The 57,671-nt window shown below is 37.6% G+C and carries 53 protein-coding genes and 1 tRNA gene (2 of these 54 running past the window's edge); 9 read left to right on the top strand and 45 right to left on the bottom strand.

The features are described 5' to 3' along the window. The 5 genes from LF20184_RS04065 to LF20184_RS04045 form a co-directional block, all read right to left on the bottom strand. On the bottom strand, window positions 1-893 hold the 5' portion of the coding sequence (locus LF20184_RS04065; RefSeq protein ID WP_010020462.1) for a lysylphosphatidylglycerol synthase transmembrane domain-containing protein. 151 nt of this gene lie to the left of the window's left edge; 893 of the gene's 1,044 nt are visible here — the first part of the coding sequence; the start codon lies at window positions 891-893; its stop codon lies beyond the left edge, outside the window. Beyond that, complete coding sequence (locus LF20184_RS04060; RefSeq protein ID WP_010020463.1) at window positions 893-1,927, bottom strand: glycosyltransferase family 4 protein; 1,035 nt, start codon at window positions 1,925-1,927, stop codon at window positions 893-895. The genes LF20184_RS04065 and LF20184_RS04060 overlap by 1 nt, the downstream gene beginning before the upstream one ends. Beyond that, entirely contained in the window at window positions 1,920-3,119 is a 1,200-nt protein-coding gene (locus LF20184_RS04055) for a glycosyltransferase family 4 protein (protein WP_010020465.1), read from the bottom strand. The genes LF20184_RS04060 and LF20184_RS04055 overlap by 8 nt, the downstream gene beginning before the upstream one ends. 78 nt (window positions 3,120-3,197) lie before the next feature. Then, window positions 3,198-3,692 (bottom strand): QueT transporter family protein, encoded by a 495-nt coding sequence (locus LF20184_RS04050; RefSeq protein WP_010020466.1) that lies wholly within the window; start codon window positions 3,690-3,692, stop codon window positions 3,198-3,200. Window positions 3,693-3,818: 126 nt separating this feature from the next. Further along, on the bottom strand, window positions 3,819-4,463 hold the full coding sequence (locus LF20184_RS04045) for a deoxynucleoside kinase (RefSeq protein WP_010020467.1): 645 nt from the start codon (window positions 4,461-4,463) through the stop codon (window positions 3,819-3,821). A 262-nt stretch (window positions 4,464-4,725) separates the two neighbouring features. On the opposite strand from LF20184_RS04045, the gene LF20184_RS04040 reads away from it, so the two are divergent. Further along, window positions 4,726-6,942 carry an LPXTG cell wall anchor domain-containing protein gene (locus LF20184_RS04040; protein WP_010020468.1) on the top strand — a complete coding sequence of 739 codons (2,217 nt, stop codon included), beginning with the start codon at window positions 4,726-4,728 and terminating at the stop codon, window positions 6,940-6,942. Between the two features lie 50 nt (window positions 6,943-6,992). Here LF20184_RS04040 and LF20184_RS04035 read toward each other — a convergent pair whose 3' ends face one another. The 13 genes from LF20184_RS04035 to LF20184_RS03975 all read right to left on the bottom strand — a co-directional run bounded on the left by LF20184_RS04035 (window position 6,993) and on the right by LF20184_RS03975 (window position 22,106). Then, a complete protein-coding gene (locus tag LF20184_RS04035) occupies window positions 6,993-8,807 on the bottom strand; it encodes a DUF2207 domain-containing protein (RefSeq protein WP_010020469.1) in 1,815 nt (604 codons plus the stop codon). A 39-nt stretch (window positions 8,808-8,846) separates the two neighbouring features. Next, window positions 8,847-9,803, bottom strand: coding sequence for a S66 family peptidase (locus LF20184_RS04030; protein WP_010020470.1), 957 nt, complete (start codon window positions 9,801-9,803; stop codon window positions 8,847-8,849). A gap of 71 nt (window positions 9,804-9,874) precedes the next feature. Then, window positions 9,875-10,345, bottom strand: a complete 471-nt coding sequence (smpB, locus tag LF20184_RS04025; protein WP_010020471.1) for an SsrA-binding protein SmpB — start codon at window positions 10,343-10,345, stop codon at window positions 9,875-9,877. Window positions 10,346-10,350: 5 nt separating this feature from the next. Continuing rightward, complete coding sequence (gene rnr / locus LF20184_RS04020) at window positions 10,351-12,705, bottom strand: ribonuclease R (protein ID WP_010020472.1); 2,355 nt, start codon at window positions 12,703-12,705, stop codon at window positions 10,351-10,353. Window positions 12,706-12,713: 8 nt separating this feature from the next. Continuing rightward, window positions 12,714-13,451 (bottom strand): alpha/beta hydrolase, encoded by a 738-nt coding sequence (locus LF20184_RS04015; RefSeq protein ID WP_010020473.1) that lies wholly within the window; start codon window positions 13,449-13,451, stop codon window positions 12,714-12,716. Between the two features lie 55 nt (window positions 13,452-13,506). Beyond that, window positions 13,507-13,743 carry a preprotein translocase subunit SecG gene (gene secG, locus LF20184_RS04010; protein WP_010020475.1) on the bottom strand — a complete coding sequence of 79 codons (237 nt, stop codon included), beginning with the start codon at window positions 13,741-13,743 and terminating at the stop codon, window positions 13,507-13,509. Window positions 13,744-13,816: 73 nt separating this feature from the next. Beyond that, a complete protein-coding gene (locus LF20184_RS04005) occupies window positions 13,817-15,358 on the bottom strand; it encodes a H(+)/Cl(-) exchange transporter ClcA (RefSeq protein ID WP_010020477.1) in 1,542 nt (513 codons plus the stop codon). Between the two features lie 9 nt (window positions 15,359-15,367). Then, window positions 15,368-16,426: an oxidoreductase gene (locus LF20184_RS04000; protein WP_010020479.1), complete on the bottom strand. Its 1,059-nt coding sequence runs from the start codon at window positions 16,424-16,426 to the stop codon at window positions 15,368-15,370. Between the two features lie 81 nt (window positions 16,427-16,507). Beyond that, window positions 16,508-17,809, bottom strand: coding sequence for a phosphopyruvate hydratase (eno, locus tag LF20184_RS03995; protein WP_010020481.1), 1,302 nt, complete (start codon window positions 17,807-17,809; stop codon window positions 16,508-16,510). 84 nt (window positions 17,810-17,893) lie between these two features. Next, window positions 17,894-18,646 carry a triose-phosphate isomerase gene (gene tpiA / locus LF20184_RS03990; RefSeq protein ID WP_010020482.1) on the bottom strand — a complete coding sequence of 251 codons (753 nt, stop codon included), beginning with the start codon at window positions 18,644-18,646 and terminating at the stop codon, window positions 17,894-17,896. A gap of 27 nt (window positions 18,647-18,673) precedes the next feature. After that, the gene (locus tag LF20184_RS03985) at window positions 18,674-19,888 is read right to left on the bottom strand and encodes a phosphoglycerate kinase (protein ID WP_010020483.1); all 1,215 of its coding nucleotides are present in this window, start codon (window positions 19,886-19,888) and stop codon (window positions 18,674-18,676) included. 108 nt (window positions 19,889-19,996) lie between these two features. Then, window positions 19,997-21,025 carry a type I glyceraldehyde-3-phosphate dehydrogenase gene (gene gap, locus LF20184_RS03980; protein ID WP_010020484.1) on the bottom strand — a complete coding sequence of 343 codons (1,029 nt, stop codon included), beginning with the start codon at window positions 21,023-21,025 and terminating at the stop codon, window positions 19,997-19,999. Between the two features lie 34 nt (window positions 21,026-21,059). Further along, window positions 21,060-22,106: a sugar-binding transcriptional regulator gene (locus LF20184_RS03975; RefSeq protein WP_010020485.1), complete on the bottom strand. Its 1,047-nt coding sequence runs from the start codon at window positions 22,104-22,106 to the stop codon at window positions 21,060-21,062. A gap of 222 nt (window positions 22,107-22,328) precedes the next feature. Here LF20184_RS03975 and LF20184_RS03970 point away from each other — a divergent pair. Beyond that, window positions 22,329-22,400, top strand: a tRNA-Arg gene (locus LF20184_RS03970). A gap of 126 nt (window positions 22,401-22,526) precedes the next feature. Here the strand turns inward: LF20184_RS03970 and LF20184_RS03965 are convergent. The 7 genes from LF20184_RS03965 to LF20184_RS03935 are packed head-to-tail and all read right to left on the bottom strand — an operon-like array spanning window position 22,527 to window position 29,292. Continuing rightward, entirely contained in the window at window positions 22,527-23,312 is a 786-nt protein-coding gene (locus LF20184_RS03965) for an alpha/beta fold hydrolase (protein ID WP_010020487.1), read from the bottom strand. Window positions 23,313-23,356: 44 nt separating this feature from the next. Continuing rightward, complete coding sequence (locus tag LF20184_RS03960) at window positions 23,357-23,977, bottom strand: malonate decarboxylase holo-ACP synthase (RefSeq protein ID WP_010020489.1); 621 nt, start codon at window positions 23,975-23,977, stop codon at window positions 23,357-23,359. Beyond that, window positions 23,965-25,629 carry a biotin-independent malonate decarboxylase subunit beta gene (gene mdcD, locus LF20184_RS03955; protein ID WP_010020491.1) on the bottom strand — a complete coding sequence of 555 codons (1,665 nt, stop codon included), beginning with the start codon at window positions 25,627-25,629 and terminating at the stop codon, window positions 23,965-23,967. The genes LF20184_RS03960 and mdcD overlap by 13 nt, the downstream gene beginning before the upstream one ends. After that, a complete protein-coding gene (locus LF20184_RS03950) occupies window positions 25,619-25,915 on the bottom strand; it encodes a malonate decarboxylase subunit delta (RefSeq protein WP_010020492.1) in 297 nt (98 codons plus the stop codon). Before LF20184_RS03950 ends, mdcD begins: the two co-directional genes overlap by 11 nt. 14 nt (window positions 25,916-25,929) lie before the next feature. Then, window positions 25,930-26,721 carry a triphosphoribosyl-dephospho-CoA synthase gene (locus LF20184_RS03945; RefSeq protein ID WP_010020493.1) on the bottom strand — a complete coding sequence of 264 codons (792 nt, stop codon included), beginning with the start codon at window positions 26,719-26,721 and terminating at the stop codon, window positions 25,930-25,932. A gap of 3 nt (window positions 26,722-26,724) precedes the next feature. Further along, window positions 26,725-28,365, bottom strand: coding sequence for a malonate decarboxylase subunit alpha (gene mdcA / locus LF20184_RS03940; protein ID WP_010020494.1), 1,641 nt, complete (start codon window positions 28,363-28,365; stop codon window positions 26,725-26,727). 3 nt (window positions 28,366-28,368) lie between these two features. Then, on the bottom strand, window positions 28,369-29,292 hold the full coding sequence (locus LF20184_RS03935; RefSeq protein ID WP_050783096.1) for an ACP S-malonyltransferase: 924 nt from the start codon (window positions 29,290-29,292) through the stop codon (window positions 28,369-28,371). A gap of 110 nt (window positions 29,293-29,402) precedes the next feature. On the opposite strand from LF20184_RS03935, the gene LF20184_RS03930 reads away from it, so the two are divergent. The 6 genes from LF20184_RS03930 (at window position 29,403) to LF20184_RS03905 (ending at window position 36,246) form a co-directional block, all read left to right on the top strand. Continuing rightward, complete coding sequence (locus LF20184_RS03930; protein WP_010020496.1) at window positions 29,403-30,278, top strand: LysR family transcriptional regulator; 876 nt, start codon at window positions 29,403-29,405, stop codon at window positions 30,276-30,278. An 82-nt stretch (window positions 30,279-30,360) separates the two neighbouring features. Next, on the top strand, window positions 30,361-31,485 hold the full coding sequence (locus LF20184_RS03925) for an acyltransferase (protein WP_010020498.1): 1,125 nt from the start codon (window positions 30,361-30,363) through the stop codon (window positions 31,483-31,485). A 101-nt stretch (window positions 31,486-31,586) separates the two neighbouring features. Next, the gene (gene clpP, locus LF20184_RS03920) at window positions 31,587-32,174 is read left to right on the top strand and encodes an ATP-dependent Clp endopeptidase proteolytic subunit ClpP (RefSeq protein WP_010020500.1); all 588 of its coding nucleotides are present in this window, start codon (window positions 31,587-31,589) and stop codon (window positions 32,172-32,174) included. Between the two features lie 102 nt (window positions 32,175-32,276). Next, window positions 32,277-32,927, top strand: coding sequence for a DNA-3-methyladenine glycosylase family protein (locus tag LF20184_RS03915; RefSeq protein ID WP_010020501.1), 651 nt, complete (start codon window positions 32,277-32,279; stop codon window positions 32,925-32,927). A 98-nt stretch (window positions 32,928-33,025) separates the two neighbouring features. Next, window positions 33,026-34,420 carry a DHA2 family efflux MFS transporter permease subunit gene (locus LF20184_RS03910; protein WP_010020503.1) on the top strand — a complete coding sequence of 465 codons (1,395 nt, stop codon included), beginning with the start codon at window positions 33,026-33,028 and terminating at the stop codon, window positions 34,418-34,420. Window positions 34,421-34,518: 98 nt separating this feature from the next. Beyond that, window positions 34,519-36,246 (top strand): putative glycosyltransferase family protein, encoded by a 1,728-nt coding sequence (locus tag LF20184_RS03905; RefSeq protein WP_010020506.1) that lies wholly within the window; start codon window positions 34,519-34,521, stop codon window positions 36,244-36,246. Between the two features lie 8 nt (window positions 36,247-36,254). Here the strand turns inward: LF20184_RS03905 and LF20184_RS03900 are convergent, their stop codons facing one another. Then, window positions 36,255-36,590: a winged helix-turn-helix transcriptional regulator gene (locus LF20184_RS03900; RefSeq protein ID WP_010020509.1), complete on the bottom strand. Its 336-nt coding sequence runs from the start codon at window positions 36,588-36,590 to the stop codon at window positions 36,255-36,257. 135 nt (window positions 36,591-36,725) lie between these two features. Between LF20184_RS03900 and LF20184_RS03895 the strand changes: the two genes are divergently transcribed. Beyond that, window positions 36,726-37,739 (top strand): zinc-binding alcohol dehydrogenase family protein, encoded by a 1,014-nt coding sequence (locus LF20184_RS03895; RefSeq protein ID WP_010020510.1) that lies wholly within the window; start codon window positions 36,726-36,728, stop codon window positions 37,737-37,739. 44 nt (window positions 37,740-37,783) lie between these two features. Here the strand turns inward: LF20184_RS03895 and whiA are convergent, their stop codons facing one another. The 19 genes from whiA to pstC all read right to left on the bottom strand — a co-directional run. Further along, window positions 37,784-38,719 carry a DNA-binding protein WhiA gene (gene whiA, locus LF20184_RS03890; protein WP_010020512.1) on the bottom strand — a complete coding sequence of 312 codons (936 nt, stop codon included), beginning with the start codon at window positions 38,717-38,719 and terminating at the stop codon, window positions 37,784-37,786. Further along, window positions 38,719-39,753, bottom strand: a complete 1,035-nt coding sequence (locus tag LF20184_RS03885; RefSeq protein ID WP_010020514.1) for a gluconeogenesis morphogenetic factor MgfK — start codon at window positions 39,751-39,753, stop codon at window positions 38,719-38,721. Before LF20184_RS03885 ends, whiA begins: the two co-directional genes overlap by 1 nt. After that, complete coding sequence (gene rapZ / locus LF20184_RS03880) at window positions 39,740-40,657, bottom strand: RNase adapter RapZ (protein ID WP_010020515.1); 918 nt, start codon at window positions 40,655-40,657, stop codon at window positions 39,740-39,742. The genes LF20184_RS03885 and rapZ overlap by 14 nt, the downstream gene beginning before the upstream one ends. A 132-nt stretch (window positions 40,658-40,789) precedes the next feature. Further along, window positions 40,790-43,639 (bottom strand): excinuclease ABC subunit UvrA, encoded by a 2,850-nt coding sequence (gene uvrA / locus LF20184_RS03875; protein ID WP_010020518.1) that lies wholly within the window; start codon window positions 43,637-43,639, stop codon window positions 40,790-40,792. 5 nt (window positions 43,640-43,644) lie between these two features. Continuing rightward, window positions 43,645-45,651 carry an excinuclease ABC subunit UvrB gene (gene uvrB / locus LF20184_RS03870; protein WP_010020520.1) on the bottom strand — a complete coding sequence of 669 codons (2,007 nt, stop codon included), beginning with the start codon at window positions 45,649-45,651 and terminating at the stop codon, window positions 43,645-43,647. A 125-nt stretch (window positions 45,652-45,776) separates the two neighbouring features. After that, window positions 45,777-47,018 (bottom strand): MFS transporter, encoded by a 1,242-nt coding sequence (locus tag LF20184_RS03865; protein WP_056945184.1) that lies wholly within the window; start codon window positions 47,016-47,018, stop codon window positions 45,777-45,779. A 14-nt stretch (window positions 47,019-47,032) separates the two neighbouring features. Continuing rightward, window positions 47,033-48,325 carry an alkaline phosphatase family protein gene (locus tag LF20184_RS03860; protein ID WP_010020523.1) on the bottom strand — a complete coding sequence of 431 codons (1,293 nt, stop codon included), beginning with the start codon at window positions 48,323-48,325 and terminating at the stop codon, window positions 47,033-47,035. A gap of 127 nt (window positions 48,326-48,452) precedes the next feature. Then, entirely contained in the window at window positions 48,453-50,171 is a 1,719-nt protein-coding gene (locus tag LF20184_RS03855; RefSeq protein ID WP_010020525.1) for a phospho-sugar mutase, read from the bottom strand. Between the two features lie 132 nt (window positions 50,172-50,303). Then, on the bottom strand, window positions 50,304-50,558 hold the full coding sequence (locus LF20184_RS03850) for a helix-turn-helix domain-containing protein (RefSeq protein WP_010020526.1): 255 nt from the start codon (window positions 50,556-50,558) through the stop codon (window positions 50,304-50,306). 185 nt (window positions 50,559-50,743) lie between these two features. Then, on the bottom strand, window positions 50,744-51,685 hold the full coding sequence (gene trxB, locus LF20184_RS03845; protein WP_010020527.1) for a thioredoxin-disulfide reductase: 942 nt from the start codon (window positions 51,683-51,685) through the stop codon (window positions 50,744-50,746). Window positions 51,686-51,750: 65 nt separating this feature from the next. Then, on the bottom strand, window positions 51,751-52,566 hold the full coding sequence (lgt, locus tag LF20184_RS03840) for a prolipoprotein diacylglyceryl transferase (protein ID WP_010020528.1): 816 nt from the start codon (window positions 52,564-52,566) through the stop codon (window positions 51,751-51,753). Next, the gene (gene hprK / locus LF20184_RS03835) at window positions 52,566-53,525 is read right to left on the bottom strand and encodes an HPr(Ser) kinase/phosphatase (RefSeq protein WP_010020530.1); all 960 of its coding nucleotides are present in this window, start codon (window positions 53,523-53,525) and stop codon (window positions 52,566-52,568) included. Before hprK ends, lgt begins: the two co-directional genes overlap by 1 nt. Before the next feature lie 66 nt (window positions 53,526-53,591). Then, window positions 53,592-53,957 (bottom strand): phage holin family protein, encoded by a 366-nt coding sequence (locus LF20184_RS03830; RefSeq protein WP_010020531.1) that lies wholly within the window; start codon window positions 53,955-53,957, stop codon window positions 53,592-53,594. Window positions 53,958-53,986: 29 nt separating this feature from the next. Then, window positions 53,987-54,238: a PspC domain-containing protein gene (locus tag LF20184_RS03825; protein ID WP_056945183.1), complete on the bottom strand. Its 252-nt coding sequence runs from the start codon at window positions 54,236-54,238 to the stop codon at window positions 53,987-53,989. 42 nt (window positions 54,239-54,280) lie between these two features. Next, window positions 54,281-54,952 (bottom strand): phosphate signaling complex protein PhoU, encoded by a 672-nt coding sequence (gene phoU, locus LF20184_RS03820; RefSeq protein WP_010020534.1) that lies wholly within the window; start codon window positions 54,950-54,952, stop codon window positions 54,281-54,283. Between the two features lie 12 nt (window positions 54,953-54,964). Next, window positions 54,965-55,723, bottom strand: coding sequence for a phosphate ABC transporter ATP-binding protein PstB (gene pstB, locus LF20184_RS03815; RefSeq protein ID WP_010020535.1), 759 nt, complete (start codon window positions 55,721-55,723; stop codon window positions 54,965-54,967). Window positions 55,724-55,734: 11 nt separating this feature from the next. After that, entirely contained in the window at window positions 55,735-56,541 is an 807-nt protein-coding gene (gene pstB, locus LF20184_RS03810) for a phosphate ABC transporter ATP-binding protein PstB (RefSeq protein WP_010020536.1), read from the bottom strand. Between the two features lie 3 nt (window positions 56,542-56,544). Beyond that, window positions 56,545-57,432: a phosphate ABC transporter permease PstA gene (gene pstA, locus LF20184_RS03805; protein WP_010020538.1), complete on the bottom strand. Its 888-nt coding sequence runs from the start codon at window positions 57,430-57,432 to the stop codon at window positions 56,545-56,547. Further along, a protein-coding gene (gene pstC / locus LF20184_RS03800; protein WP_010020539.1) for a phosphate ABC transporter permease subunit PstC crosses the window boundary here: on the bottom strand, window positions 57,432-57,671 show its end. Its footprint extends 681 nt past the window's final position; the window shows 240 of its 921 coding nt (coding positions 682-921); the start codon falls outside the window, past its right edge; its stop codon occupies window positions 57,432-57,434. The genes pstA and pstC overlap by 1 nt, the downstream gene beginning before the upstream one ends.

Genomic DNA, 57,671 nt, shown 5'->3' with positions numbered 1-57,671 from the left:
CCAGCAAACAATGTCTTGAAACTGAATTCCGCCCCACCTGATCCACCAGGGATTGGGAATATTGAGACAATCATCACGATCATGATATGCATGACTAAGACGTCAACAACATTCACATGGTCGCAGTTTAGTGCTAGTAAAACAAAGTAAACTACGAAGTAATACAAGAATAACTGCAAGATTGTTAGTAAAGAAGCTTTGAGAACTTTCTTCTTCTCACGTTTCAAAACTAAACTTTCATTATAGAAGCTATCAATACTACTCATAGCTGACTGTAAAATTTTATCACGTTTTTCCTCTTTGAGAAAAAATAAAACCGGTTTCAATACAATTTGCACCATCTTTTTGGTGAAATCATAGTAATACATGATCATTAACAAGAAAGAAATCGTTGCGACATGAATTACCATTCCAAAAACAATCAGCGTTGCTAATCCAGAAAAATGTCGTGCCACACTCTTAAAGCTGACCAACATTGCTACGATGAAATTCACCAATACCATTAGTTGATAAATGACAAATTTCATCAATAAAACCGAACTAGCTCGTCCACCATCAATTTTTGACTGCATTAGACCAATTAATTGAGCTGGTTGACCGCCAGATGAAAAAGGTGTGATTGCGTTGAACAAAGCTTGGATCAAGGGAATCCGATACATTTCCCACCAACCAAACTTACGCTCTCCTTTTCTCTTCAATAAGGTATGTAAAACCATTGCTTCAACGCCATACGATAACAAAATTGACAAGAATGCCACCGCTAGCCAGAAATAATTTAACCCCTTAAAGGTTGAAACTAAAGAATTGAAATTGATGTCTTTGGCTTCCCACCAAAAAATACCAATTCCTAATCCTAGCATTACAAAAAGTGCTGCTATGTGTTTTCTATTCATTATTTACCCTGTTTAGCAATTTTATATTGACTCGTATAGAAATCATACCAGATTTTACTCAAATTTTCTTCTGAGTATTGTGTGGCAGCTTCCTTAGACTTCTTCTTAAAGCTCTTCAAAATAGAACGATCCTGATTAGCTTTGTTGATAAAAGCATTCATATCAGAAAAACCATCGGCCTTTTGATAATAACCATCAATAATAGCACGATACAATTCCAAATCTCTCAATAAGACTGGTGCACCGCAACTGAAAGCTTCCAAAACTGACATTGGGAACAATTCGTCATAAGAAGGCAACAAGAATAAATCACAAATATTATAGTAATTTACTAAATCATTTCTATCAACTATTCCTGTGAATTTCATATTAGCAGGCGCATTGTCGATCATGTCTTTATAACGATCATAACCGTCTGTTATCTTTCCAAAAGAAAATCCACCAGCCCAAATGAATTGAATATCAGGATTAGTTTGCGCTAACTTGTAAAAATCATCGATTCCCTTACGTTCTTGAACTTGACCATCGCCAAAGACAACGAACTTATCTTCAGGAATGCCGATTTTCTTTCTAAATTCAGCTTTTTCCTCAGCCGTCTTTTCGTAAAAATTATCAGTTGAAACAAAGTTAGGAATGTACTTGATTTTGTCTCGATCTAAGCCGTGAGCAACTAGTTTGTCAATAAAAGTTGGATTAACCACGACGATTTGGTCCATACGTTTGTAAAAGCTGATGACGTATTTATAAAAAATACTACGAGCTGGCTTAGGCAATTTGATACTACCCTCTAAAGTTTCTGGTAGAAAATGCACGTAGCCAATCTTGCGACCTCTCTTTTTTGAAAAAGTCGAAGCGTAAAATTGTGGGTCGATCGTATGATAATGGCTCAAATCACTCTTTGAGTAATCATTGATCTTGACCTCAAATTCATCACTAAAGTGTTCCTTTAACAAGTTGATCAATTCCTTATAGGCACTGCCAACTCCTTGTCCGGCTACTTTGTCAGCTGATGAAAACATATTAATTTTAATCATTAGAATACTCCTCTGGATCGATTGATGAATCTGAAAGTTTCTCTCTTACGAAGTAATCTTCGGAACGACGGTAAAAATCAAGAATCGAATTACCGAATCCATCTGATGAGATACCATAGAGAACCTTTTTACGAGCATCACGGTCATCAAATGAATTAGGGTGTTCCAAATAAGTCTTGATTTTTGGCACTAATTGGTCATCTTCACTAAAGGTAACCCCAACTGAAGGATCAGTCAAAAGAGCATCTGTATAAGGTGCACTTCTAACTACGATCTTCGTTCCGGAAGCAATTGCTTCAATGTAAGTCAAGCCTTGTGATTCGGTATCACTGGATGAAACGAACAAATTAGCCATGTGATAATAAGGTGAAATCTTTTCGTGCTCAACTTCACCAGTAAAAATAACATTATCACTGATTCCTAAGTCTTTACTCATTTGAACCAATTCATCCATGTCTGGACCATCACCGACGATAACTAACATAATCTTTGGATTATACTTCAGTAATTCTGGCATCGATTTTAACATATGGTCGATCTTCTTTTCCAAAGCAATTCGACTCAACATCAAAATTACTGGCGTATCTTCAGCGATACCTAATTTCTCACGAACGGCTGAGGCGTTGACTGGCTTAGTATACTCTGACAAATCAACTCCAGTCGGAATGATAGAAACTGGTGCTTTGATGCCATAGCGATCCATTGTCTCTTTAACTTGCTTACTAGGAGCAACGACCCCCGAAGCGTTCTTTAAAAACAATCGTGTCATTTGCTTAACATGATATGGCTTTAACAAGTGTCCGTTCAATACATAATGTAAGTAGTCTTCATACATTGTGTGATATGTGTGAACAAATGGAATTTTGAGTTGTTTTGCAACAAATTTACCCATCATACCTAACGAGAATTCTGTCTGCGTGTGAATGATATCTAATTTTAATTCTTTAGCTAAATCGACTGCGTGAAACATCCCTCGAATGGCGATTCTTCTATCAGTAAAAGAAATAAAAGGAACACTAGCCAAACGGAAAATATTTGGCTCAATCGTATTCTTAGGAACATTAGGATCAGTCGTCGTAAAAATATACACCGAATGACCTTTACGCTCCAAATCACTCTTCAAGGTTTGGATCGATGTAGCTACCCCACTAACTTGAGGGAAGTATGTATCGGTAAAAATTCCGATATTCATATAAACACATCTCCTCACAATACTTTATAAAGTAGATTATAACAAAAAAATGGAGGAATCACTTCCCCCACCTACGTCTTACCTTATTAATTTACTGAAACTTTGATTCTGCATCAAGAAATAGAATACTACTGCACCGATTGCGACTACGACCAACTCACCAAAGCCGACCGTGACGAAGTTAAGCCAAAATGGCAACTTCAAAATAAAATAAAGCTCTGCTCCAACAATAATTCCATTGACCACGGCACAGACAACCGGAACTGCCCATAAAAATTTGTTATCAGCAGGAATTCTAGTAATAATTAGACAAGCAATTGCAGTTGCTAAAGTTCCTAAGATCAAATCAGCTACCCCTAACGAAGCACTGAAAATATTAGAAACAAAACATCCCACGATCAACGACCAACTATACTTATGATTAAAAAATGGCAATAACATCAAAATCTCGGAAACACGGAATTGAATTTGACCATAAGAAAATGCTGAAATTCCTGGAGCAATCGTCACAGCTACGTACAAAGCTGCAATCAATGCTAATTGTGTAATATCTCTTGTTTTTAAATTACTCAAAGTAAAACCTCCACTGTTTTAATTTCATAGCAGGTTACCAGTGCAAACTGCCTTTAATAGGGTATCTTATTTTGGCTATACTAGCAAGCAACAAAAAAGCCCAGGAATCATCCCAGGCAAAATTTATTAATCTAAAGTACCACGAACACGTAATTGTTCATCAATCAAATCAAGAACCTTTTGACGGTCTTCAGGATTTTCAACGAAGTCATACTTGTCGCCGTCAATCTTCATCTTAGGACTGTAATCATAGTCATCATACCAACCATCGTAACGTGAAAGTAAGTTGTGGTAGTATTCTGGCAATGTTGGATCTTGTTCTGGTTGTTCATATGAACGTCCACGTTTTTCGATACGGTGAATCATTGTGTCATATGAAATATCCAAGTGAACTAACAAGTCTGGAGCTTTCTTAGCAGCAGCGTATGGTAGTTCTTGCATCATGTTAGCTAACAACTCATCATAAACCTTTACTTCTTGTGGTGTAGCACGTCCCATATCAGCATTCATATGGAAGAATAGTGAATCTTCGTAAATTGAACGGTCCAAAACGTTATTGTCTTGTACCATAGCTTTCTTGATTGATTCAAAACGCTTGTTTAAGAAATAAATTTGTAGCAAGAAGGCATACTTCTTAGGGTCTTTATAAAATAGTGGCAAAACTGGGTTATTATCAACTTGTTCATAGAAAGCCTCTGTTCCTAAATGTTCTGATAACACCGTAGCCAATGAACTCTTACCGGCTCCAATTGCGCCGCTCAATACGATCATCATTATTATCCTCCAATAAGTGAATTAAATTTATCTATAGTTTCTTAAAAAACAACATTCACTATAATATCACTTATATTCTAGATATTGTATAGATTTCTAAAATTTCACAAGATATGGTGTTAGTGAGAGCGGATAACTTCCTATTCATCAGGCTTTCACGGCTTAAAATTAATTTATTAATAATTTTCTTCACTACCCTGTTTTAAAGATATCATTTCTCTTATAATTAACTATGTAATCTATAGAAAGGGGAAAAGAAATGGGGAAAAAATTACGCACTTTTTTGGCTGCTTTTGTAGCTGCTCTGGGACTAGTTGTTTTAGTCTTTGCTAGTCATCCTTGCGATGCTCAAGCAGCTGAATACCAAACTAATGATTTATTGAGTGGTATATCGATAAATCAAAAGAATTATGATACTGCCAGTGATGTTGACTTAACACTTAGTTGGGATGCTACTGGCAAACAATTAAATAATGGCGATACATGGGAAATACAGTTCCCAGATACTTTAAGGGTTACCAAAGAAGAATCTATTCCGTTTTATGATGGTAGTACTTTAATTGGTACCGGAGTATTAGACCCAGTTTCTAATACTTTAAAAATAACTTTCAATGAGAATATTGAAGGTAAGGCGGATTTTAAAGGATCAATCAGCATTAAAACTGGTATCAAACCGGGTAAAGATGCTGTTGTAGGAAATAATGATGTTGTTATCGGAGATTATCATGACAATATGACAGTCATTTCATCAGATGCCGATTTTTCTAAAAAAGGAGTCATCGGTACTGACGAAAATGGTGATGCCATCATTACTTGGACGATTCTTGCTAATCGCAACAGTGCTGAAATGCCTAATCTAAAAATCATCGAAAACAACATTAATGATGATCAAACATTCATCAAGGGTTCAGTTAATGTTTATGAGGCTAGTTGGACATCGCCTGGTTATTATAAAAAGGGATATCAATTAAATAGTTCTGAATATACATACACTGAGGATGGTAATGGTTTTATCATCAACGGTCTTCCCAAAGATAATCAATTTTATGCTGTTACTTTCCAAACAAAAATCAATGATTCTGATAATACAACAAATGGTCATAAGTTCAAAAATCACGCTGACTTCACTTGGGGTAATGGCTCAAGTACCGGTACAAATATGGCAGCTGCTGACGGTAGTGTAACTGGTAACTCTAATTCTGGTAGTGGTAACGGTAATAATATCTTAGGTTCAGTTGTTTTGACTAAGACTAGTGCCGATGAGAATAATACTTTAATTCCTGGTGCCACTTACAGTCTTTATCAAAGAGATGCTGACAAAGATACTTTGATCCAATCAGATTTAGTAACTGATGCTAACGGTCAAATTACTGTTGATAAATTGCCAGCTGGTGACTATTACTTTGTTGAGACATCTACTCCAGATGGTTACCAACAAAATCCAAATGAAATTCCATTTACAATCACTGGTCAAACAACAATCGCTGTTCAAGTTGAGACTAAAGATGAACCTGTTGGCTCCAAAGAAGGTTCAATCATTATTCAAAAACTTGATGCTGCAACTGGTTATCGTTTAGCTGGTGCTGAATTCGACGTAATCGATGCTGATACTAACGAAGTAATCGGCCATATCACAACTGATCAACTAGGCTACGGTCACATGTACAACATCCCTTATGGAAATTATATTTTAAGAGAAACTAAAGCTCCTGATGGTTACATCTTGAATAATGAAGATATTACTTTCACTATCAATGACGAAACCCAAGCACCGGCAATCATTTCAATTGATAACGAAAAAGAAACTGGTGGCGATGGTAACTTTAGTGCCTCAATGATCAAATACGATGCCGATTTATTACACCAAGAAAAAGTCGGAGTCGCTGGTGCTGAATATACGCTTTACGACACTGATGGCACTGCATTAGGTGTTTTCCAAACTAATGATGAAGGTGTCATCAAAGTTGATAATCTAAACCCTGGTAGCTATTACTTCCTTGAAACTAAAGCTCCAGACGGATACGATATCAACCCCGAAAAGATTGAATTCACTATTACTGATAGTGACATTGAATTAGGTACGCTTGAAACTTCTGATCCTAAATTAACTGGCGGCTCCGGTGGTGGTGAAACACCCGGAACTGACGGTAACGGAAATGAAGGAAAAGATCCTGATCCAGACGAAAACGGCAATACTGAAAACCCTGATCCCGATGGTAATGGGAATGAAGGTAATGGTGATGGCGACAACAACGGTGGTGTAATTGTTGACCCAGAAAATCCTGGTTCTAACAATAACAACAACGGTAACGAAGGTGGATTAATTACTAATCCTATCAATCCTGGAGATGCCAATAATGGTTCTGACAGTTCAAGCAATCTTCCTCAAACTGGCGAAAAAACTAGTTTGACAGCTACTTTCTTGGGCTTAGTATTGCTATCCGGAATTGTCTACTTCAAACGTCGTAACGCTTAATAAGTCAAAAAAATAGACTGAGAAATTAATCTCAATCTATTTTTTTGGCTCTAAAAGGCTCCACCACCGGAACCTCCACCAAATCCTCCTGATGAACCGCCAGAAAAACCACCTGATCCACCACTGACACTTGATGAACTTCCAGCAATACCACCACCAGCACTGATTGCCCCGATAAAGGCAGATTCAAAGCCATTCTTTGAACCTAAGAAACTAGTTGCTCCAATGTAATACGGAACTATCATAGAATCGTTAATTTGCTCGGTAGTGAAGTTTACCTTCAAGGCCTTAATAACTTTATCCGAAACTCCAAAAACGACCGCATAAGGCAAGAATTGCTCCCAGAGAATCAAATCTCCAACTTCTGCCATCTTAATATCGTCGATATCAGAAAGCATGCGTTTAAAAGCTTTAATCTCATTAACTTCTTGTTCTCCCAAATCAGTATAAGGAGTAATCTTTCTTTTTGCTATCCATAGCATGACCCAAGAAAGAATTGCTATTATTACGTAGACTATCCCTAAAACTAATAGTTTTTTGCCAAAAATTGCCGCAATGATAAACATCAGGAACAAAATACCCGGAATTACTATTGCAGTTAAGCGGAAATTATCAACGATGCGCATATTTTCTAAATCGAGATACTTTTCACGCCCTTTAGCAGCATCTTTTGACCAAGTTTCAAAATTCTGTACGATATCATTTTTAGCAGTGTGATAACCCTTGGCAGCAGTCTTGATCTGTTTCAAAGTAACCTTTTTGCCATCACCGATATTTTCAATCAAGAATTTGAAAAATGGATTAGTTGGTGGCACTAAAGCAGTAATTTCATAAGTCTTTTTGACTTTTCTGATAGCCATACGTCTCTTACCCACTTCGTACAACAAATCAGCTGTCAGTGACAAACTATCAGCTTTATCGCTACGATCAAGGATCACCTTCGCCATACTAGGTAAGAACTTAGGTTCATCGAAGAAATGATATAAAGGCGTCGGATGAAAATGCTTGTTGCCGGAATTTTTTTTGATGCTGATCAAACGGGCAATAAAGATTCCAGCGACTACTAAGTAACCAAAGGTCATTAAAATAATATAAATCCATTTTTTACGTTCTCGACTAGCATTAGCATCCAAAACTAATTGCTTTTCATGGTTGAGAACTTTTTGTTTGATTTTTTTATTGACTATCTTAGGGTTGTCGGCTGTTACTGTTGTTGGAAAGAGCATTTCAGTTTCCACAAATCGTCCTTCAGGCACGGTTTCAATTGTCATTTTGACAGAGCCATCTTTTCGATCAACCTTTGTATATCCGTCTAATGGCCCGTGAGTCCAGGCTTGTAACTTGGAAATATTCTTCTGTGGCAAATTGACTTTCAAAACGACATTGTGTAAATCTTTTTGCCAGCCGTCGCCAATTATTTTCCAATTCAGTCGCGCCGTATCAGTGTAATTAGTAATGGCTCCTAACAAATGATACTTATAAATATACGTCAGTTTTTCCGTGGAGGCCGAGTGATAAACTTTGATATTGACTTTATTCGCAGTCTTATCAACTTTAAAGGAATTATTTAGTCCAGAATTATTTTGAGTCAATTGTTTAGTCGTATAACCATCGTCGAGATAAACCTCAGGTAGCGTTATCCCGTTGATACCAGCAATATCTTGATTATAGTAGACTCCTTTAAAGTTACCATCAAATTGATAGGTGATTTTTTGTGTTAAATCAATATCACCATTTTTTTGGACGTCTGCTGTAGCGTTGTACTTTTCTATTTGGTAATCGCCATCAGCTTTGACTGTTGAAGTCATTGTAAACATCAACAACAATCCAAAAACTAGACTCCAAATACCCCAAATTTTCTTCATCGTATCCCCCAGTAAACTTAATATCCTAATTTTACCATATTAGGATTGTCGATAAGTTACTTGCATCTTAGTAGCATCAAATCTAGCCCAAGCGCCTATCGGAGTAGTCATCATTGGCACCGTATGACAGGAATCAAAATCATAGATTATCGGTAAACCACGATTCCCCAATACCTCTAAAAGAATATCTATCGGTTTGCGTCCCGTGTGCAAATCATCAAATAAGGCGTGTTTTCCCAGAATCACTCCCTTTACTTGATCAAAAGTACCGAAATTCTTTAACATCGAAAAGTTTTTTTCAATAATTGAAGTATCTTTTTCAGCGTCTTCAATGAATAACAAATCGTCTTTAGTATATTTAGGGAAATACTTGGAACCCAAAATTCCAGACATAGTGTTAAGGTTTCCACCGACAATTCTTCCCTCTAATATCGGTTGTTTTATGTAATGCCATTGATTTTGTACCATTTTTTTAGGTCGTTGGTAATCTTCCCAATTGATTGCCTCATCGGTCCAAAATTGTGGTGCTGTTAATTCTACTTCTTGATTGTTTAAAACTTGTTCAAAACTTTGCCAAGTGTAATCAATGATTTCCTTAACATCCCCAAATGAAGCCACTAAAGCTGGACCGTAAAGTACTTTGCAAGCTGGTGCTTGAGTAGAAATCGCTAATAACAAAGCTGTTGCATCTGAATAACCAACAATAGTTTTAGGATGTTTTTGTAAATAATCATAATCAATTTTGTCTAGAATAGAATTAGTGACCAATCCCCCAATCGTTGCCATCAAAACATCAATTGTTTCATCATGAATCAACTGATTGATCTCATCAGCTCGAGCCTGGATACTACCAGAACGATAGAAATCGCTCTTCTGTGTCAACGAACCAGCTTGTAATTCTATTCCCTTACTAGTTAAGAAATCTTTGGCTCGTTGAAATCTTTTTGGTGAAAGATAAGTAATTGGTGTTGAAGATGAAAAATAGCCTATCTTCATAATAATCCCCCCTTGATTAATAATTATTTTACTACTTATCACCTAACAAAAAATGCAAAAAAAAAGAGAAACTAGTACGCATTTTTCATAACACGTCTAATTTCTCTTTCTTGATCACGTTTCTTAATTGTTTCACGTTTATCGTACTGTTTCTTACCTTCGGCGATACCAATCAATACTTTAGCAAAACCATGCTTTAAGTAAACTTTCAAAGGAACTACTGTGATTCCTTTTTCTTGAATACTTGAAGTAATCTTACGAATCTCTTTTTTATGGAGCAACAATTTACGATTACGTAAAGGATCATGATTAAAGATGTTTCCTTGGTCATAGATGCTAATGTTGACATTTTCTAACCAAAGTTCGCCATTTCGAGCTTGGACGAAACCATCTTTAATGTTCATCTTGCTGGCACGAACGGATTTGATTTCTGTTCCTGTCAAAGCGATTCCTGCTTCATAAGTTTCTAAAATATTGTAATCATGGCGCGCCTTACGATTGTTGGCTACTTCATTAGCAGCTTTAGTATGATGTTTCTTCAACAGAATCACCGTCTTTCGTATTTACCACGTCTCTTATGGTTTTTGTTTCCATTACTATTATTTCTACTGTTTCCATTGCCATGACCTTTGTGATCATTGTGACGACCATGACCGCCACGACCTCTGCCATGTTGCATTGAACGTTTCTTCTTAAATTCAGCTTCACGTTTGTCAGCTTGTTCTTGTTCTTCTGGAGTTAGTACACGTTCAAAGTCAATTTGTCTGTGTTCAACATCTGCTCTGATCAACTTAACCTTGATTGGTTGACCAACCTTGAAAGTCTTACCAGTTCCACGACCGTGCATTGACAAACTCTTTTCGTCAAATTCGTAGAAATCATCTTTCATGTTAGAAATGTGAATCAAACCTTCAACGGTATTATCCAATTGAATGAACATTCCAAAACTAGTTACTGAACTGACAACAGCATCGAAAGTATTTCCAACTTGATCAGCCATGTATTCAGTCTTCTTCAAATCATCAACGGCACGTTCAGCATTGATAGAAATTCTTTCACGACTTGAAGTGTGTTCAGCAATTTCTTGAAGCTTGTTGCCCCACTTAGCTTGTTCATCATCAGTAAAGCCATTTTCAGCATAACTGTGAATCATACGGTGAACTGTCAAATCAGGGTAACGTCTGATTGGTGAAGTAAAGTGTGTGTAATATTTAGCAGCCAAACCAAAGTGACCTAGTGGTTCATCAGAATATCTAGCTTGTTGTAAACTTCTCAACAACATAATTGTGACAACTTGTTCTTCAGGAGTTCCGACAACATCAGACAAAACATTTTGGAACATCTTTGGTGTAATTTCTTTCAAGTTACCTTTAACTTGGACACCCATTGCGGCAGCAAATTCAAAGAAGTTCTTGATTTTTTCTTCATCAGGTTTTTCGTGGACACGATATAAGAATGGTACGTGTTTAACATTGTAATGTTCAGCGACTGTTTCGTTAGCAGCTAACATGAATGATTCGATCATCTTTTCAGAAGTTCCACGTTCTCTTAACTTGATGTCGATTGGCTTACCGTTTTCATCAACGATGATTTGTGCTTCTGTTTCTTCAAAGTCGATAGCACCACGTTGGTGACGTTTGTTGAAGAGAATTTCGTGAAGTTGTGCCATTTGTTTCAACATTGGTACTAATGGAGCATATTCTTCATTTAATTCTTCGTCACCCTTCAAAATTTCATTAACGTTATTATAAGTCATACGATATTTTGATTGGATAACACTTGGGTAAATTTCATGCTTAACAACATTACCTGAGTGGTCGATTTCCATTTCACAAGTCAAGGCTAGACGGTCTTCACCCGGGTTCAATGAACAGATTCCATTTGACAATCTAAATGGCAACATTGGAATTACTCGGTCAACTAAATAAGTACTTGTACCACGAGCATAAGCTTCTTCATCTAGTGGAGAACCTTCTTTAACATAATGCGTAACATCGGCGATATCAACTTCTAGATGGAAGTTACCATTTGGCAACATGTCCAAACCGACCGCATCATCAAAGTCCTTTGAGTCGTCCCCATCGATTGTGATAACCATATTCTTAGTCAAGTCTTTACGACCAACACGGTCTGAATCTAAGACATGATCAGGAATACTTTCAGCTTCTTTTAAAACTTCGTTAGGAAATTCTGGATTGATGTCATTGTCAACCACGATGGACATGATATCGACACCGGGATCATTTTTGTTACCGATGATTTCAAGAGCAGTACCTTCCATACTTTGAGGGTGCTTGTCGTTTGGATATTCATCGATAGAAACTTGAACCATGTCACCCATTTGTGGATGCAAACCTTTGTCAGAGATGAAAATCATGTATGAAGCAATTTTCTTTTCGTGACTTTGAACGTAGCCGTAGTGACCAGTCTTTTCAACTTGAGAATCACTGTAAGGGTGGAATTCACCGACAGCTTTAGTCAATGATCTTTCAACAATCTTTGTGATCTCACCTTCTGGTCCTTTGTCGATCCAAGGATTAGATGGTTTAGTGATCTTCACTTCAACTGTATCGCCGTTGACTGCGTGGAGTGTGTTGTCTCTGGAAATAAAGGCGTCAGGGTCGACTTCATCGTATCTAACGAAACCAAATCCCTTATCATTTCCCTTAAAAGTTCCTTCAACCACTGTTTCTGGTGTGGCCATTTTGAACTCATCTTTGTTGGTCAAAGTAATCTTACTTTCACCTTCTAGGACAGCTAGAGATTTAACAACACGTTTGAAAGCCGAAGCCCCATGCATTCTTAAAATATCTTCGATCTGTTCTGACTTGTAGCGACGATCGGGGTTGCTTCTAAAAACCTCTAAGATGTCCGCAATTAATTTATTATCTTTATCTGGCATTTCTATCCTCAATTATTTTCTAAAAAATTTAACACGTCACTCTGTAATTGATTATGAGCGCGGTTGATAGTTAAAACATGCCCTGCATCGTAAAAATGTAGCTGTGATGTTTTAACGTCTTGAGCTACTAATTTAGCAGCTTCTGGATTTACTAATTTATCACTCGTACCTTGACCAATGAAATATGGTCGTTTTATTTCAGCTAACTTCTCAGTCACACCAACAGAAGTTTTTTGAATCGACATTATTTTGTTATCGATTTTTGATTTAACGACTCTCATCTTGGCATCCAACTCCACATCAGTTAAGTCCTGTTGTAAAGAATACACCTTTTTAGCATATGTCATAAAGGCTGATTTGATGTCTTTGAACTCTTGATTGTGCAAAGGTGAGCCAAAAACTCCCCCTGCAATAACATCCGGGTTTTCTTCAAGTGCTTGGGTCGCAAAAATTGCACCTAATGATAGTCCAAAAACATAAATTTTCGTCTTTTGCTTTTGTTTTAAAAAGTCGATTGAAGCCTGCGTTTGTCGCCACCACTGATCTGGACCACCCTTTTCTAAAATGTCTAAAGGTTCATCAGTTCCGTGGCCAACTAGCATCGGAGCGTAGGCTGAAAAATTATTTCTCTGTAAAAATCTTCCTAATAGGCGCATGTCATTGGATGTTCCTGAAAAAGAATGTAACAACAACACCGCACTAGTTCCACCGTCAAAATAAAATGGTTGTGGTCGTAAAATTTTCATACGTAGCTCCTTATAACAAAAAACCTCCTGAGTAACTTTCAGGAGGATAAATTGCTTAGTGAGATGATAAGTATACTAGTATCAATGAGCAAACAAAGAACAATACTAGTAAAACGTAGGTAACCTTAACCATGAAGGCTTCAAAACCACGTTTCTTCTGGTTGCTGAATAGGTCACCACCACCACCGGACAACGCATTCAAAGCATCTTGTTGCTTAGTTGGTTGCATTAATACGGCAATGATTATCAAAATGGATACTATTATCAACAATGTTTCGATAATGTTATACACCTGTAAAACCTCCGTTCATGGTGTTGAAAGCTGAAATCACTCCTAAAACAATAACATAAAAGTGGTCAAATTTCTAGTGCATACCTTGAATCAAGTCTTGCAATTTTTGAGATATTTTTGCTCGTTGACCGGCATTGACCATGAAGACGATTCGATCCCCTGCTTTGATCATTGTATCACCACGAGGAATCAATTGTCTTTCACCACGGTAAACCGCAATCACTAAAATATCTTTAGGAAATGGAATATCACGAATGTATTTTCCATCGATCGAACTACCTTCATAAATTGGCACTTCCAGTCGATCGTTAAACTTGCTGACTCGATTCAAATAATCTGAATTGAGATTCAAACGTTCTTTTAAAGCTTCATAAATTGGTGCTCCGTTCAACATATCGACGACAATGTAAGCCACCAACGACAAAACAGCCAATGGCATCAAATGTTTCAATGAACCAACCATTTCTGTGACTAAAATAATCGCCGTAAATGGTGCTTTACCGATACAAGCAAAGTAACCCGCCATCGCAAAAATTATCAAATTACTTTCAAAGTAAATTGGCAACAATCCAAGTTGGTTCATAAAGACAGCGTAAATTGCTCCAATGATAGCTCCCAGGTTCAAAATTGGCAAAAAGATACCACCAGGAAGTCCTGAACCATAAGAAATCATCGAAAAGACAAATCTCAACAGCAACAAGCCCATCAAAAATAACAATCCGCCTTTGAACTTGTCCAAGTTGACGATAACTTCATTACCACCACCGATAAATTGCGTGTACATCATTCCTAAAGGAACAATTAAAATCAACGGGATTATTCCGTGGATATAACGAGGCAAACGAGTCTTGGCAAAAACTGCTGGCATCGACAACGTACAAATTTGGTACAAGCGTCCCATTAAACCTAAAACAATTCCTAAAATAACTAAATGCCAATAATACTTAACCGGCAAACTATACTGGTAAGGCACTTGTAACACTGGCTGCAGTCCAAAGACGTACAACGCCACCAAATTGGCACTGACCGCACTGGCTAAAGAAGTAATCCACACCATTGGTGAAAAATTGTGATAAACTTCTTCCAAAACAAACATGGCTCCAGCAATCGGTGCACTAAAAGCAGCTGATAATCCGGCTGCCGCACCACTGGCGATAAGAACTCGCTGATTGACACCTTTGTTATCGTGCGTTAAATCACCGATACCCTGACCAACAGCTGATCCCAATTGAATCGAAGGACCTTCACGACCTAAAAACAAACCTGGCCCGATACAAAGGATACCTCCGACAAATTTTTTCCACAAAATTGACCACCAATTTAGATGCATCTCGCCACCTAATTGAGCTTCAACTTGCGGAATACCCGAACCCGAAATATTGGGTTCTTTTTTGACTAAATATCCGACAAATAGCCCGATAATAATCATCAAGCCTAATAACGACAAAACTAATAGAGAATTATTTCGTGCCGCAACATAAAGACCTTGATAAAACTTCAAAGAGTGTGCAATCGACCAACGGAACATACTAACGAAGATTCCGGAGATAATCCCAACTAACACACCCTCTAAAGTTAGTCTTAATTTCTCATTATCTGTAACAGCTACTTTCATGATTCTCCCCTAAATATCTAATTTTGGCACATTGTAAATTGAAGGTGAAGGTTGGTAGAAACCAGCTTCAAGAATTTCCATATCGGTTAAAATTTCTTCATCACTGACAAGTCTTGGTTTGTGATTTACCAAAGTATCGTAAACAGAATCGTAATACAATCCATAATCACCGAGTGGCGTTTTGATTTGTTTTTCAATCCAATCCCCATTGGCATTTTGGTACTTAGCGATTCCATAATACATTGGACTATCTTCCCCAAAGCCTGGTGTTCCTGGCATGATACCGGCTTTCAAGTCATTTTCTTGTTGGTCAGCACCGTATTTGATAAAGGAACCATTCATACCGTGAACGATAAACCTTGGATACTCTTTGGCAACATCAGTACTTACCTTGACCTTGGCCTTCATTTTTGAACCATAATGTAAGTCTACATCAAAATAGTTGTCAACTGCATCCTCAACTTCAGTATTTCTAATATCGTAAACTACTTGATCAGGACGACCAAACAAAGCTACCATACGATCCATCAAATGAATCCCCAAACCATAAAATTCACCTTGTTCTTTTGTTCCGACGTTGTTAACCGTATGTGGACGATAGTAATCAATGTGTGATTCAACCTCGACGATATCACCTAAGAAGCCTTGATCAATAACTTGTTTAGCAGCCAAATAGTCCCCATCAAAACGACGATTTTGATAAGGCATAACTAAAACGTCATTATCTTTTCCTAATTGAATCAATTCTTTAGCATGGTCCAAAGTATCAACGAATGGTTTTTCAACGATAACTGACTTCTTGGCTTCAATTACTTGTTTAGCTAGTTGATAATGTGTTGAAGCTGGAGTACAAATCGTTACAAGATCAATTTCTGAATCATTTAAAATATCATTCAAATCATTAGTAAAGTTAACGCCTTTTTGGCGATAAGGTTTTGCTCTTTTTTCATCAGGAGCCTTACGAGTGTAAACCGTCTTTACTTCAAAATTATCTCTGATGTTTAAATATGGTAGATGATAGCGATTAGCCGATTTACCAAAACCGATAAAAGCAATTTTTAATGTCATAGAAATTCTCCTTCAATAGTTGATACTATCATTGTACAAAAAAAACAGCCCGAGGGCTGTTTTAATCAATCATATAAACAATTATTTGTTCAAGTTGTAGAAACTCTTGATACCCTTGAATTCAGCTTGGTCGCCAAGTTGATCTTCAATTCTCATCAATTGGTTGTACTTAGCAATACGGTCTGTACGGCTCATTGAACCAGTCTTGATTTGACCTGCGTTTGTAGCAACAACAAGGTCAGCGATTGTTGTATCTTCTGTTTCACCTGAACGGTGTGAAACAACAGCTGTGAAGCCTGCTTCTTTAGCCATTTCGATAGCTTCGAATGTTTCTGTAAGTGTACCGATTTGGTTAAGCTTGATAAGGATTGAGTTTGAAACTCCCATTTCAATACCCTTCTTCAAGTAGTCTGTGTTTGTAACGAACAAGTCATCACCAACAAGTTGTACTTTCTTACCAAGTTTAGCAGTAACTTTTTGCCAGTCTTCCCATTCGTTTTCGTCGATAGGATCTTCGATTGTAACAACTGGGTACTTTTCAACGATACCATCAAGCAAGTCGATAAATTCGTCTGTTGAAAGAACAGCACCATTGTCGCCTTCACCCTTTAGTTCGTACTTGTGAGTTTCAGCATTGTAGAATTCTGATGATGCACAGTCAAAACCAATAGCAACATCTTCACCAGGCTTGTAACCTGCTTTTTCAATAGCTTCAACCAAAATCTTGAAAGGAGCTTCGTTGTTTTCAAGGTCAGGAGCGAAACCACCTTCGTCACCAACAGCTGTGTTCAAGCCACGGCTTTCAAGAACAGCTTTTAGTGAGTGGAAAGTTTCTGCACCCATACGTACGGCTTCACGCATTGATTTTGCACCAACAGGCAAGATCATGAATTCTTGGAAGTCAACGTTGTTATCAGCATGCTTACCACCATTGATAACGTTCATCATAGGTGTTGGCAATACGTGAGCGTTAGGACCACCAAGGTATTCGTACAATGGAAGACCTAATTCGTCAGCAGCAGCACGAGCAGCAGCAAGTGAAACACCAAGAATAGCGTTAGCACCCAAAGTACCCTTGTTTGGTGTACCGTCAAGATCGATCATAGCTTGGTCAATAGCACGTTGGTCAGTAACGTCCATGCCGATAACCTTTTTAGCAATCTTGTCGTTTACGTTAGCAACGGCTTTAAGAACACCCTTACCACCAAAACGTGATTTGTCGCCATCACGTAATTCAACAGCTTCGTGTTCACCAGTTGAAGCACCTGAAGGAACAAGTGCGCGGCCAAAGCCACCTAGTTCAGTATATAGTTCAACTTCAACAGTTGGGTTACCACGTGAATCAAGAACTTCACGGCCTAAAATATCAGTAATTACAGACATATTTTAAAAATCTCCTTTATGGTTTTAATACAGATTAATTTTAACCTTTTTTGCAACTAAAATAAATAACTTAATGAAAGTAAATTATTTATTGAAGTTAGCTAATGCGATATATGATTCTGGATCCATTGATGCACCACCAACAAGTCCACCATCAATATCTTCTTTAGCCATCAATTCTTTAACGTTAGCAGGTTTAACTGAACCACCGTAAAGAATACGTACTTTGTCAGCTGTGTCGTTATCGTACAAGCTAGCAATCTTTTCACGGATTACGTGAACCATTTCTTGTGCTTGATCAGCAGTAGCAGTCTTACCAGTACCGATAGCCCAGATTGGTTCGTAAGCGATAACTGACTTAGCTAAGTCATCAGCAGAAATGCCCTTAACAGCATTTTCGATTTGACCTGTTACCCAGTCTTCTGCCTTGCCGGCTTCACGTTGTTCTAGTGTTTCACCACAGCAGATGATAGGTAGCATGTTGTTCTTCAAGATTGCGTGAGCTTTCTTGTTGATATCTTCGTCAGTTTCTTTGAAGTATTGTCTTCTTTCTGAGTGACCGATGATTACATAATCAACGCCCATTTCATCAAGTGCTTTAGGTGATGTTTCACCAGTAAATGCACCAGCATCTTCAAAGTATGAGTTTTCAGCAGCAGTCTTCAATGGTGTACCTTTTGCCCCTGCAACAAGAGTTGTAAGGTCAATAGCTGGAGCACCGATGATTGTTTCTACGCCAGATTCTGGCAACTTGCCTTTGATACCGTCTAAAAATTCTTGGGTTTCTTTAGGATTTTTGTTCATCTTCCAGTTACCCGCAATAATAGGTGTACGCATAAAATTAGTTCTCCTCATGAAAAATAATTATTTATCTGAAATTGAATCGATACCTGGTAATACTTTACCTTCTAGGTATTCTAGTGAAGCACCACCACCAGTTGAGATGTGTGTTAGCTTGTCAGCAATACCAAGACTCTTAGCAGCAGCAGTTGAGTCACCACCACCAACGATAGTAATAGCATCTGTCAAGTTACCCATAGCACGTCCAACTTCTAGTGTACCTTCAGCAAACTTGCTCATTTCGAATGCACCCATTGGTCCGTTCCATACAACAGTCTTTGCACCATTTAATGTGTCTTGGAACAACTTAACTGTCTTAGGTCCGATATCAAGAGCCATTTCGTCATCAGGAATGTCAACGCCATCAGTTGTTGTAGCTTCAGCGTCATTTGAGAATTCTTTAGCAACGATGTGGTCTACAGGAAGAACGATCTTGTCGCCAGCTTTTTGAAGGAGGTCTTTAGCTAGTTCAACTTTGTCTTCTTCGAATAGAGACTTACCAATCTTGTGGCCTTGAGCAGCTAAGAATGTATAAGCCATACCACCACCGATTAAGATGTGGTCTGATTTTGGAATTAAGTTTTCAATAACACCAATCTTATCTGAAACCTTAGCACCACCAAGGATTGTTACGAATGGGTGTACAGGATTGTCAACGGCGTTACCTAAGAACTTGATTTCCTTTTCCATTAAGAAACCAGCAGCAACTGGTTTACCAGCAGCCTTCATAGCTGTTGAGATACCAACGTTTGAAGCATGGCTTCTGTGGGCTGTACCGAAAGCATCGTTGATAAATACGTCACCAAGTGATGCCCAGTATTCGCCAAGTTTAGGATCGTTCTTGCTTTCACGTTTACCGAAATCATTGTCGATATCTTGGAAACGTGTGTTTTCCATAAGTAGAATGTCGCCATCGTTTAGTTCGTTAACAGCATCTTCAAGTTCTTTACCTTCGTTAACAGGTACGAACTTAACTTTCAAACCACTTAATTCTTCAAGTTTAGCAGCAACTGGCTTCAATGATAAAGCTTTCTTGTCTTCGTCACTCTTAATACGACCCAAGTGAGATAGCAAGATAACCTTTCCACCATGTTCTGAAACATATTTGATTGTTGGGATAGCACCAACGATACGGTTAGTATCGCCGACAACACCATCTTTGATAGGAACGTTGAAATCAACACGCATCAAGACTTTTTTGTCTTTTACGTCAACGTCAGAAACAATAAGTTTTGCCATTATAAATCCTCCGATATTTTCCTTAAAAAAAGGCGGAAGGAGTTATCCTCCCTCCGCCAATTTAAAACACTAAATTAGGTTTTTTGATTACTATTTTAGATTAATGAATTAGTCTAATGTAGCAAATTTTTCAAGTGTACGAACCATTTGTGCAGTAAATCCTGATTCGTTATCGTACCAAGCAACAGTCTTTACAACTTGGCCATCACCTGAACCAACGATTTGTGTTTGTGTTGGATCAAAGATTGAACCAAATGATGTACCGATAACATCTGATGATACGATTTCGTCATCATTGTAACCGAATGAAGGGTTGTTGTCTGTGTACTTCTTGATTGCATCGTTAACTTGGTCAACTGTAACTTCTTTGTCGAGAGTTGCAACTAATTCAGTAACTGAACCTGTGATAACTGGAACACGTTGTGCATGTCCATCAAGCTTACCTTTCAAGTCAGGAACAACTAGACCTAGGGCCTTAGCAGCACCAGTTGAGTGAGGGATGATGTTTGCAGCAGCAGCACGTGCAGCACGAACATTACCTTTACGTTCTGGACCATCTTGAAGTTTTTGTGTAGCTGTGTAAGCATGGATTGTTGTCATTGTACCAGCTTTAATACCGAATTCTTTGTTTACGGCATTTGCTAGAGGTGCAAGACAGTTTGTTGTACATGAACCAGCTGAAGCGATCTTAACGTCGTTTGTTAGGATGTCATCGTTAACACCATAAACAACTGTAGGCATGTCACCTGATGGAGCTGAGATCAATACACGTTTTGCACCGGCGTCCAAGTGAGCTTGTGCTTTTTCTGATGATGTGTAGAAACCAGTACATTCAAGAACGATGTCAACACCGTCGTTTGCAACCCATTTAAGGTCTGCAGCGTTCATTTCAGCATATACAGGAATTGTCTTACCGTCAACAACGATAGCATTGTCAGCAGCTGAAATCTTGTCGATTTCGAAGTTACCATGAGCAGTATCATACTTCAATAGGTGAGCAAGCATAGCAGGTGAAGTTAAATCGTTGATTGCAACAACTTCCAAATCTGTCTTGCCAGCTGCTTGAAGTGCAGCGATACGGCGGAATGCCAAACGACCGATACGGCCAAATCCATTAATACCAACTTTTGTAGTCATACAAAAATTCCTCCTTCAGGAAATCAAAAAAATATTATTTTAAAGGGTTATCCCTTAAAATCAGCTTTGAGGCACCCTCATCAGTAATTAGTATAGTATGATGAGGTGCGTTTTTCATATATGATTGAATTGCTTTAGCCTTACTTTGACCACCGGCAATCGCAACCACATATTTTATTTTATCAAGGTCCCGGACGTGAAGTCCAATCCTAGGTACCTTATATACAAGTTTACCACTTTGATCGAAGAAATCTCCAAAAGCTTCTGAAACAGCATCACCATTATCGATGATTTCTTGTTCCTTAGCTGAAAGATTTCGACGTTCTGCCATGACACTTGCAGTTCCGATGCTGTGAATAACAACATCACTTCTATATATTAGTTCAAGAACCGACTTAATTGAAGTCTCTTTTTGCAAAGATTCAAAACTTTTTTCGCTAATGTCCTCTGGAAGGTACATAGCCCGGTACTGGCCTTGCGTTCTTAAAGCCATCTCTGCACAGACACTGTTTGCTTGAATCGTAACTGACTCACCTACACCACCACGAGCTGGCAAGAAAACCAACTTGCGATTCTTCGATAAATCAGGTGAAAGATTACGAGCAACTTGTGCCAACGTACTACCACCAGTCACAGAAATCATTGACTGACCATTTGGCAATACTGATCCTAAGAGTTGATTAAGTCTTCTACCAAACGAATCGACTACTCGATATTGCTTATCTGCATTACCGGGTAAAACAATACAACGACTAATTCCCAGCTTTTCACTCAAGCGTTTCTCCAAAATAGCTGTACCTTGGTAATCCGCTAAAACATTCGTCAAGCGAACTACTACATCGCTACCTGTATGCGTTAAAGACATTCCAGATTTTGAAGAAACAATCAAGCCTTGCTTTCTTAATAAATCAGTCTCAGTTCTTAATCCACGTTCAGTAATATTAAGATCATCAGCTAATACTCTGCGCCCGACTGGCTCCATTAATGAGATACTCTGAAGTATTTTAAATCGCTTTTCCAGAGTTTTAATGAAGTCTGGGGCAACTAAATCCAGCAATTCTAAATCTTCATTATTAGTCATTTGATATACTCCATGGGGCAATTAGTGTCCCTGTATGTCTGTTTACGACCCATGTACTCAAAAAATAAAAGCCCGGATGAATCATTCCATCTCTTAAGCACAGTTATTAGTATAAACTCTCTTGTGAAAATATCAAGTGAAATGATTACAAAAAGTACAATTAATAATATTTTTTTTGACGTTTACTTTTTATATAGAGGTGCGATAGAATTAAACAGTAATGCGCCGCTAGTGTAATGGATCGCACACAGGATTCCGGTTCCTGGAATGTGGGTTCGACTCCCACGTGGCGCATTTTTTGTTTCACAAACTTTTGATAAAGAATGTTGAATTATCAACATCTATAAGATTCAACAAGAATATTATTATATAAAAAGAGAGTAATACTTCGTGTTTTATAACGAAATATAGCTCTCTTTTTTAAATTCTACGACTACTAAAAATAAAATGTCTTAACGTTTGATTAAAAACTTCTGGAATCTCAGCCATAATATCGTGACCGCAGTTATCCAAAGCTATACTAGTTATTTTCTCATTTTGCGTTAAGTAATCTCCAAATCGCCAGTCAAAGTATGGACTCTGTCTGGCAGTCACAATAGTTACCCGTTTATTACTATTCAATAATGAATTACGCCAGTCTTTTTGGAAATGATCTTCTAATAGAGCTAGATTTTGCTTTCTAATAAATGGATAGAGACTCCGAACTTTGTTTAATGACAAAGCCACTTGATTATTTAATCCATGTAAAGTTTCATGCGTTTTATTTGGCAGTGAAATTTTTTCCTTAAAATTATTGGCAGTAAAGTTTTCAAAACCATATTTCCAGTTTGAATCATTTAACATTTTCGGAGATTGATCGATTGCTAAAACTGATTTAACGTTAGAATATTTCTTCAAATAGGCATAACAAATACTTGCTCCCATCGAGTGACCAATTAAAATGGGCTCTTGAAACTGTAAATATTCAATTAAACTGGCCAAATCATTCGTCAATTGCTCAATCGTTAAATTCTTCTGAGTACGTTGTGACTTGCCATGATTTCGATGATCATAAGTAATCACTCGACAATTTATCCCCACCAAATAATCAATCTGAGCTTGCCAAATTTCTTGATATCCACCAAATCCTTCTACTAAGATAACTGGTTGACCAGATCCAAAGCTTTGAAAATTTAATTTTATTCCATCATTAGTTAAAAATTCCATAGTTCTCTCCTCAAAAAAAGATAGACCACGACGGCCTATCTTTTTTATTTTTTCCAAGGATCTTTCACTAAAATTGGATCAGACAACGTCTTCATCATTATAGTAGATTTTGACTGACTGTATTCTTCTAATGAAAAACCATTACTGCCTTGGATAACTTGTAGATCAGCATGAACTCCGAATTGATTCAATTTTGCTAACAAATTCTTAGCGCCCTCACGACTAATTGAAGTATCCGGCTTCCAAACTAAATCCAAATCACTGGTCATTTTGGCTGAATTAGTCCCTGTTGCCAATTCGAAACCAACGCTACCACTGATTCCCCATTTGTATTCTTGCAAGATTTTTGCCACTGCTGGTAAAGCCTTGATTGCAGGTAATTTTTTGCGCTCATCAGAAACATTTTGCCAAGACTTTTCAGAAACTAATTGATACGGTGTAATGACCTCTTTAACATCTGAATCTAAGACAAAAGCTGCAAAACGCTGTTCTCTTTTTATTCCCCTAATACCGACAGGAATTTTACCATTAATTATTTCACTACGACGAACTACGACCGTCAGTGAATCGGGAAAAATATCCTCAGCCCACTGTGGCAATCCATCAGTAATCAGATCATTAATTGAAGAGATTTTTAATAAATCATGCGGTTCTACTTTGACCATTCTTCATCCACTAGTTTTCTAACTTGAAGAGTTGATTTACGGCCACTAGCTTTGGCAATTTCTGTTTGATAACGGAAGTGCAAACTTGTGTCGCCGTCTAAACTATCGATAGCTTGATTGATCAATTCTTTGATTTTATCAACATTTTCGTCGGTTGCTTCCCATGAACCGATACCTTTGACTAATTTGTACAAAGCACCGAGTTTTTCATAGTTATCGATATCGTAAGCCATAGCTGGAACATGCTTAGTAGCTTCTTCCAATTCAGCAATTGTTCTTTGAGTAATACGAGCAGCACTAGCCTTTGACATTGCTTGAATAGTGATTGAATCATCATCTAAGGCAATCATTCTATTAGATTGCAAACCATGTGCCAAGAATCCACCAGAAACAGCATCTCCAGGAATAAAGTCGATTACTGGATGACCGTTTTGTCTAGCTTTAGCGTATGCGGCAGCACTTGAACCAAGAGCCACGTGAATACCAATCAATTCTTCTTGATAACCATAAGCTTGACTAGGAACATCGACAACTAGAACAATAGGACGTTTAACATCCTTATCTTTGTCTTCAGCTACGATTTGATTAACGATACTTGCTACAGCAAATCCTTCTTGAAGACCAACTTCTCCTTCACGAACACGTGGGAATTTATTGTCTGCATCTGGAACAATGGCGATAAACTCTTTACCATCTTTTTGAGCGTGCAAAACAGTTGAGACTGGACTAGTAGCATTCTTAATACCAGTTAACTTTTCAAACCACAAGCGACCGCGGCTCTTTGTACCTTCCTTTTCACCAACAACAGCTTCAGGAATCGTATGTTTAGTAGCAACAACTGATTTGAACAATTTGTTATAAGAATCGATATCCAATTTCTTACTCAAATCCAATTTGTCCAATAGACTCAAGTAGAAGTCAACATTTTCAGTTCTATGAGCATCCTTCTTAGTCTTGATTTCATTGACAATAGCAGCCTTGATACTATCTACGGTATCGTCAACTACTTCATCAACCAAGTCAGTAGCTTGGCGTTGTTTAGTTCCCAAAGTATCCCAGATCAAATCTTTATCACTGGAATCAAATTCACGAACACCAGCTTCTTGTTCGATAACTTCTGGACCATTCAAAGCAATTCTGGCTTTGTTTGTAGCAATTAAATAAGAAAGAATTGATGCAGTAATTGACATACCACCGAATGATCCCACGCGACCAGGCACTAAGCCGATAACTGGCACAAACTTCTTCAAAGCAATAACGACGTTTTGAATCTCTGAAATTGATAACAAACCGTAGTTAGCTTCTTGCAAACGAACACCACCGGTATCCAAAACAATGATTGGGTAAATCGTGTTGCCATTCTTGTTTTCTTCAAGGACTTTTTCTAAGGCTGCGACGATTTTGGCACCACTGACCTCTCCGATACCGCCACCTTGAAATTTACCTTCGATTGAAACTACTAAAACTTGCTTGCCTTCAATTTTTCCACGCATCAAGACGATTCCATCATCACTTTCAGGAACGATGTCTTGAGGTTCAAGATGTGGCGAGATCATATCGTCAAGAGGTCCAACGATTTCTCTAGCAGTATTTGCATCTAATAATGAAAGGGCACGTTCACGCGCATGTAATTCAACAAAACTATTTTTCATCTTTTAGTTCCTCCAATGCTTGAGTTAAACGAAGATTAACTACACCTGGTGTGGAACCAAAGTCGTTGATCTCGATATTAGCTTGGATTGGATATCTGTCGAAGAAACGTTTCAAAACATTTCCCCAAACTTCTTTAAAGCCGTCACTACCAGTTACGATATTAACTTCTGTTTCTTTATCTGTGGGTCTGAAAATAACTTCAAGGTCACCAGATGCAACTACCCCAACGTGTACGGGTTTGGAAATGGCATCTTTGGTATCGAAGTTAAAATGTAATTTTTCCATATTTATCTCCATTTCTACTTCAAATGTTTTAAAAAGTAACTTGCAGCAAACAAGTCAGCACAGCCACCGGGTGAAATATTGTGCTCTTGAGTAAAGTCATTTAATTTTTCAAACTGTGGATTATTTAAGATATTTCTAGGATCAACTACTATTTGAGCTGAGAGATTCTGAAAATCACGTAAAACCTTTAAATTGCTGCGATAGACAATATTAGTATCATCAACATTGCTGTACAAAACGAGTAAACGTCGCATCCACGTATCAAAATCATCCAACTGTGGCTTAAAAGCTAAGGCTTTGGCTAAATTAGGAAAACCATTTTGAGCTTCCCCTTTAGCACCAGACAAAGCATATTTTTGCTTCGTAACCGCACCATGAGTCTTTTTAGGGATGACATTTTTATCAGGCAAACGTGACAAATCTTTAGCCGTTAACAAGATTGTTGCTAAATCATTAGTCTGTTGGCTACTGATAGCACTGATCAACAATCCCATACTCCAAATAGCCCCTTTATGCGTATTGACACCGTTAGTTGCTTGAAACATATCTTTTTCAGCAATCCGACCGATTCTACCAATTTCTTCACGCAACGATAAGTCGATTGGTTGTCGATATGACTTTTCAGCAATTTCTGAGAAACTTTCTAGCAAACTGTCAGCTGATTTATAAAATAATTCAATATCCATATCAGTGTGTGAACCATTTGATTCAGCATCTACTAATCCAGGCTTAGGCGAAAAACTAACTTCCCATTTCAGTGCTACTACTGCTTGTTGTGCTAACTGTAAAAATTTAGTTTCAATCATTAATTATGACCAACTTCTGAATTTTGCGGGTGGATTGTAAAGTCCATCAGACCATTTAACTAAGTCGTCCATGTTTTGAGCTGCAAGAAGTGATCTCTTTGCTTCGCCACGGTGAACTCCTAGATCTTCAGGAAGAGCTACGATACCACGACGACGTAAGTCAGCTAATTGTTTAGGATTGCTTCTCAAACCAACTGGTGTAACACCGGCGATAGCTTCAATAGCAGCTTGTCTTTCGGCCATACTATCAGTCTTGTAAAGATAAGCGATACCTTCTTCAGTCACGATATGAGTTGTATCTTCGCTATAAATCATAATTGGAACATTAGCTAATTTAGCTTCTTTTTGAACTTCTTCAGCATCCAAGTGGTCAACAAAGACAGGTTTCTTATTTGAACCGAAAGTTTCAACCATTTGAACGACTAATTTTTGACCTTTGCCCAATGGATCATCATCGGGACGAAGACTTTGCCAAGCTGGTGTTGAGTGACGACGTCCGTGTGGATTACTACCCATATTAGGAGCACCACCGAATCCAGATAAACGACCGTTAGTAACAGTTGAAGAGTTACCGTATTTGTCGATTTGAAGTGTTGAACCAACAAACATATCCAAAGCGTATTGACCGGCCATTTGACCAAAGGCACGGTTTGAACGCATTGTTCCATCTTTACCAACGAAGAAAATGTCAGGACGATGAGCAATGTAATTTTCCATTCCGACTTCTCCACCGAAACTGTGGATAGTTTTGACCCAACCACTTTCAATAGCAGGAATCAAAGTAGGTGTAGGGTTAACTTCCCAGTTAGGTACAATCTTGCCTTTTAATCCAAGTTGTTCACCGTATGTAGGTAGCAACAATTCGATAGCGGCAGTATTGAAACCAACACCGTGGTTAACTGTTTGAACGTTGTGTTTTTCATAAATACCACGAATAGCCATCATACCCATTAAAATTTGTAGTTCAGTAACATTTTGAGGGTCACGTGTAAATAGTGGTTCCAATTGATAAGGTTCATCAGCTGGAACAACGATATCGACCCAGTCACCAGGGATGTCAACACGAGGAACTTTATCAACGACTTCGTTAGCTTGAACGATTACGATACCGTCTTTAAAGGCTGCAGCTTCAACGATAGCTGGTGTTTCTTCGGTATTTGCACCTGTGTAAAGATTACCGTTGCGGTCTACTTTATCAGCAGCTACCAAAACAACATTTGGAATCAAGTCAACGTATAGTCGAGCGTACAATTCAAGATAAGTGTGAATATCGCCAACTTCCATTGTTCCGTCAGCAATCATTTGAGAAATTCTCGTACTTTGAGGTCCCGCAAATGAGAAATCTAATTTTTTAGCGATACCTGTTTCAAAAATATCCAAATGTTCTGGACGTGACACACTGGACATGATCATGTGTAAGTCGTGAACTTTCTCGGGGTCAACTGAAGCTAATACCTTTGACAAGAAACTAGCTTGTTTTTGGTTATCCCCTTCCAAAACGACTTTATCGCCTGGTTTAATAACACTTTCTAATAATTCTTTAGCATTTTGAGTTTTAACAAATTTGCCATCGAGCATTGATGCGATACTGTCTAATTTGGCAGCTTTGGCATCACGATTTTGAGTCCAACTTCTTTTAGCCATCAATTATCCTCTTTTCCATTTCTCTAACAAAAATTGAATATCATCAAGATTCATATTGTTCATGGTGATAGTTCGAAAATCTGGGAACTTGCTTTTAACTAATTTCGTAAAAGTTTGTCCTGGTTTTATTTCTAAAGCTGTATCAACGCCTAATTCCTTGGCAACATCCATCATTGTGTCCCAATAAACGGGATGAACTAGATTATTGATCATGTCGTATTTGACACCATCAACTTTTCTGATCGCATGACCGTTGTAATTTGCCAAGTAGGTGCATTGGGGATCGTTCAAAGAAACATCTGCCAACTCTTTTTCCAAGACATCAGCAACAGATTGCATCAGAGGTGAATGCGATGGGACGGGAACTTTCAAGAGAACCGTTTTTTGAGCATTGTTGTTTTTTGCTAAAGACAATACTTGTTTGATTCCTTTGATTGAACCAGAAACAACCGTCTGCAATTCAGAATTCTGATTAGAAGTAAAGACAGGTTGATCTTCGTTATTAACTTGGTCGACCAAATTATTAACTTCTTTTCTAGTCAAACCGACGATTGCTCCCATTCCATAACCGGTTGGATAAGACTCTTGCATCTTTTGCGAACGAATATAAACAATCTTGATGGCATCGTCTTCACTGATAACGCCACTAGCAACTGCCGCCGCAAAAATACCTAGCGAGTGTCCTGCCACTACGTCTGGAGTTTGATTGATTTTCTTTAATTGCCTAATATTGAACAATTGCAAAATCAAAATTCCTAATTGAATTTGAATCGAATCTTGGTAAGCTTGTTCATCATCGGTCAATTCAACGCCTGTCAAATCCTTCACTTTTTCAAGCATCGACTTTGGTACGTCTTTTAACATTCCGCTTTTCTGACCACCTTGGCCAGGAAAAATCCATAACACCGAAATAGTATCCACCTCCATCAAATTCTTTTTATTGATCTCACAAGTTCAGTATATGAAATGATTCTTAACATGTATAATATAGAAAAAGCATAATACTTAACCATTTGGTTATATAAGAGGTGTCAATTTTGAATATCAATCAACTCAAATACTTCGTCGTCGTTGCCAATCAAGAGAGTATTACCAAGGCTTCCAACATCTTGTACGTTTCTCAACCAGCTGTTAGCAAGATGATCAAGCAATTAGAAGAAGAACTAAATACTAAATTGTTCGATCGGACTGGTCGTACGTTAAAACTCAATCGTTCAGGAAAATTATTTTACAGTTACGTCAATGACAGCCTAGAAGAACTCGACCGTGGTATCAACGCCGTTAAAGGCGGTCCAGATAAGGTCGAACATCCCATTTCTTTATTAATGGAAGTGGCTTCCCCCTTCATCCCTGCCATCGTCTCGACTTTTAAACAAAAATTCCCCAACGTCAGATTGAACATTGCTCAACATAACGTCAGGGAAACAGATTTTAAACAATTCGACTTTATCGTCACGACTAAACCATTGGAAGGTTTGACCAACGTACCAGTCTTGAAGGAAGAAATCTTTGTCGGCTGGAATATCAACTACGGTTACAGCAAACAATTTATCCGCCCTAAAGACTTACAAGGTGAAAAACTAATCGGCTTATCGAAAAATAATCCTTTACGTTTGACGATCGACAACTATTTCAACAAACGCGACATCGCTTTGGATTACATGTATGAAGCTGACGACCCAGCAACTGTCAGAGGATTGATTGAAGCAGGAATTGGTTTGAGTTTCATTCCTTCAGTTACTTGGCAAACGATCCAACCTCGAGTTCAACTTGCTAGACTTGCTCCGGATCCACTGCAGCGGACTATTTACCTCAGTTCTCCCTATGGAGTTCTCAATGGTATCAAACGTGAAATTAGTAATGAATTGATCATGATTTTCTTAGATTTCCAAAATTTCGAGTTAAAAATTTAGTTGCATTTTAGAATGAATGCGCTTATATTGAATTTAAGTTTCCTTTTGTTGATCTCACAAATTTACAAGAGGAGTGTTTCACATGAAAATAAAAAAAGACACTACAAGCCCGGCCGACATCGGTGATTACATGAAGGTCTTCGCTTGTACTGCCGTTATGATGCAGACCGTATTGAGTCTAGTTCTTGCAACTAGTCCAACTTATAACTATCAAACGCCAATTGGTATTATTTATAACTTAGTTAAGTTCACTGCTCCAGCCTTTATTTTTGGTATCTTGTATACCACGACTAGAACAACTAACCAAAATACCTTGGCCAATTATGGTGGCTATTTGAAAAAACAATGGTCTGCTCTTTTTGTACCCACAATTTGGTGGACCTTAGCCTACCTACTAATCATGCCAAATGTTCAACAAGTTAATCAGTATCACGATGTTGGCTCTTTTATTTGGCACTTTATCAATGGTAATGCCGCACCACATTTGTGGTATAACACGATGATGCTACAATTCATTATTTTAATGCCATTTTTCTGGCTACTAGCTCATTTTGTAAGAAATAATTCTAAGCGTGGAATTTGGACTTTAATTATCACGACCGTTCTCTTTGCTGCTTGGATTGGATTTTACGATTTAGAAGTCTTCCACGGACCTCACGAACAAAGCTGGTATTTACTCGATCGAATCTTTATTAGCTTCGTCATTTACGGAATCTTTGGGGTATTAAGTTGGATGTTTAGAGATAAACTCGAAACATTTTTGAAGAAGTCTTTTCCTATTTTAGTAATTCTCTTCATAGCTGTCTTTTATTGGACTAACAAAGAACTCTTTAATTTCGGCTATCCAGTCAGCTTAGCTAATGCTCCTTATTACAAACCTTCGATGACCCTATATGCTTTGTTAATTATCGGTTTAGTTGCAACTTTAGCTATCAAGCACATCAACGATAATTCCAAAGCCCTACCAGTATTTCACTTTTTAGCAACCTATGCTTACCGAGCTTACTTGTCTAACGTCTTTTGGCTACAGATCATCTGGCGCTTAGGTGGTAAAAATTTGGTTAATATCAATCCTATCCTAGCCATTATCGTTTGCTATTTATTGACTTGGGTACTATCATTTGCTTCTGCGTATGTATTTCACATTATTTGGTCAAAAGTCAAAGATTCTTTGATGAGAAAACGTGTTCAGGAGTCAACTGAATAAATATTTTTATTTATCGAGCTTAGTTTGTTGACCCGATACATATTGTATGCTAAATTAGCACTGTGCTATTAAGAGTGCTAATTAAAAACAGGAGGCATTTTATGTTAGTTCCTACAGTTATTGAACAAAGTTCACGTGGCGAACGTGCCTATGATATTTACTCAAGATTATTAAAAGACAGAATCATCATGTTATCTGGTGAAGTTAACAGTCAAATGGCAAACACTGTCATTGCTGAACTACTTTTCCTTGATGCTCAAGATTCAGACAAGGATATTTCCATGTACATCAACTCACCCGGTGGTTCAGTTACCGACGGATTAGCTATCATGGATACTATGAATTTCGTTAAATCTGATGTTCAAACAATCGCAACTGGTTTAGCTGCCTCAATGGGTAGTGTCTTGTTGTCATCAGGTACAAAAGGCAAACGTTTTGCCCTACCAAATTCAACTGTCCTCATTCACCAACCATTAGGTGGTGCTCAAGGTCAACAAACAGAAATTGAAATTGCTGCCCAAGAAATCTTGAAGACTAGAAAGAGATTAAATCACATTTTGGCTGACAACTCAGGTCAAACATTCGAAAAACTTCAAAAGGATACTGATCGTGATAACTACATGACAGCCCAAGAAGCTAAAGACTATGGTTTGATTGATGAAATCATGACAAACAAAGCTGACAAATAATCTTTTACAAAAATCTTCCTTTATCCATTTTGGATAAGGGGAGATTTTTTTTGTTTCAATATACCCATTCCCTCTTATACTTGAACTGATTTGGAGGCAATAATGACTATTTCAAAACATTTAGACCAAGACTCTCTTTCAGTTCAATATTTAATAAAAAAAGACAAACACCTCGCTAAAGTTATTCAAATGGTGGGGCCAATAAATTATCAACTGCAAACTGATGCCTACGCTTTTTTAGTCAGTCAGATTATTGAACAAATGCTTTCAAAAAAGGTCGCACAAGTATTAACACTTCGTCTAACAAACGAATGTGATGGCCTTATTTGTCCAACTAAAATTAAATGCTTATCCGATGAACAATTATTAAGTATCGGTATCTCACACTCTAAAGTGCACTACATTCAAAACTTAACAGCGGCAATTCTAACAAAGAAAGTAATTTTTTCAGATTACTCAAAAATGTCTGATTCAGAAGTTATCGACAGCTTAACCACAATCAAGGGTATCGGTGTTTGGTCTGCCAAGATGTTTCTGATTTTTTCACTAGATCGACCAGATATTTTGCCATTTGAAGACGTAGCCTTCTTACAAAGTTACAGCTGGGTTTACAAAACTCACAATTTCAAAAAAGCGGCCGTAATGAAAAAATGTTCCAAGTGGCATCCCTATGCATCTATCGCTAGTAGGTATATGTATCAGGCGAAAAATCTAGGCTTAACTAAAAATGTTTTTCATTTATACAAAAAATAGTCCTGAAAGCGCTGTATTACGGGCATTGTGTTGGACAGCTTTTTTCATTTAGACTATCCTTTATTTGGTATTAGATTTTACAAAGAAGGGATATTTCTATGAATAAGGGTCAAATTCAAAATAGCCTTGCTCGGAAGTTATTCATCATAACTTTGCTGTCGGGAACCTTTACGATGTCGATCAGTCAGTCATCACTTTCAACGGCTTATCCAACATTGATGAAATTTTTCGGCGTTACAGCACCCACGATTCAATGGTTAACAACTGGTTTTATGTTGATCATGTGTATCATGATGCCCATCAGTCCTTGGCTATTAAATAATTTTTCATTTAAAAAAATCTTTTTAAGCGTTGTTGGGATTTTTGCACTGGGTACTTTGATTATCATCACTGCTCAAAGCTTTCCTATGGCGATGCTCGGTAGAGGTTTAGAAGCTATTGGTGTTGGGGTTTTATTCCCATCATTTCAGTCGGTTTTATTGACCATCACACCGGAAAGTAAACGTGGTGCTACCATGGGCTATGCCGGTTTGGTCATGGGGTCTGCTTTAGCTAGTGGTCCAATTATTTCTGGTATTGTTTTGAACTTTTTAAAATGGCAAGGATTATTCGTCATCTTCTTATTGATCATGATCGTAATTTTTATCAGTGGTCTCTTCAATATCAAAGACGTCATGCCACGTCACAAAGCTAGTTTGGATTTAATTTCAACAATTTACTTACTCGGTTTGATTGGTTTGCTCTATGTGGTCAATCAAGCTGGAGCTACTAAGAGTTTGAGTACTAATTTAACAATTCTTTTAGTAATCAGTATCGTCTTGACAGTTCTTTTCGTTCATCGTCAATTGACTAAAAAAGAACCGCTACTTGATTTGAAAGTTATGAAGAATTTCAACTTTGACTTAGCCGCAATTTTGACCGGTTTTTCATACATTTCATTGATCGTCGTAACTATCATTTATCCACTTTATTATCAAAATGTTTTACACGTTTCCGTTTTAAAATCTGGTTTGGCACTAGTCCCACCCGCTATCGTTTTGAGTATTTTAAACCCATTGACGGGTAGTCTAGCTGATAAAATTGGCTTCAAAGCTACTTTGATTACTGGTATGTCAATGATCACTGTCGGTTGGTTCTTATTGTTCATTCTCCACTTCAAATTGAGCATGTTACCAATGATTTTGATTGCTATTTTAATTGAAGGTGGCAATGCCTTCGTTATGATGCCTGCAACTACACTCGGTGGTAATTCACTACCAGAGGACTTGATTCCACACGGAACAGCTATCATCACAACTGCTCGACAACTATTTGGGTCACTTGGTGTCAGTTTAGCGACATTGATTCTGGTAATTACTAACCAAAATCATCACTTACCTGCTAACGATGGTTTAATTGGTTATCAAAGAGTCTTTGCATTCTTCTTCGTAATAGAAGTTATCGGCCTTATCTTTGCCTTTATGATCAAGAACACCAAAAAAGCTAGCAAATAATAATTTTAGTTCATGACTTTTCGTCGTGGGCTATTTTTTTGTTTTTAACAATTGAAGTATAATTAAGGTCTGGATTATTTATCTATAGGAGAAATATTTTGGACTCAAAAAATAACTCACATAAGCAAACTACTTTTATCGCCTTATTCTTTTTTATTATTTTATTAGCTTGGACTATTTGGCAGTTTCACTTTAACTACATGGTTTCGCTTTATGATACTTTTTTTCATTCAGAGCGAATCTATGAAATTAGACTAGCCTTTCAGCAACATCAATTGCCTAGCTGGGTTAACTTCAACAGTTTCTTTAATACTGGGCAGGCCATCAACGGAATGTATCCCGATATTACTTTGTGGCCGTTTGTCTTTTTGACTAACTTCTTAACCCCGATTCACCAAATCATTGCTATCAAAGCTCTCATTGCTGGGCTCGGGTTTATCGTGACTTTCTTATCCATAAACAAACGTTTCGACAGCCGTAATGCCATTTTAGCAGCAACAATTTTTACGCTCTCGGGCTCAGTTTTAAAAGACCTCGTCAACGAAATGCAGACGGGTACTGCTTTAGTGATGATTTTTGCCTTTCCAATCTTCTTTACACTCAAAGAAGCCATCGAAAGTGAAAAAATCGATCCACCTTTAATCATTAAAACTGCTCTGTTTATGTTTTGGGTCATCGGTTCACACTTACTCAGTGCCGTTGTTATCACGATAGTCGCGGGAATATTTTTGATTATAAACACTATTATCAAGAAAAACTATTTAGCTTGGCTCAATTTGATTATTGCGGCCGGACTCACTGTTATCCTTTGCGCTCCGATTTTGTATCGACTAATGAAAATCTCGCAGACCGGATTATTGTCACCGTTTGGATTAGGACACGTCGACAGTCTCAGTCTCTGGCAAATCTTTTGGACTTCACGTTGGAATACTAAATCGACGATTTCTTGGCTCTCAATTATTTTGTTGTTGATCGTGATTTTCAAATTCAACCGACAAAAATTAAGACAATTACTACCTTGGCTCAGCGTCGAAATCGTTTTGATCTTACTTTCTAGCAATATCGTTCCCTGGAACTTGTTAGGAAAATTACCGATTATCAACAACTTCCAAAACGCTGCCTGGCGCTTCGCTCCCTTTTTAGGAATCATACCGATAATTTTGATACTAATTAATTTCAGTTCAAAGACAGCTCGTAAAATATTTTTTGGAGTAACGATTTTATCTTATTTAATGGCTGGCTATACTGGCTTTCAGGCTCAATATCATAAAACGGCTAAACTACCAGTCATCACGCAAAATTCCACTACCCCAACTGGTTTGAACGGCTATGCCAAAGTAACCTCTAGCGGCATCACCAGCGATACCCTTTCACGGACTTTGATTCCCGACTACGCTCCTAATTCCGTCCCACTTGCTAAAGGTACTAACGGGTTGAGTTTAGATCCACGAATCGTTTACTTAATAAATGGCCATCTGGGAGTAACTAAAGGTCGTGAGATTCCTCTAAAGCACAACAGTACTAACGTTAACTCAATTACTTTAACCGCCGATAATGTTCCTAAGGGAAAAATAACTCTACCAGTTTATGGCTATAATTCATTGATCTATCAAATCAAACTGAATGGACAAAGAATTAAAGCCAGTCGTAGTTCTGAAGGTTTCATAACTATCCATTCCAACAAAAACCTTCAACACGCTACTTATCAAATTACGCAAATTCAACCAAAAATGTATCGACCTCTACTTTGGATGTCGACAGTCTTATTAATAGTTTTAATAGGTTTGTTAACCATTCCCAAGATAAAGAAAGCTAGACAACTGTAAAAAGTCGTCTAGCTTCTTTTTTGATTATAAATTTTACCCCAACTGGCCATAGAATTAATCACTGGTTCTAGCGTTTTACCAAATTCCGTCAATTGATAATCCGTCTTTAGAGGATTGAATTGATAGACATTTTTCTTAATAATTCCATCTTTTTCCAAATCATTTAACTGTAGAGCTAACATCCTCCTTGAACAATCTTTCAATTCATGCTGCAATTGCCCAAAATGACAAACTTTTTTATCAAGTAGATGGTAAATAATGACACTTTTCCACTTGCCAGAAATAATTTGCAGAGTGCTTTCCACCGGACAACCGTCGTTACAGTCATAAACGTGTCTTTGCATCAATTTTCTCCTCATCGATTTATTCCTAGACTACCCTTTTTTTAAATTCAGAACAACACGTTACTAGTAACAAAAATTTCACGATTGTTTTGATTCTTCACTGAGCCGATACTAATTGTCGAGGAGGAACTTATTATGAAAGCTATCGGATTTTTAGAACATTTACCTATTCAGGATACCAACAGTCTTATCGAATTTTCTGAACCAATACCACAGGCTCACGGTCACGACCTATTAGTCAAAATATCAGCTATCTCAGTCAATCCAGTCGATGTTATCGTCAGAAAAAGTGGACATAAAAAGCTTATTCAACCTAAAGTTATTGGCTGGGATGCTGTCGGAACTGTCACTGAAATTGGAGAAGATGTTACTCTCTTTCAAAAAGGTGAAAAAGTTTTTTACGCTGGTTCATTTATTCGACCAGGCAGTAACAGTGAATACCAACTAGTCGATGAAAGAATCGTTGGTCATGCACCTAAGAATTTAACCGATGCTGAAATTGCTGTCATGCCGCTAACTTCTTTAACTGCTTGGGAAGTAATTTTTGAACAATTAGAAATCGACCCAACCGATAAAAACAACCAACAAAAAACTATTTTAATTATCAATGGCTCTGGTGGTGTCGGATCAATTGCCACCCAATTAGCACATTGGGCTGGACTAAAAGTTATCGCCACAGCTTCTCGAACGGAAACAATTTCTTGGGTTCAACAAAATGGTGCCGATTTAATCGCTAATCATCGCAAAAATCTTATCTCTGAAGTTCACAGCTTAGGTTTCAAATATGTCGACTACATTTTAGGACTCAATGATTTAGATGGACATTGGCAAGAAATTTCTCAACTAATTAAGCCACACGGGAAAATCGTCTCAATTACTGAGAACCACCGTCCAATTGACCTCAAGAAACTAACTAAAAAAAGAGCTACTTTTGCTTGGGAATGGATGTATTCCAAATCCTACTATCAAACTCCTGATATGATCACCCAGCATGAAATCCTCGAACAAATTGCTACAATGCTTGACGAAAATATTATCCACAGTACTCTGACTAAAGAATTATCCCCTATCAATGCTGATAATTTGAAAAAAGCTCATCAACTAGTAGAAAGCAACCATATGATTGGCAAAGTCGTTGTCAGCAACTAAAAAAATCCCCGATAGAATAACTAATTCTATCAGGGATTTCTTTTTTAAACACCATCAGCTTCTGCTAATTGATTCAACTTACGTAAACGATGATTGATTCCAGATTTTGAAATCGGACCACTTGGTACCATATCGCCCAATTCCTTTAGTGAAACTTCAGGATTCTCTAATCTCAAGACCGCAATTTCACGTAATTTATCAGGTAAATTGTCTAAGCCAACTGTCGCTTGCAAATGCTTGATATTTTCAACTTGACGTTCAGCTGCTGCCACAGTCTTATTGATATTAGCATTTTCGCAATTAACTAAACGATTGACTGAATTTCTCATATCACGCACGATTCGAATATCTTCAAACTTCAACATCGCATTAGTAGCTCCGATCAATTGTAAGAAATCCGCAATTTTTTCTGCTTCCTTCAAATAAACGATGTAGCCGTTACGACGTTTCGTAGTTCTAGCATTCAAATGAAAATAGTTCATCATCTGAGCAATACCTTCATTATGTGTTTCGTACAATGAATAAATCTCTAAATGATATCTAGAAGTTTCCGGATTATTGACACTTCCGGTTGCCAAAAAGGCTCCACGCAAATAAGAACGCATCCGTTGATCTTCATTGATAACTTCTAATGGCACGTCAGTATTGATCGACAGGCCAGATTCATCTAAGATATCCAAATCTGTCAAAATCTTATTAGTATCTTGGTTGATTCGTACTAAATACTGATTGTTTTTCTTTAACTTCATCTTTTTACGCACTAATAATTCTGATTCAATACCATACTTTTGCTTGACCAATGAAAAAATTCTTCTGGCAATCGCGGCGTTTTCAGTTTGTGCGGTTAAGACGAAGTGATGATTTTGCAAGCTCAAAGAACCATTCATTCTCAACAACGCTGACAACTCTACTCGAGCGTGTTCGGGATGAACGACTAATTTTGTGAGCTCTTGTTTAACTTCACTAGCGTATGAAACCACTAACGTCTCACCTCATTTTTTCTATTTCCTGATTGCAATGAGAGATTGATAATTTCTCTAGCAACTTTTTCTCCATCGTGGAAAGCTCCCTTATCATGCAACGATAAGAAATCATCTTGAATAACTTTGCAGCCCATTTTTCTTAAGCCATCAAAGTCAGTTTCCACTTGGTTGACGTATTCGTCATACTTCTTGTGATCCATATAACCGTCGGGAATTTTTCGCGTATTAACTAAAACTGTATCGATGAAATTCCCACCTAAATGACGATTTAATACTTTCACGTGATCCGCATCAGTAAAACCTTCTGTTTCACCAATTTGAGTCATGATGTTACAAATATAAACAATTTCAGCTGAAGTTTGTTTAACAGCTTCACCAATCTTTTTAATCATTAAGTTAGGCAAAATACTAGTAAACAAACTACCAGGTCCTAAAACGACCACATCAGCCTGCATAATAGAAGCAATTACTGGCAGCACTGATTTTGGCTCTTGATCAGGATTATCTGAATCAGTGACCCAAACTCGTTTTACATGCTTACCAGAATGCGTTATTTCGTGTTCACCTGACAAAGTCGTTCCATCAGTAAATTCTGCATTCAAAGTTAATTTCGTATTGCTGGCTGGATAAACATGACCATCAACTTGCATCATTTTAGATAGTTCTTGTACGGCGTCAAAAATATTAGGTGACATTTCTGTCAAAGCAGCGATGATCAGGTTTCCAATGGCATGACCAGAGAAGAAATCATCATTGGTCTTAAAACGATATTGGAAAACATCCAGATCTACTTTAGGCAAATCAGATAAAGATGCTAAAACGTTTCTAATATCCCCAGGAGGGACAACGTTAATATAGTCACGAATGATACCAGATGATCCCCCATCATCGGCTACGGTAACAATCGCAGTAATATTAGCATCCATATTTCTTAAACTGTTTAAAACAACTGGTAAACCAGTTCCCCCACCTATAACTACAACTCTTGGACGGCGTCCCTTAACAACCCGAACTATCCTATTTGTTGCCATGTTCAATTACCTTCTTTTGAGATTTTTCCATGTCACGATGAGTAATGTCTACGTAATAATCTAATTTCTTTAGATCAGTACCTAGACGTTGAGCAATAGCGACTGAACGATGTTGTCCTCCAGTACAGCCAATTGCTATCGTCAAACTAGTCTTACCTTCTTTTTCATAGCCCGGAACGATATCTTTTAATAAACCATAGAATTTGTCATAGAAATTCTTTGTTTCTGCATCATCCATCACATAATCATAAACTGGTTTATCCATTCCGGTTTGTGTCTTTAATTCTTTAATATAAAATGGATTTCTTAAAAATCTAACATCCATTACAATGTCAGCATCAATTGGCAAGCCATACTTGAAGCCAAATGACATCACTTCGATGTGAAATGTTGGCACGACGGAACTTTCTTGAAAATTATCGAAAATTTCTTCTCGCAGTTGTCTAGGAGTGAGGTCAGTCGTATCGATCTCAACTGAAGCTCGACTTTTGATTTCTGAAAGCAATTCTCTTTCCTTTTCAATTCCATCTAACAACCGACCTTCCATAGCCAAAGGATGACTACGACGGGTCTCTTTATAACGAGAAACTAACTCTTCATCAGAAGCATTCAAGAAGAGAATTTTCATATCAACTTTTTGATGTTTCTCTTGTTCATCTTCGTCCATTTTTGAAAGCATTGAGAATATCTCATCATAAAATGCACGTGATCTAATATCTACAACTAAAGCTACTTTTTTGATCTTACCGGATTCATGAACTAACTCCCAGAATTTTGGAAGCAAGTTAGGTGGCATATTATCGATACAAAAATATCCTAAATCTTCAAAGGATTGCATTGCAACGGTCTTTCCTGCACCACTCATTCCAGTAACGATAACCAAACTAAGCATATCTTCTGCCATAATGCACCTCACATTCGAATATAAGCATAACACAACAAGCCGGGCGTGTCAGTTTTTAATACTGACTTACTAAAAAAGACCTTTGCAGAATTAAAAATTCAATTCCACAAAAGTCATTTAAATCGAAAAAATTTATTGTGCATCTTTAGTACGTTTAGTATCACGTTCCAAAATTGGTTTAAGATATTGACCAGTATAACTAGCTTTGACCTTGGTAATATCCTCTGGTGTTCCTTGGGCAACGATTTTACCGCCACCTTCACCACCATCAGGACCAAGGTCGATCAACCAGTCAGCTGACTTCACAACATCCAAATTGTGTTCGATAACCAAAACGGTATTCCCTTCATCTACTAACCGTTGCAATACTCCTAATAGACGCTTGATATCATCCGTGTGCAAACCAGTTGTAGGTTCATCCAAAATGTAGAAGTTCTTCCCGTTAGACTTCTTGTAAAGCTCTGAAGCCAATTTCATTCTTTGAGCTTCACCACCGGACAATTGAGTAGCTGATTGACCTAGTGAAACATAACCTAAACCAACATCTTCAATTGTTTGGAGCTTACGTTTGATCTTAGGAATATTACTGAAGAAGTCCAAAGCTTCGGATACTTTCATATCCAAAATTTGAGCAATGTTCTTCCCCTTATAAGTGACTTCTAGAGTTTCTGAATTGTAACGAGTTCCATGACAAACTTCGCAAGGTACATAAACATCAGGCAAGAAATTCATTTCAATCTTGATAATTCCGTCACCACGACAATTCTCACAGCGACCGCCTTTGATATTGAAAGAGAATCTGCCTTTCTTATAACCACGCAACTTAGCTTCATTCGTTTGCGCGAACAAACCACGAATATCATCAAATACGCCGGTATAAGTGGCCGGATTACTTCTAGGTGTTCGACCGATTGGACTCTGATCGATAGCAATCACTTTTTCAAGATTTTCATAACCAGTTATTTTCTTATATTTACCAGGTTTTTCGGAATTGTGATTCATCTTCTGAGCCAAAGCACGCTTCAATATCATATTAACCAAAGTAGATTTACCAGAACCAGAAACTCCTGTCACAACGGTAAATTTACCTAGTGGAAACTTAACATTTAAATTCTTCAAATTATTTTCAGCAGCGCCATAGACTTCAACAAATTCACCATTGCCATCACGGCGTTTCAAAGGTACTGGAATAAATTTCTTACCTGCCAAGTATTGACCAGTCAAAGACTTAGGATTCTTCTCGACTTCTTTTGGCGTACCAGCAGCTACGATTTGACCACCATTTTCACCGGCACCGGGACCGACATCAATCAAGTAATCAGCTGCACGCATCGTATCTTCATCGTGTTCAACGACAATCAAGGTGTTACCGAGATCACGCATCTTCTTCAATGAACTGATCAAACGGTCGTTATCACGTTGATGCAACCCAATCGAAGGTTCATCCAAAATATACATGACACCAGACAAGTTTGAACCGATTTGTGTGGCTAAACGAATTCTTTGTGCTTCACCACCGGACAATGTTCCAGCTGAACGAGAAAGCGTCAAATATTCCAAGCCAACATTGATCAAGAAACTGAGACGATCTTTAACTTCCTTTAAAATTGGCTTAGCAATAACGGTATTTTGTTCACCAAATTGGACTGTCTTAAAGAATGGAAGCTCATCCTTGATCGACATATCAGAAACTTCAGCGATATCCTTGCCTTCGATTTTGACAGCCAAAGCTTGACGATTCAATCTCTTACCGTGACAAACTGGACAAGTTAATTCAGTCATGTACTTACGCATAACTTCACGAGTAAAGTCACTGTTAGTCTCACGATAACGACGATTGATATTAGGAATGACACCTTCAAATTCTACGTCGACATCACGTACGCCACCGAAATCATTTTCATAGTGGAAGTGGAAAGTCTTGCCATCAGAACCATACAAAATAGTATTTTGATCTTTTTCGGGCAAATCTTCAAAAGGTGTATCCATATCAATTTTGAATTCTTTACATGCTTGAGCTAGCATTTCTGGATAATATTGTGAACTGATAGGATTCCAAGGAATAATGGCTCCCTCGTTCAAAGTCTTGCTTTGGTCAGGAATAACTAAATCCAAATCGACTTCTAGCTTAACTCCTAAACCATCACAGTTATCACAAGCACCAAATGGAGCATTGAATGAAAACAAACGAGGTTCTAATTCACCAACAGTAAAACCACACAACGGACAAGCATTCTTCTCAGAAAATACCATCATGTCTGAACCGATTACGTCAACGTTCATATAGCCATCAGATAGTCTCAAAGCAGCTTCAACTGAATCAAACAAACGTGATTTGATATGGTCATTGATTACGATACGGTCAACGACAACATCGATACTGTGCTTTTTGTTCTTATCTAATTCAATATCTTCTGCAATATCACGAGTTTCACCATCTACTTGAACTCTAACGTAACCTTGTTTCTTAATTTGATTCAAGGCTTTTTTATGTTGTCCACGTTTTGAACGAACAACCGGTGATAAAATTTGCAGTTTAGTTTTATCGCCTAATTTTAAAATAGCATCAACCATCTGTTGAGCTGATTGACTAGTAATTTTGGTCCCATCATTAGGACAAATTGGTGTCCCAACTCGAGCCCACAACAAACGAAGGTAATCGTTAATTTCTGTAACAGTCCCAACAGTTGAACGAGGGTTCTTGGAAGTAGTCTTTTGGTCAATTGAAATAGCTGGACTCAAACCATCAATTGAATCAACATCCGGCTTATCCATTTGACCTAAAAATTGTCGTGCATAAGATGAAAGACTCTCAACGTAACGTCTTTGACCTTCAGCATACAAAGTATCAAAGGCTAATGAACTCTTCCCTGAACCAGACAAACCAGTCACAACGACTAATTTATCACGAGGAATCGTTACATCGATATCCTTCAAATTATGTGCACGCGCACCATGGATTACAATTTTATCATTTAACATATTAATTACATTTCCGCCTTTAACTCTAAAATCGTGTCACGTAAATTAGCTGCGGCTTCAAAGTCGAGCTTCTTAGCAGCTGATTCCATTTGTTCTTTTAGATTAGCAAGAAGTTCAGCTTGTTCTTTCTTACTCATATCCTTAAAGTCAATATCATCATCAATCTTCTCTGTTTCTGAAGAAGTATTGTCGACCTTCTGGAACATTGAAATGGCATCCCTGATTGGTTTAACAATCGTTTTTGGAGTAATACCATGCTCTTCGTTGAATTTCTCTTGTAACTTACGACGACGAGCTGTAGCATCGATTGCTCCACGCATAGAATCAGTTATCGAATCAGCATACATGATAACTTTACCGTGTTCATTTCTTGATGCACGACCAATAATCTGAACTAGTGAACGTTCAGCTCGCAAGAAACCTTCCTTATCCGCATCAAGAATGGCAATCAAGGAAACTTCTGGCACATCAATACCTTCACGCAATAAGTTGATACCAATCAAGACGTCGAATTTTCCTAAACGTAAATCACGAATGATCTTGGATCTTTCCAAAGTCTTAACATCACTGTGCAAGTATCTGACTTTAATACCCAAATCCTTGAAGTAATCGGTCAGATCTTCAGCCATCTTCTTGGTCAAAGTTGTTACAAAGACTCTTTCGTGCTTAGCCACACGATCATTTATCTCCGCCACTAAGTCATCGATCTGTCCCATAATTGGACGGACTTCAATCTTAGGATCCAACAAACCAGTTGGCCGAATGATTTGTTCAGCTTTATGATCGGTTCTTTCCAATTCATAAGGACCTGGTGTAGCTGAAACATAAAGAATCCGATTAACATGTTTTTCGAATTCTTCTAGTTTAAGTGGACGGTTATCCAAAGCACTAGGCAAACGAAAACCATAGTCTACTAGTTGTTGCTTTCTAGCACGATCACCATTGTACATCCCACGGATTTGAGGCATGGTAACGTGTGATTCATCAATCATGATGTTGAAGTCTTTGGGGAAGAAATCTAGCAATGTAAATGGAGGTTCACCTTCAGCACGACCTTCCATGTGACGTGAATAATTTTCGATTCCGGATGTATAACCCATTTCACGCATCATTTCGATATCGTATTCTGTTCTTTGCTTGATACGTTGAGCTTCGAGCAATTTACCTTCTTCAGTAAATTTAGCTACTTGTTGATCCATTTCATCTTTGATGCGTTTGAGAGCTTCTTCCATCTTGGAATCACTGATCATGAAGTGAGTTGCAGGGAAAATTCCAATATGATCCATTTGCCCTTTAACTTCACCTGTCAGTGCATCCATTTCGATAATTCGATCAATTTCATCACCAAAAAATTCCACACGAATAGCATTATCGTCACGTGAAGCTGGGAAGATATCCACAACATCTCCACGTACCCGAAATCTACCACGTTGAAAGTCGATGTCATTTCTTTCAAATTGATTCTCGACCAATTCTTCTAGCAATTCATCTCGAGCTATCTCTTGACCTACTCGCAAAGAAATAATACTATCCGCGTATTCTCTAGGATCACCTAATCCAAAAATACAAGATACTGATGCAACTACGATCACATCATTACGCTCTAGTAATGAACTAGTAGCCGAATGACGCAGTTTATCAATTTCATCGTTGATACTAGAATCCTTTTCGATATATGTATCACTTGATGGTACATAAGCTTCGGGTTGATAGTAATCATAATAACTGACGAAATATTCCACTGCATTGTGTGGGAAAAATTCCTTCATTTCGCCATAAAGTTGACCTGCTAAAGTCTTATTATGAGAAATAATTAACGTTGGTTTATTGAGATTTTTAATAACGTTAGCCATTGTGAAAGTCTTACCAGTACCAGTGGCACCTTCCAAAATGACTTCCTTATCACCTTTTTTAAAGTCTTTAGTGATAGTATCAATTGCTTGGCCTTGATCTCCGGCTGGAGAGTACTTAGAAACCAAATCAAACTTATTATCAGTAACTCTATCTATCACGCCGTCAGTCCCCCTTTAAGCTAAAAAATACATCTAACTCGCACATGAATTAGATGTAATTAATGTCAGGCATATTTCGCTGGCTCTATAGTACCATAGCGAACATATTTTCGCCATAGATTTACTTATTCCTTTGTCAGTCGTGGCAACATCATAAAAATCACCAAACCAACTAGGAACAAGACACTCAATGAAGCGGCTCCAATCGTTGATTTACCAGTGATTTGCGTCACGATACCAACTAAGACTGGTCCTAAAACAGCTGAAAATTTACCCAAAATATTATAAAAGCCAAAGAACTCGCTACCGGAATCCTTCGGAATCAATTTACCAAAATAAGATCTACTCAAAGCCTGGATACCACCCTGACTAGTTCCTACTAGAACAGCCAAAATCCAAAAATCCTTTGCTGTTTCTAGCTTCAAAGCATATAGACAAATTCCAAAATACAAAATAATTGCTAATAAAATTCCTTTTCGAGCTGAGAAATGGTTAGCTATCCAACCATACAAAATGGAGAATGGAAAAGCGACTAATTGAACAACTAACAAAACTAGCATCAAAGTCGTCGTAGTGATTCCCATATCCATTCCAATCGAAGTTGCCATCGTAAAAATCGTATCAACTCCATCGATGTAGAAGAAATATGCTACTAAGAACCAAGCAGCTGCTTTGTATTTACGTAAATGAGTCACTGTTTCCCAAACACGTTTAAAACTCGAAGTAATTGGATGAGGATTTTCTGGCAATGAATAAACTTGTTGAACATTTTTCAATAATGGAACGAAGAATATCAACCACCAGACTGCCGCCAAGAAGAAACTCCAACGAGCTACACCGTAACTAGACAGCATCCCAAAACCACTTGTCAATTGCAGTACGAGGAATAATAGAAAAGCTAAAACTCCACCTAAATATCCATAAGCGTACCCATTTGACGATAATGAATCCATTCTTGAGTTATCAGCCACATCGGTCAAAAAACTATCGTAAAACAAATTTCCCGCTGAATAACCAATTATCGACAGGATATACACAGCCAACAATAGTTGCCATTGATTAGGTGGCAATAATGCCAATCCAAATGTCATTAAAATCCCTAAAAATGAAAAGCCAGTTAATAATTTCTTTTTATGATGTGGATAATCGGCCAATGCACCTAAGACGGGAGCCAAAATTGAAACGATCAAAGTTCCAAAACTATTGGCATAACCCCAAAAAGCTGTCGCATTAGCTTGCGATACTCCTGAATTTTGAGCAACTGATTTAAAATAAACTGGCAAAACTGCTGTGGTAACAATAATCCCATAGCCTGAATTAGCCCAGTCATAAAAAATCCAGCTCCACTGTTTTTTATTGAATCTCATAAATTCCCTCAATTCTAATCTTTAAAAATACCCTCAATAGTACTACCTGCTAGTGGTTCAGGGAATTTCAATCCCAATAATTTAGCAAAAGTTGGTGCTTCATCGACTAACTTAGCACCGTCAATTGTTTGATTCTCTTTAACCATTGGTCCATTAAAAATAATTGTCGTCTTGTAACCCGGTTTATTTGGATCATAACCGTGTACCCCTTGATAACGATCAGGATGACCCATCATTTCAGGCATGACTCTTTCCACGACATTTGAACGACTACCTTCATCAGTGAAATAATAGCCAGCTTTGGCTTCAACCATTAATGTACATTTAGGGTCGGCACCGCGAGCGATAGCTTCTTCATTTGAATAAACTCTTTCGACACCTTCCACTCCAGAAATAACTTCACGTAAGCGTTGAATCTGACTGAAGTCTTTCGTATAAATATAAGTACTGCCATCACAAGTTTTCGCCAAAACTGACCAGTCTTTACGAATTGTCTGATCTGGTTTGCCAGTCAACCAACCACGCTTGGCAAATAAAGTATTCAAATGAATCATTTTGTCGACGTTAATTTGGTAATGATCGCCTAAGATAACAAAGTTAGTATCTTCAAAAGTTCCGGCCTCTTTTGTAGCATCGATCACTTGTTTAACATGCTTATCAAGACGACGCAAAGCTGCCATTGCCTCACCAGAACGAACGCCATAACGATGACGCATACTATCCATATCGACGAGATGCAATAAGGTCAAATTAGGCTTCTTATTCTTGATTGTATCGACCGCACAAGCAGTAATAAATTCATCTAATTGCGGTTGTTTGATACCGTTTCTCAATTTACCGTATTTTTTATTCATTTCCAAAATAAACAAAGGAGAACTAGCTTTCAAAGATACTAAAACTTGATTCGTCCAAATTCGGTTAGGAAAAATTTCTGCTAAATTGTAAGTGATCTTACTACCAGCAGTTACCGGCCACAAAAAAGCTGCTGTTTTCATCTTATTTTTATGAGCTAAATCGTAAAGCGTTGGTACCTGAACGTCTTTTTGATACCAGTACCAGTCTGGGGAACGACGTGTCGTTTGAATCTTGGTGTTATTAACGATTCCATGAACATTCGGATATTGACCAGTGATGATAGTTGTATGCGAAGGATAAGTCAAAGTCGGATAAATTCCACTGACTTCTTTGACCCAAGTTCCTCCATTAACTAATTTGTTCAATGTTGGAAGTTCTGATTGATGTTCATTAATATCGTTAAAACCCAATGAATCTAACGAAATAATTACTAAATGTTGATTTGTAGACAATTTAATTTCCCCTTTTCACAAAGTACATGAAAATATTATAGCGCAATTAGCTAGTCGCTGTAACGTGGGAAAAATGACAAAAAAAAACCTTACTAGGATTATTTACTTCCTAATAAGGTCTAATTTTTTATTCCCAGCCTTCGATTTCTTTAGCAAATTCGGCTAGTTTCTTAGCAGCACCGTCTTCAGTGTCACTCTTAACGCCAATGTAGAACTTCATCTTAGGTTCAGTTCCTGATGGTCTAGCGGCAACCCAAGTGTCATCAGCTAGGACATATTTCAAAACGTTAGCCTTTGGTAGACCAGTTTCTTTAGTGCCTTCAGCTGTAACATCAGTGTTGTTTAAGTAATCGATTGATTCAACTACTTTAACGCCATTGATTGACTCAATTCCTTCTTCACGAAGTGTCTTCATAATTTGAGCCATCTTGTCTTTTCCAGAAATTCCTTCAAAAGTCTTAGAAATTGTCTTTTCACGATAATAACCAAATTCTTTATAAAGGTCTTCTAGAGCATCATAAATTGTCTTACCTTCTGATTCGTAATAAGCGGCTGCTTCAGCTAGTAACAAAGTTGATTGCATAGCGTCTTTATCACGAACGAAAGGTTTAACTAGATAACCGTAACTTTCTTCAAAACCAAAGAGGAATTCATGACTATTAGTTTTTTCAAATTGTTCGATTGTTTCAGCAATATATTTGAATCCTGTCAAAACATCAAACATCTTAACATCATATTTATTAGCAATTGCTGTTGCCAATTCTGAAGATACGATTGACTTAACTACTGCTCCATTAGCTGGTAAATCTTTCAAATCCTTCTTAGCCATCAAAAGGTAGTTCAAAAGAACTGAAGCAATTTGATTACCAGTCATTAATTTATAAGAACCATCCGGTTGTCTTACTGCGGCACCTAAACGATCAGCATCAGGATCAGTGGCAATTAAAATATTAGCACCAATCTTTTTACCACGTTCGATAGCCAAATCAAAAGTTTGAGCAAATTCCGGATTAGGGAATGGTGTTGTCGCAAACTCTGGATCAAGGATGGCTTGTTCTGTTACCATATTGAAATTCTTAAAGCCTAATTTTTGGAAGATTCTTGGAGCAATCATCTTACCTGTTCCGTGAAGTGGTGAATAGACAAATTTCATCTTATCGCCAATATCTTCGATCAATTTAGGATTTACGATTACTGTTTCAAGGTTTTTCATATAGTTCAAGTCGACGTCTTCACCAATCAAAGTCAACAACTTGTCAGCACGCAATTGAGGCACTGACATAACTTTGATGCTAAAGAGGTCGCTAGCTTTACGAGCAAAACTAGTAATATTGTCAGATTCAGCTGGAGGCATTTGTCCCCCATCTGGACCATAAATTTTGAAACCATTGTATTGCTTAGGATTGTGGCTTGCTGTAATCATAATTCCTGCATAAGTGTGCAAGCTTCTTACGGCAAAAGATAATTCCGGTGTTGGTCTCAAACTATCAAAGACGTAACTGTGGATTCCGTGAACACCCAAAACTTTAGCTGATTCGTAAGCAAAATCTTGTGAATAGTAACGAGAATCATAACTAATTGCTACACCTTGAGCCTTCACTTTTTCGTCCAAAGTGTCCATAAATGATGCTAGTCCTTCGGTAGCTTGACGAACCGTATAAATATTCATGCGGTTGATACCAGGTCCAATCAAACCACGCATACCTGCTGTACCGAACTCCATAGGTTCATAGAAAGCTTCTTCAGCTACTTTTGAGTCATCTTTCATCTCATTGAGCTGTTGTTTCATATCTGGATCTAAATCTTTATAGTCGAGCCATTGTTGCATATTATCTTGCCAAGACATTAAATTCGTCCTCCTAATTTGTAAGTACCTACAGCTATTATAGCAATCCTAAAGTACTATTAAAATTTGATTTACACAACTTTAACAATAAAAATTTAAAAGAGACTTAAAATTGTGTTTCAAATTTACAAATTAGTAAGTTTCACTACTGATGATTCTGTTGATATCCGTATTATAGTATCTAGCTAAAGCAATCAAAGTATCGATATCCGGCATTCTAATACCAGTTTCGTAGTGAGATAAGGTTGTAACATCAATATTTAAATGTTGAGCAACTTCCTTTTGAGTAACATTTTTTTCTCTTCTAAGGATTTTTAAGTTTTTTGCAATATTAAAACCGGATTCATTCATCAAACGATCCATATTATTATTTACTACTTCACGCATAAGAATCACTTCCTATCTTTTTATATACATTATACTATATGTTTAAACATGTACAAAATGGAACCACTTTTAGAAAATTTATTTTTCAAATATTAACCAATCGTTACAGTCCCAGATAATAAAAAGGGTTATGTAAAAGAGAACAATTCTCTTTTACATAACCCTCAATTATTTTTATAGAATGATTACTTAGCTGAAACTTCACTATCAGAAAGTTCTTGAATATAGTTGTAAGCTTGTTGTCCGGCAATACCACCTTCACCAACAGCGATAGCAACTTGACGCAAGTCTTTCTTTCTAACGTCACCTACAGCAAAGATTCCAGGAACCTTTGTTTCCATGTGTTCATTAGTATCGATCCAACCATCTTCATCAAGTACACCTAAGCCCTTGAATGGTTCAGTCATTGGTTTGATTCCAACATAGATAAAGGCACCCTTAGCTGGAACAACGTGTTCCTCACCAGTCTTCTTGTCAACGTAACGTACGCCAGAAACCTTGTCGTCTTCACTTGTGATTTCCTTGACGTCAGCATTCCAAACGAACTTGATCTTATCGTTCTTAAATGCACGGTCTTGCAAAATCTTTTGGGCACGTAATTGATCACGACGGTGAATAATTGTTACGGATTTAGCTAATTGTGTCAAATAGATACCTTCTTCAACGGCAGAATCGCCACCACCGATAACGGCAACGTCTTGTCCTTTGAAGAATGCACCATCACAGACAGCACAGTAAGAAACTCCACGACCTGATAATTCTTCTTCCCCAGGTACGCCAATCTTCTTATATTGTGAACCAGTAGCGATAATCAAAGCCTTTGTTTCATAATCGCCATCATCTGTATGGATGATTTTAACATTTCCTTTATCTTCAACTGATTCAACGGCACCATAACCAAAGTCAGCTCCAAATTGAGTTGATGATTGATACATCTTTTCACTTAGGTCTGGTCCTAAAATTGAATCAAAGCCAGGATAATTTTCGATTGCGGCGGTGTTATTCATTTGACCACCATAAATACCACGATCAAGAATCATTACTGACAAATTAGCACGTGAAGCGTATAAAGCAGCTGTTAAACCACCAGGTCCCGCACCAATAACTACTACATCATATGTTTTCATCGTCGAATTACCTCCTATTACTCAACAAATATTACCATTAATTTTCAACTTGGCAATTAAGTTGCTCACAATTCATTATACCAAGGTTGCTTTTGCTGCTTGCGTCGATAAATGAACAAACCAATTGCAACAATGAATAAAACTAACGATAAGACTTGTGAAACTCTAACTCCAGGAAGGATGTACAAACTATCAGTCCGCATCCCTTCGACAAAGAATCTAACTGCTGGATACCAAATTAAATAAGCTAAAAATACTTCTCCACGCTTAAAGAGGTGCTTTCTGTTTCTCAAGACTAAAATTAAAACTAAACCTATCAAGTTTCCAACTGATTCATATAAAAATGTCGGTTGGCGATAGGCTCCATTGATATACATTTGTTCAATAATAAAATGTGGCAAATGTAGTGATTGCAAAAAGTCCAAAGTCGTTTTAGCTCCAAAGGCTTCTTGATTCATGAAGTTACCCCAACGACCAACGATTTGGCCCAATAAGACTGATGGTGCTGCAATATCTAACATCAACCAAGGAGAAATATTTCTCTTTTTACACAAGACTAATAGCACAATAAAAGCTGCAATTAAACCACCATAAATGGCAATTCCCCCGTGCCAGATCTTAATAATTTCACTTGGATTAGCCAGATAAAATGGCAATTCAAAAATCACATAATACAAACGAGCACCAACTAAGGCAATCGGTACCCCATACAAGACTAAATCCAAAATATTATCCGGATCGAGATGACGTCTCTTGGCCTCACGCATCGCCATAATGACACCTACTAAAGCGCCTAAGGCAATGATGATTCCATACCAATGTACTTGTAATCCCCCCAGATTAAATGCAATTGGATTTAATGCTAATAGGTTAAAACTCATTACTTACCTTCTCCATCATTTTTTGTTTTGGCTTCATTTTCTTTGATCAACAAGCCTAAGTTATCCTCGAATTTCTTAGTAGCATCGTAGCCCATCTTCTTAGCACGATAGTTCATCGCTGCAACTTCAATGATGATAGAAATATTACGACCAACTTTAACCGGCACAGTAATTTGAGGAACATCAACGTCAAAGAAAGTTCGTTTGTCTTCCAAAGTTCCGATTCGATCGTAATTCTTATCAGCTGACCAATTTTCCAAGTTGATGATCAATTGAATTTCACTCTTAGAACGAACAGCACCGGCACCGAAGAGATTCATCACGTCGATAATTCCGATACCACGAATTTCTAGCAAGTGATTCAAAATCTTAGGAGCTTCACCAACGATAGTTTTTTCATCACGTTGATAAACATCAACACGATCATCAGCAATCAAACGGTGACCTCTCTTAACTAATTCCAAAGCCGTTTCACTTTTACCAATTCCAGAATGTCCAGTCAAAAGGATTCCAATACCATAAACATCGACCAAAACACCATGAATTGACTCTCTAGGTGCTAATTTCTCATCGAGGTACTCCGTAATCATACTAGAAAGTCTTGTTGTAGGTAAAGTCGAACCAATTACTGGTACGTTGTGTTCTTTAGCCGCTTGCAAGATTTCCTTACTAGGTTGGATGTTTCTAGAAATAAGCAATGCTGGCGTATCTTCACGACACAATTCCAACATGACCTTGTAACGATTGTTGCTTGTCATTGAACGTGAATAAGCTGATTCAGTTTGTCCAAATAATTGAATACGTTCACTAGGATAGTAATCAAAATAGCCCGTTAACTCAATTCCTGGACGGGAAATATCACTAGTAATAACTTTTTTATCTTTAAGGAGTTCTTCTCCGCTATAAACTTTTAATTCATTATCTTCTACTAATTGCGATACAGTCACAAAATTTGTCATAACCCAGCCTCACTAACTCATGTTTTACTCTAAGTTTATCATTAAATGGCACAAAAAAAACGCGTTCTAGACGCGTCTTTGAAAATTATCTCTCGTGTAATTATTAATAATAGAATAACAAATTGCTAAAATAACTGCGACGACTAATGCCGAACCGAAACCATTAAAATGAAAACTTGCTGATCCTACTAAAGCAGACGTCAGTTCCAAAGTAATAGCATTAATCACAAACGAAAATAATCCGAAAGTAATAAAAGTGATCGGCAATGAAATAATGTGCAACAGCGGCTTAATAGTTCCATTAAGAATTACTAACACCAAACTTGCTAAAATAGCCGTTCCTAAACTATCAATTTGAAACATTCCCGGTAAAATCCGCGCAATTGCTAAAAATAGCAACGTTTGGATTACCAGTCTGATTAATAACTTCATTGCATACCCTCATTTAATTAGTATTTAAATCAATAATATTTTTTGGGAGCCTTAGGCCGACGATATTTCTTTTTAAAGTCAGTTTCCTGAATATTGCGAGTCTCTGGAAATGAGAAGACGCAAACTACATAAACTAAAATCGTCAAAAAATATGTCAGCGGTGTTAAAAAAATAAACAAAAGGCGAATCCAAGTCGAGTCGATTCCAAAGTACTCACCTAATCCGCCGCAAACACCTGCAAGCATTCGATTTGTACTAGATCTCGTGATTCTATTCTTCATAAAATATCACCTCAACTCGTTCCAAAAATATTAAACATACGCTTATTCAGCAATATGCTTCCGATTCAGTTCTACCACATGTCCAGTGTTCAAGTAAACTACCCACTCACAAATATTAGTTGCATAGTCACCGACACGTTCCAAATAACTGGCTACTAACATGTATGATGAGCCACTCAAAACATTTTCAACCGTCTTTTGCATATCTTTGATACACAATTCGTTGATCATAGTACTCTTAGCGTCAATCTCAATATCGCGATGAGCAACTTCTTCAGCCATCTTGCTATCTCTTTTTAGATAAGCTTCAAGTGAATCTTCAACGATAGAAGTTGCCATATCGCCCATTTCAGCAATAACTTTTTCGATTTCTGGAATTCTGGTCTCACCTTTAACCCGAATTGTTTCTTGCGCAATACTTACAGCATGGTCACCCATTCGCTCTAAATCAGAACTTGCCTTTAATACTGTCACAATCATTCTCAAATCGGATGTCACAGGTTGTTGCAGAGCAATCATTTCAAAAGATTCTTTTTCCAGATCCATTTCACGTTTGTTGATCACATGGTCATGTTGAATTACATCTTTTGCCAAAGCCTTGTCATGATCTATATATGCTTTAACGGATTTCATAATGGCTTCACTCGCCATCATACCCATCTCTGAGAACCGTAAATGTAGATTATTTAATTGTTCTTCAAAAGTAGTACGCATTTTTCTTTTCTCCTAACCGAATTTTCCAGAAATATAATCCTCCGTCTGTTTTTCTTTCGGATTTAAGAAAATATTTCTAGTTTTATCCGCCTCAATTAATTCCCCATTTAGGAAGAAAGCGGTCTGATCTGATATTCTTGATGCCTGTTGCATATTGTGTGTAACGGTAATAATTGTGTAATCCTCACGTAAGCGAAGCATAGTATCCTCAACCTTGGATGAAGAAATTGGATCCAAAGCTGAAGTTGGTTCGTCTAATAAGATGATATCAGGTTTCACTGCTAAAACTCTAGCAATACATACTCTCTGTTGCTGACCACCGGATAATGACAAAGCACTTTGATGCAATTTATCTTTGACGTCATCCCAAACGGCAGCACTTTGCAAACTAGTCTCAACAGCTTCATCCAAAACAGCTTTGTCCTTCACGCCCGCAAGTCTTAGTCCATATACTACATTATCATATATTGAAAAAGGAAATGGATTTGGTTGTTGAAAAACCATTCCAACTTGTTTACGCAATTCAACCGTATCGATATTTGGTGCATAAATATTCTTACCGTTCAAACTAATAGTCCCTGTAATAGTTACATCAGGAATCAAATCGTTCATTCGGTTAAGACATCTAAGATAAGTCGATTTACCACATCCAGAAGGTCCAATCAAAGCTGTGATTTCATTTTTGTTGAAGTCTAGATTAATGCCTTTTAAGGCTTCTTTTTTACCATAAAATAAATGTACATCAGATGATGTTAAAATTTTTTCTGTCAATATGAGTGCTCCTATCCAAAGTGTCCAGAAACATAGTCTTCAGTCGTCTTAATCTTAGGACGCGTAAAGATTTTTCTAGTTTCATTAAATTCGACAGCATGTCCCATGTGGAAAAATGCTGTGTAATCGCTGATTCTAGCTGCTTGCTGCATGTTGTGCGTGACGATAATGATGGTAAATTTATCTTTCAAGCTCAACATTGTTTCCTCAACATTCGACGTTGATATTGGATCTAGCGCACTTGCGGGTTCATCCATCAATAAAATATCCGGTTTCATCGCAATGGCTCTAGCAATACAAAGTCTTTGTTGTTGACCCCCAGAGAGTGCTAATGCACTTTTGTTAAGATCATCTTTGACTTGGTCCCATAAAGAGGCTTGTTTCAAAGTTGTCTCAACGATTTCATCTAACTTTTCTTTGTCATGCAATCCATGACGTTTTAACGCAAAGGTAATGTTGTCATAAATCGATTTAGAAAACGGATTGGGACGTTGGAAAACCATTCCGATGTGTTTTCTAACTTCGTAAATATCGACATTGTCCTTATTAATATCCAAACCACGATACATGATCTGACCTTTAACACTAGCACTTGGCACTTCGTCATTCATTCGGTTCAAAGATCTTAAATAAGTCGATTTACCAGAACCTGAAGCACCAATCAAAGATGTGATCTTGTATCTTTCAAACTGAAGCGATGCCTTATGCATAGCCTCTTTCTCGCCATAAAAAACTTGTAGATCCTTAGTCTTCATGGCGATTTCATGTTTATCCTCGTCTAAATGAAGGATGTATTGTTGTTCATTTTGTTCAGTCATATTCTACTCACCCGTCATCTTTTTATAAACTAAATTGCCAATATATCTAGATAGAAGATTAAAGATCAAGACAGCAATAATCAACACTGCTGAAGCTCCGGCAGAAACTTGCACAGCATCAGGAATCAAACCTTCGGAGTTTACTTTCCAAATGTGCACGGCTAAAGTTTCCGCTGGTCTCATCAAATTCAATGGACTAGTGATACTGAAAATATTGAAATTAGTAAAGTCTAGTGGTGGAGCAGATTGACCAGCAGTATAAATCAAGGCCGCAGCTTCACCGAAGACTCTTCCGGCACCGATGATCATCCCAGTAATAATTCCGGGAAGTCCATCAGGGATAATAACGTGAATCACGGTTTCCCACTTTGACAGTCCTAAAGCAAGACCGGCTTCTCGTTGAGATTGAGGAACGGATTTCAAGGAATCTTCCACATTTCTCGTCAAGATTGGCAAGTTAAAGACAGTCAATGTCAAGGCACCAGAAAGGATTGAAAATCCAAACTTGAAACTAATTACAAAAATCAAGAATCCAAACAAACCAACGACAATTGATGGTAGAGAACTCAAGACTTCAATTGAAACTCGAATCAATTCCACGAATTTGTTTTTTCCGGCATATTCAGACAAATAAATTCCGGCACAAATTGAAATTGGAATTGAAATCAACATTGATAAAATCAATAGGAAAAACGAGTTGAATAATTGAATCCCGACACCACTACCAGCTTGGAAAGCTTTTGAGCCAGAGGTTAAGAAATGCCAGTTAACATATCTCAAACCACTACCTAAGATATAGATCAATAAACCTAGCAAGATTAAGACAATAATGCCTGACATCGCATAAATGACACCTGTAGCAATCTTGTCTTTGTTTTTCTCATTAAACACTAGAATTCACCTCGCTTAGCAATCGATCTGATGATGAAGTTGAAGAATAGAGACATCAACAACAATAGTAAAGCTAATGACCAAAGCGCATTGTTTGGCGTTGATCCCATAATGGTGTTACCCATATTCATCGTCAAGACACTAGTCAAAGTCGATGATGGAGATACTAAATTTTGTGGCAATAGCATGGCATTACCGATAACCATTTGAACAGCTAAAGCTTCACCAAAGGCTCTTGC

Origin of the sequence: Companilactobacillus farciminis KCTC 3681 = DSM 20184 (assembly GCF_002706745.1) — a bacterium.
GTDB classification, from domain to species: Bacteria; Bacillota; Bacilli; order Lactobacillales; family Lactobacillaceae; genus Companilactobacillus; species Companilactobacillus farciminis.
The sequence above is the reverse complement of the archived record's forward strand: the minus strand, read 5'-3'. Positions and strand labels throughout refer to the sequence as shown.

Coding starts and splice junctions, on each gene's coding strand:
- LF20184_RS04060 (WP_010020463.1), bottom strand. CDS start 1,927: ATGATTAAAATTAATATGTTTTCATCAGCTGACAAAGTAGCCGGACAA.
- LF20184_RS04055 (WP_010020465.1), bottom strand. CDS start 3,119: ATGAATATCGGAATTTTTACCGATACATACTTCCCTCAAGTTAGTGGG.
- LF20184_RS04045 (WP_010020467.1), bottom strand. CDS start 4,463: ATGATCGTATTGAGCGGCGCAATTGGAGCCGGTAAGAGTTCATTGGCT.
- LF20184_RS04040 (WP_010020468.1), top strand. CDS start 4,726: ATGGGGAAAAAATTACGCACTTTTTTGGCTGCTTTTGTAGCTGCTCTG.
- LF20184_RS04035 (WP_010020469.1), bottom strand. CDS start 8,807: ATGAAGAAAATTTGGGGTATTTGGAGTCTAGTTTTTGGATTGTTGTTG.
- LF20184_RS04030 (WP_010020470.1), bottom strand. CDS start 9,803: ATGAAGATAGGCTATTTTTCATCTTCAACACCAATTACTTATCTTTCA.
- rnr (WP_010020472.1), bottom strand. CDS start 12,705: ATGCCAGATAAAGATAATAAATTAATTGCGGACATCTTAGAGGTTTTT.
- LF20184_RS04015 (WP_010020473.1), bottom strand. CDS start 13,451: ATGAAAATTTTACGACCACAACCATTTTATTTTGACGGTGGAACTAGT.
- LF20184_RS04005 (WP_010020477.1), bottom strand. CDS start 15,358: ATGAAAGTAGCTGTTACAGATAATGAGAAATTAAGACTAACTTTAGAG.
- LF20184_RS04000 (WP_010020479.1), bottom strand. CDS start 16,426: ATGACATTAAAAATTGCTTTTATCGGTTTTGGTAAATCGGCTAATCGC.
- eno (WP_010020481.1), bottom strand. CDS start 17,809: ATGTCTGTAATTACTGATATTTTAGGCCGTGAAGTTCTTGATTCACGT.
- tpiA (WP_010020482.1), bottom strand. CDS start 18,646: ATGCGTACACCTATTATTGCGGGTAACTGGAAGATGAACAAAAATCCT.
- LF20184_RS03985 (WP_010020483.1), bottom strand. CDS start 19,888: ATGGCAAAACTTATTGTTTCTGACGTTGACGTAAAAGACAAAAAAGTC.
- gap (WP_010020484.1), bottom strand. CDS start 21,025: ATGACTACAAAAGTTGGTATTAATGGATTTGGCCGTATCGGTCGTTTG.
- LF20184_RS03975 (WP_010020485.1), bottom strand. CDS start 22,106: ATGACTAATAATGAAGATTTAGAATTGCTGGATTTAGTTGCCCCAGAC.
- LF20184_RS03965 (WP_010020487.1), bottom strand. CDS start 23,312: ATGGAATTTTTAACTAATGATGGAATAAAATTAAATTTTCAAAGCTTT.
- LF20184_RS03960 (WP_010020489.1), bottom strand. CDS start 23,977: ATGGTCAAAGTAGAACCGCATGATTTATTAAAAATCTCTTCAATTAAT.
- mdcD (WP_010020491.1), bottom strand. CDS start 25,629: ATGAAAAATAGTTTTGTTGAATTACATGCGCGTGAACGTGCCCTTTCA.
- LF20184_RS03950 (WP_010020492.1), bottom strand. CDS start 25,915: ATGGAAAAATTACATTTTAACTTCGATACCAAAGATGCCATTTCCAAA.
- LF20184_RS03945 (WP_010020493.1), bottom strand. CDS start 26,721: ATGATTGAAACTAAATTTTTACAGTTAGCACAACAAGCAGTAGTAGCA.
- mdcA (WP_010020494.1), bottom strand. CDS start 28,365: ATGGCTAAAAGAAGTTGGACTCAAAATCGTGATGCCAAAGCTGCCAAA.
- LF20184_RS03935 (WP_050783096.1), bottom strand. CDS start 29,292: ATGGAGGTGGATACTATTTCGGTGTTATGGATTTTTCCTGGCCAAGGT.
- LF20184_RS03925 (WP_010020498.1), top strand. CDS start 30,361: ATGAAAATAAAAAAAGACACTACAAGCCCGGCCGACATCGGTGATTAC.
- clpP (WP_010020500.1), top strand. CDS start 31,587: ATGTTAGTTCCTACAGTTATTGAACAAAGTTCACGTGGCGAACGTGCC.
- LF20184_RS03915 (WP_010020501.1), top strand. CDS start 32,277: ATGACTATTTCAAAACATTTAGACCAAGACTCTCTTTCAGTTCAATAT.
- LF20184_RS03910 (WP_010020503.1), top strand. CDS start 33,026: ATGAATAAGGGTCAAATTCAAAATAGCCTTGCTCGGAAGTTATTCATC.
- LF20184_RS03900 (WP_010020509.1), bottom strand. CDS start 36,590: ATGCAAAGACACGTTTATGACTGTAACGACGGTTGTCCGGTGGAAAGC.
- LF20184_RS03895 (WP_010020510.1), top strand. CDS start 36,726: ATGAAAGCTATCGGATTTTTAGAACATTTACCTATTCAGGATACCAAC.
- LF20184_RS03885 (WP_010020514.1), bottom strand. CDS start 39,753: ATGGCAACAAATAGGATAGTTCGGGTTGTTAAGGGACGCCGTCCAAGA.
- rapZ (WP_010020515.1), bottom strand. CDS start 40,657: ATGGCAGAAGATATGCTTAGTTTGGTTATCGTTACTGGAATGAGTGGT.
- uvrA (WP_010020518.1), bottom strand. CDS start 43,639: ATGTTAAATGATAAAATTGTAATCCATGGTGCGCGTGCACATAATTTG.
- LF20184_RS03865 (WP_056945184.1), bottom strand. CDS start 47,018: ATGAGATTCAATAAAAAACAGTGGAGCTGGATTTTTTATGACTGGGCT.
- LF20184_RS03855 (WP_010020525.1), bottom strand. CDS start 50,171: ATGTCTTGGCAAGATAATATGCAACAATGGCTCGACTATAAAGATTTA.
- LF20184_RS03850 (WP_010020526.1), bottom strand. CDS start 50,558: ATGCGTGAAGTAGTAAATAATAATATGGATCGTTTGATGAATGAATCC.
- trxB (WP_010020527.1), bottom strand. CDS start 51,685: ATGAAAACATATGATGTAGTAGTTATTGGTGCGGGACCTGGTGGTTTA.
- lgt (WP_010020528.1), bottom strand. CDS start 52,566: ATGAGTTTTAACCTATTAGCATTAAATCCAATTGCATTTAATCTGGGG.
- hprK (WP_010020530.1), bottom strand. CDS start 53,525: ATGACAAATTTTGTGACTGTATCGCAATTAGTAGAAGATAATGAATTA.
- LF20184_RS03830 (WP_010020531.1), bottom strand. CDS start 53,957: ATGAAGTTATTAATCAGACTGGTAATCCAAACGTTGCTATTTTTAGCA.
- LF20184_RS03825 (WP_056945183.1), bottom strand. CDS start 54,238: ATGAAGAATAGAATCACGAGATCTAGTACAAATCGAATGCTTGCAGGT.
- phoU (WP_010020534.1), bottom strand. CDS start 54,952: ATGCGTACTACTTTTGAAGAACAATTAAATAATCTACATTTACGGTTC.
- pstB (WP_010020536.1), bottom strand. CDS start 56,541: ATGACTGAACAAAATGAACAACAATACATCCTTCATTTAGACGAGGAT.